The 57,671-nt window shown below is 45.0% G+C and carries 41 protein-coding genes and 1 tRNA gene (2 of these 42 running past the window's edge); 15 read left to right on the top strand and 27 right to left on the bottom strand.

Annotation, left to right across the window (positions count from 1 at the left end; all coding sequences use genetic code 11):
* The 3 genes in view from ACN0VA_RS10010 to ACN0VA_RS10000 are tightly spaced (at most 24 nt apart) and all read right to left on the bottom strand, a layout consistent with a single transcriptional unit that may run on beyond the window.
* Positions 1 to 109 carry the start of a response regulator gene (locus ACN0VA_RS10010; RefSeq protein ID WP_417821013.1) on the bottom strand. Its footprint begins 275 nt before the window's first position, so only the first 109 of its 384 coding nucleotides appear in the window; its start codon is at positions 107 to 109; the stop codon falls past the left edge of the window.
* A gap of 17 nt (positions 110 to 126) precedes the next feature.
* Positions 127 to 864, bottom strand: a complete 738-nt coding sequence (locus ACN0VA_RS10005) for an MBL fold metallo-hydrolase (protein ID WP_417821012.1) — start codon at positions 862 to 864, stop codon at positions 127 to 129.
* 24 nt (positions 865 to 888) lie between these two features.
* The gene (locus tag ACN0VA_RS10000; RefSeq protein WP_417821011.1) at positions 889 to 1,500 is read right to left on the bottom strand and encodes a hypothetical protein; all 612 of its coding nucleotides are present in this window, start codon (positions 1,498 to 1,500) and stop codon (positions 889 to 891) included.
* Positions 1,501 to 2,012: 512 nt separating this feature from the next.
* On the opposite strand from ACN0VA_RS10000, the gene ACN0VA_RS09995 reads away from it, so the two are divergent.
* Complete coding sequence (locus tag ACN0VA_RS09995; protein ID WP_417821010.1) at positions 2,013 to 2,588, top strand: ATP-binding protein; 576 nt, start codon at positions 2,013 to 2,015, stop codon at positions 2,586 to 2,588.
* A gap of 31 nt (positions 2,589 to 2,619) precedes the next feature.
* Here the strand turns inward: ACN0VA_RS09995 and ACN0VA_RS09990 are convergent, their stop codons facing one another.
* The 13 genes from ACN0VA_RS09990 to ACN0VA_RS09930 all read right to left on the bottom strand — a co-directional run bounded on the left by ACN0VA_RS09990 (position 2,620) and on the right by ACN0VA_RS09930 (position 17,428).
* Positions 2,620 to 3,807 carry a SpoIIE family protein phosphatase gene (locus tag ACN0VA_RS09990; protein WP_417821009.1) on the bottom strand — a complete coding sequence of 396 codons (1,188 nt, stop codon included), beginning with the start codon at positions 3,805 to 3,807 and terminating at the stop codon, positions 2,620 to 2,622.
* Positions 3,808 to 3,905: 98 nt separating this feature from the next.
* Entirely contained in the window at positions 3,906 to 4,799 is an 894-nt protein-coding gene (locus tag ACN0VA_RS09985; RefSeq protein ID WP_417821008.1) for a hypothetical protein, read from the bottom strand.
* 4 nt (positions 4,800 to 4,803) lie between these two features.
* Positions 4,804 to 5,865, bottom strand: coding sequence for a protein-glutamate methylesterase/protein-glutamine glutaminase (locus ACN0VA_RS09980; RefSeq protein WP_417821007.1), 1,062 nt, complete (start codon positions 5,863 to 5,865; stop codon positions 4,804 to 4,806).
* A 129-nt stretch (positions 5,866 to 5,994) separates the two neighbouring features.
* On the bottom strand, positions 5,995 to 6,621 hold the full coding sequence (gene cheD, locus ACN0VA_RS09975; RefSeq protein WP_417821006.1) for a chemoreceptor glutamine deamidase CheD: 627 nt from the start codon (positions 6,619 to 6,621) through the stop codon (positions 5,995 to 5,997).
* Positions 6,622 to 6,640: 19 nt separating this feature from the next.
* On the bottom strand, positions 6,641 to 7,576 hold the full coding sequence (locus tag ACN0VA_RS09970) for a CheR family methyltransferase (RefSeq protein WP_417821005.1): 936 nt from the start codon (positions 7,574 to 7,576) through the stop codon (positions 6,641 to 6,643).
* A 14-nt stretch (positions 7,577 to 7,590) separates the two neighbouring features.
* Positions 7,591 to 10,890: a methyl-accepting chemotaxis protein gene (locus tag ACN0VA_RS09965; protein WP_417821004.1), complete on the bottom strand. Its 3,300-nt coding sequence runs from the start codon at positions 10,888 to 10,890 to the stop codon at positions 7,591 to 7,593.
* A 1-nt stretch (position 10,891) separates the two neighbouring features.
* Positions 10,892 to 11,431 (bottom strand): chemotaxis protein CheW, encoded by a 540-nt coding sequence (locus ACN0VA_RS09960; RefSeq protein ID WP_417821003.1) that lies wholly within the window; start codon positions 11,429 to 11,431, stop codon positions 10,892 to 10,894.
* A gap of 4 nt (positions 11,432 to 11,435) precedes the next feature.
* Positions 11,436 to 13,787, bottom strand: a complete 2,352-nt coding sequence (locus ACN0VA_RS09955) for a chemotaxis protein CheA (RefSeq protein ID WP_417821002.1) — start codon at positions 13,785 to 13,787, stop codon at positions 11,436 to 11,438.
* Positions 13,788 to 13,818: 31 nt separating this feature from the next.
* Positions 13,819 to 14,184: a response regulator gene (locus tag ACN0VA_RS09950; protein ID WP_417821001.1), complete on the bottom strand. Its 366-nt coding sequence runs from the start codon at positions 14,182 to 14,184 to the stop codon at positions 13,819 to 13,821.
* Positions 14,184 to 14,498 carry an STAS domain-containing protein gene (locus ACN0VA_RS09945; RefSeq protein WP_417821000.1) on the bottom strand — a complete coding sequence of 105 codons (315 nt, stop codon included), beginning with the start codon at positions 14,496 to 14,498 and terminating at the stop codon, positions 14,184 to 14,186. The genes ACN0VA_RS09950 and ACN0VA_RS09945 overlap by 1 nt, the downstream gene beginning before the upstream one ends.
* Positions 14,499 to 14,614: 116 nt before the next feature.
* Complete coding sequence (locus ACN0VA_RS09940; protein ID WP_417820999.1) at positions 14,615 to 15,364, bottom strand: Hpt domain-containing protein; 750 nt, start codon at positions 15,362 to 15,364, stop codon at positions 14,615 to 14,617.
* A gap of 55 nt (positions 15,365 to 15,419) precedes the next feature.
* Positions 15,420 to 16,058: a response regulator gene (locus ACN0VA_RS09935; protein WP_417820998.1), complete on the bottom strand. Its 639-nt coding sequence runs from the start codon at positions 16,056 to 16,058 to the stop codon at positions 15,420 to 15,422.
* Complete coding sequence (locus ACN0VA_RS09930) at positions 16,055 to 17,428, bottom strand: cache domain-containing protein (protein WP_417820997.1); 1,374 nt, start codon at positions 17,426 to 17,428, stop codon at positions 16,055 to 16,057. The genes ACN0VA_RS09935 and ACN0VA_RS09930 overlap by 4 nt, the downstream gene beginning before the upstream one ends.
* Before the next feature lie 328 nt (positions 17,429 to 17,756).
* On the opposite strand from ACN0VA_RS09930, the gene ACN0VA_RS09925 reads away from it, so the two are divergent.
* A complete protein-coding gene (locus tag ACN0VA_RS09925) occupies positions 17,757 to 18,605 on the top strand; it encodes an alpha/beta fold hydrolase (RefSeq protein ID WP_417820996.1) in 849 nt (282 codons plus the stop codon).
* Between the two features lie 3 nt (positions 18,606 to 18,608).
* Positions 18,609 to 18,827, top strand: coding sequence for a hypothetical protein (locus tag ACN0VA_RS09920; protein WP_417820995.1), 219 nt, complete (start codon positions 18,609 to 18,611; stop codon positions 18,825 to 18,827).
* Positions 18,828 to 18,848: 21 nt separating this feature from the next.
* Here the strand turns inward: ACN0VA_RS09920 and ACN0VA_RS09915 are convergent, their stop codons facing one another.
* On the bottom strand, positions 18,849 to 19,688 hold the full coding sequence (locus tag ACN0VA_RS09915) for a fumarylacetoacetate hydrolase family protein (protein WP_417820994.1): 840 nt from the start codon (positions 19,686 to 19,688) through the stop codon (positions 18,849 to 18,851).
* Positions 19,689 to 19,745: 57 nt separating this feature from the next.
* Here ACN0VA_RS09915 and rimO point away from each other — a divergent pair, with 57 nt between their 5' ends.
* Positions 19,746 to 21,068 (top strand): 30S ribosomal protein S12 methylthiotransferase RimO, encoded by a 1,323-nt coding sequence (gene rimO, locus ACN0VA_RS09910; protein WP_417820993.1) that lies wholly within the window; start codon positions 19,746 to 19,748, stop codon positions 21,066 to 21,068.
* Between the two features lie 6 nt (positions 21,069 to 21,074).
* Here the strand turns inward: rimO and ACN0VA_RS09905 are convergent, their stop codons facing one another.
* The 3 genes from ACN0VA_RS09905 to ACN0VA_RS09895 all read right to left on the bottom strand — a co-directional run bounded on the left by ACN0VA_RS09905 (position 21,075) and on the right by ACN0VA_RS09895 (position 22,342).
* Entirely contained in the window at positions 21,075 to 21,512 is a 438-nt protein-coding gene (locus ACN0VA_RS09905) for a group III truncated hemoglobin (protein ID WP_417820992.1), read from the bottom strand.
* A gap of 2 nt (positions 21,513 to 21,514) precedes the next feature.
* The gene (locus ACN0VA_RS09900) at positions 21,515 to 21,973 is read right to left on the bottom strand and encodes an RrF2 family transcriptional regulator (protein ID WP_417820991.1); all 459 of its coding nucleotides are present in this window, start codon (positions 21,971 to 21,973) and stop codon (positions 21,515 to 21,517) included.
* 150 nt (positions 21,974 to 22,123) lie between these two features.
* Positions 22,124 to 22,342 carry a hypothetical protein gene (locus ACN0VA_RS09895; protein ID WP_417820990.1) on the bottom strand — a complete coding sequence of 73 codons (219 nt, stop codon included), beginning with the start codon at positions 22,340 to 22,342 and terminating at the stop codon, positions 22,124 to 22,126.
* A gap of 154 nt (positions 22,343 to 22,496) precedes the next feature.
* On the opposite strand from ACN0VA_RS09895, the gene thiI reads away from it, so the two are divergent.
* Positions 22,497 to 23,990 (top strand): tRNA uracil 4-sulfurtransferase ThiI, encoded by a 1,494-nt coding sequence (gene thiI, locus ACN0VA_RS09890; RefSeq protein ID WP_417820989.1) that lies wholly within the window; start codon positions 22,497 to 22,499, stop codon positions 23,988 to 23,990.
* 80 nt (positions 23,991 to 24,070) lie between these two features.
* Here thiI and ACN0VA_RS09885 read toward each other — a convergent pair whose 3' ends face one another.
* Positions 24,071 to 41,890 carry a tandem-95 repeat protein gene (locus ACN0VA_RS09885; protein ID WP_417820988.1) on the bottom strand — a complete coding sequence of 5,940 codons (17,820 nt, stop codon included), beginning with the start codon at positions 41,888 to 41,890 and terminating at the stop codon, positions 24,071 to 24,073.
* Positions 41,891 to 42,293: 403 nt separating this feature from the next.
* Positions 42,294 to 42,773, bottom strand: a complete 480-nt coding sequence (locus tag ACN0VA_RS09880) for a MarR family winged helix-turn-helix transcriptional regulator (protein WP_417820987.1) — start codon at positions 42,771 to 42,773, stop codon at positions 42,294 to 42,296.
* 167 nt (positions 42,774 to 42,940) lie between these two features.
* Here ACN0VA_RS09880 and ACN0VA_RS09875 point away from each other — a divergent pair, with 167 nt between their 5' ends.
* The 7 genes from ACN0VA_RS09875 to ACN0VA_RS09845 all read left to right on the top strand — a co-directional run bounded on the left by ACN0VA_RS09875 (position 42,941) and on the right by ACN0VA_RS09845 (position 47,497).
* Entirely contained in the window at positions 42,941 to 43,477 is a 537-nt protein-coding gene (locus ACN0VA_RS09875; protein ID WP_417820986.1) for a VOC family protein, read from the top strand.
* 26 nt (positions 43,478 to 43,503) lie between these two features.
* Positions 43,504 to 45,126, top strand: coding sequence for an FAD-dependent oxidoreductase (locus ACN0VA_RS09870; protein ID WP_417820985.1), 1,623 nt, complete (start codon positions 43,504 to 43,506; stop codon positions 45,124 to 45,126).
* A 17-nt stretch (positions 45,127 to 45,143) separates the two neighbouring features.
* The gene (locus ACN0VA_RS09865; RefSeq protein ID WP_417820984.1) at positions 45,144 to 45,344 is read left to right on the top strand and encodes a DUF2783 domain-containing protein; all 201 of its coding nucleotides are present in this window, start codon (positions 45,144 to 45,146) and stop codon (positions 45,342 to 45,344) included.
* Between the two features lie 171 nt (positions 45,345 to 45,515).
* A tRNA-Ser gene (locus tag ACN0VA_RS09860) sits at positions 45,516 to 45,603 on the top strand.
* Positions 45,604 to 45,818: 215 nt separating this feature from the next.
* The gene (locus ACN0VA_RS09855; RefSeq protein ID WP_417820983.1) at positions 45,819 to 46,091 is read left to right on the top strand and encodes a helix-turn-helix transcriptional regulator; all 273 of its coding nucleotides are present in this window, start codon (positions 45,819 to 45,821) and stop codon (positions 46,089 to 46,091) included.
* 3 nt (positions 46,092 to 46,094) lie between these two features.
* Positions 46,095 to 47,198 (top strand): replication protein RepA, encoded by a 1,104-nt coding sequence (locus ACN0VA_RS09850; RefSeq protein ID WP_417820982.1) that lies wholly within the window; start codon positions 46,095 to 46,097, stop codon positions 47,196 to 47,198.
* Positions 47,177 to 47,497, top strand: a complete 321-nt coding sequence (locus ACN0VA_RS09845; protein WP_417820981.1) for a hypothetical protein — start codon at positions 47,177 to 47,179, stop codon at positions 47,495 to 47,497. The genes ACN0VA_RS09850 and ACN0VA_RS09845 overlap by 22 nt, the downstream gene beginning before the upstream one ends.
* A gap of 4 nt (positions 47,498 to 47,501) precedes the next feature.
* Here ACN0VA_RS09845 and ACN0VA_RS09840 read toward each other — a convergent pair whose 3' ends face one another.
* The gene (locus ACN0VA_RS09840) at positions 47,502 to 48,830 is read right to left on the bottom strand and encodes an MvaI/BcnI family restriction endonuclease (protein ID WP_417820980.1); all 1,329 of its coding nucleotides are present in this window, start codon (positions 48,828 to 48,830) and stop codon (positions 47,502 to 47,504) included.
* Positions 48,831 to 49,016: 186 nt separating this feature from the next.
* On the bottom strand, positions 49,017 to 50,276 hold the full coding sequence (gene dcm / locus ACN0VA_RS09835) for a DNA (cytosine-5-)-methyltransferase (RefSeq protein WP_417820979.1): 1,260 nt from the start codon (positions 50,274 to 50,276) through the stop codon (positions 49,017 to 49,019).
* A gap of 1,174 nt (positions 50,277 to 51,450) precedes the next feature.
* On the opposite strand from dcm, the gene ACN0VA_RS09830 reads away from it, so the two are divergent.
* Genes ACN0VA_RS09830 through ACN0VA_RS09820 form a run of 3 tightly spaced genes read left to right on the top strand, consistent with a single transcriptional unit; the run spans position 51,451 to position 55,273 of the window.
* The gene (locus ACN0VA_RS09830; RefSeq protein ID WP_417820978.1) at positions 51,451 to 52,926 is read left to right on the top strand and encodes an OmpA family protein; all 1,476 of its coding nucleotides are present in this window, start codon (positions 51,451 to 51,453) and stop codon (positions 52,924 to 52,926) included.
* Between the two features lie 20 nt (positions 52,927 to 52,946).
* Positions 52,947 to 54,425: a hypothetical protein gene (locus ACN0VA_RS09825; protein WP_417820977.1), complete on the top strand. Its 1,479-nt coding sequence runs from the start codon at positions 52,947 to 52,949 to the stop codon at positions 54,423 to 54,425.
* An 11-nt stretch (positions 54,426 to 54,436) separates the two neighbouring features.
* The gene (locus ACN0VA_RS09820; RefSeq protein ID WP_417820976.1) at positions 54,437 to 55,273 is read left to right on the top strand and encodes a hypothetical protein; all 837 of its coding nucleotides are present in this window, start codon (positions 54,437 to 54,439) and stop codon (positions 55,271 to 55,273) included.
* Positions 55,274 to 55,470: 197 nt separating this feature from the next.
* On the opposite strand, the gene ACN0VA_RS09815 is transcribed toward ACN0VA_RS09820, so the two are convergent.
* From ACN0VA_RS09815 to ACN0VA_RS09805, 3 genes are all read right to left on the bottom strand, one after another.
* The gene (locus ACN0VA_RS09815; protein ID WP_417820975.1) at positions 55,471 to 56,334 is read right to left on the bottom strand and encodes an SIR2 family NAD-dependent protein deacylase; all 864 of its coding nucleotides are present in this window, start codon (positions 56,332 to 56,334) and stop codon (positions 55,471 to 55,473) included.
* Complete coding sequence (locus tag ACN0VA_RS09810) at positions 56,327 to 57,337, bottom strand: ParA family protein (RefSeq protein ID WP_417820974.1); 1,011 nt, start codon at positions 57,335 to 57,337, stop codon at positions 56,327 to 56,329. The genes ACN0VA_RS09815 and ACN0VA_RS09810 overlap by 8 nt, the downstream gene beginning before the upstream one ends.
* Positions 57,338 to 57,620: 283 nt before the next feature.
* Positions 57,621 to 57,671, bottom strand: partial view of a tyrosine-type recombinase/integrase gene (locus ACN0VA_RS09805; protein ID WP_417820973.1) — the 3' end only. It continues 1,137 nt past the right edge of the window; 51 of the gene's 1,188 nt are visible here — the last part of the coding sequence; its start codon lies beyond the right edge, outside the window; the stop codon is at positions 57,621 to 57,623.

Raw genomic sequence — 57,671 nt, 5'->3', positions numbered from 1 at the left:
CAACTGCACATACTTCAAAATCACCCACATTTTCCAAAACCAGTGTAGCGATATCGCGGATATCCGGTTCGTCTTCGACGTACAGTATTTTTTTTAAGGGCTTATTCATTGCATTTACTCTAAGGCTCACAATCTCAAACCGGAACCGACTTCAATCGATTCAAGCCAATCCAGAAAACGACCGACATCGCTACCACGATAGATCGAACCGTGTTGCGGACATAGCATTTCAACATCCAATCGTCTGACACGTTTTATCCACATTTCCTTTGCCCGTTCAGACGGCATCCAACGTTGATGGAATTTCTTAATTTTCGGGATATGTGCGTTAAAATCTTCAACAAACATAGGATCATCCGGCGCATTTAAACCTGCACCGATATCGCCACTAAACAAAATTTTTGCAACCGGATCATAAACACTGAAATTGCCCGAGGCATGCATGTAATGGGCCGGGATAAATTGAATTTCTACGTTGTCAAAGTTTAAGGTACTTCCTTCGTCAGGAATAGCGGCATAAGTAATATGATCGCAACCGTAATGGCGCAAGAAACCTTCCCACAACCAAGGTGCATGCAGGGTCGCATTCGGGAGTGTCTTATCCCACAAACCAAGTGAGGAAATGATATCCGGATCTTGGTGAGACGCAAAAAGATGTGTAATTTGCTCAACGGGTAAATAATGCACAACCGACGCCAGCATGGAAGCAAACAGTTCAATCCCGCCCGGATCTAACAGGATCGCTTCGCGTTCCGATTTAATCATATACTGGTTGGTATCAATAATTTTTTCGGGTTTCTCAGGGTCCCGGGCAAAGGCAATCCATTCGTGTGAGTGACCTTCAAACAATTTTACGGTTTGCATCTTAACCCCGACATCCTATATTTTTTATCTCTTATTCAATACTTTACGACAATCTTTCACGATTGTACGAATATTTTTTGCAGCATGTTCAAATTTCGCCACAATCGCTTCGAAATTGGCACGATAGATGGTCGATACCGTTGCGGCTTCCAGCCGTGACGTAGACGTGACAACGTTGGCAGCCAACATCCTTGTTTCAATTTCTTCCAAAAGGGTATGAAGACGGCGTGTATTTTTGTGTAATTTTTCCTGAAATTCTCTCAAGTCCCGTTCCGCCAGTTTGGCGGCTTCTTCATAGCTTTCCCGATAAAGCGCATCCTTTGATTTTTCTTTGGCCCGATTAAAATGATAGACTGCGTCTTTTCCACGCAAGGCCGTCAGAGAAGAGCGAGAAATCATCAAAGCTTCCCGATTGATATCTTCAACCAAATGAATGGTATCATTGGCCAGTTCGACCATATAATCAGTAATTGGCTTAAACGTCCGCACATTCTCCCCCGCCCGTGCGACCAACGCTTTGGCATTCATCGCTTCCAGAGAGATGTTTTTCGCCTCTTTTAAAACCAGACTGAGCTTTGCGGCCACCGCCACGGCTGTTATAAAAAAGGTTGTTCGCAATTCAATATCTGCGGCCATTTGAAATCCAATAAATCATTTACGTTTTCTTTAAACGGAAAACGATTACTACGCCAGATTTAAACATGATTAAAACAGTTTAACAATATTTGATACTGTTTAAAAAAAGTGCAGTCATGCCTAAAACTTATTGATGTCCTTACACGCATGAGGCAAAATGGATTATAAGTTGAGACTGAGAATCTCGTGGAGGATAACAACGAATGGGCGAGTTGGTTACGTTAGTTGTAACTGAAGATATGGGGTTTCGAGAAGGTATCATATCTTCTTTATCAAATGACCCGATAAAACTGACGTTCGCCTCCACTTTCAATGACGCGGAAGACCTCCTTCAAGATAAAAAAAACAGAATATCCACAATCATTTGTGATATACCGAGTGAAGATTGTCATTTTGAAACAGCTTTACGCGTTTTCAAAAGAAAAGATTTCGCGAAATATGTCCCTATTATCGGTATTTCGCCCCTTGCCTCTAGCAAAAATAAAATTTCTCGGCAGCTCTTTTTTCATCTTATGTCTGCACCTGTACATGAACAAATTCTTGTCCATACAATTGAGGCCGGTAATTCCGACTTTAAACGCTATCAGGCGCTTTTAAACGAAGTAAAATCACGCACGTCTGCGATTGGGCTGATCCAGTCCGGGATATTCACCCTCAAAACCTTGCAGCAGGCAGAAGCACTGACCACAATGCTTTCCTTGGCTTGCCCGGACCCGTCTGCCGTCGCTCTTGGATTATCCGAATTACTGGTCAATGCAATCGAACACGGTAATCTGGAAATATCATATTCTCAAAAATCACAATTGCTGGAAAACGGTCATTGGGACGAAGAAATCAAGCGACGGCTCCAACAAGATAAATACAAAGATCGCTTTGTTGAAATTCAGTTTTCTCGCACACCGGACACAATTGAAATCATTATTGAAGATCAAGGCCCTGGATTTGATTGGCAGAAATTCACGCAATGTGACCCTGCTAAGTTCAACAGCAAACACGGTCGCGGAATTGCCCTTGCCATCGCAATGGGCTTCACACACCTTGAATATAATGAAAAAGGTAATCGGGTAAAAGCCGTTGTAAACCTTTAGTAAGACGGGCTTTCTTCAAAAAATCTGAAATTTATGGTTCATTTGGACGTACAAAATTAATGATCGTCAAATCATCTGGGATCGGATGAATGGCCGTTTTCAAAAACTCATCCAATAGCCTGGGTTGAATATTCTCGAACCCTTCCACCGCATATTTTTTAATACGTTGCAAAAGCCCCTTTTCTTCCCACATTTTTCCCTCTGCATCAGGCGATTCAATCAATGCATCGGAATAAACGAAGACAAAGCTGTTCGGCGGAAACTCAATAACTTTATTACTATATTCGTACGTGTTCATAATACCAACGGGCAACCCGGCTGTATCAATAAATTCGATACCCGGCACATCCCCACCACGACAGACCGCAACAGGTGGTGCGGCGGCTGCTGCATAGGTCAATGTATTTTCTTTTTCATCAATAACGGCCCAAAACAGTGTCGCAAATTGCTCCACCGCCAAAACCTTGGTTAAATGGGCATTTACGGCATCCAGACAAGATTTTGGATCTTCCCAGTTTAAGTGGCTTTCATTGATCAGCGTATGTAGTCGAAAGGTATTTAGGGCCGAAACAACACCATGCCCGGAAAAATCAATAATGAAAAAACCGAAGCGGTTTTCATCTATTTGTTGCATACCCCATAAATCACCCCCCAGCTCAGACGATGCCTGCCAGTACGATTGGATAGAAATATTGAAATTCTTTTGAACTTGATTAATGGTCTCTGTCGTTGGCAACAAACTTTCTTGAATGACACGGGCGGATGCCAGTTCTTGAATCATACGTGCCTGATAGGCTTTATCACGACGTTGCAAAATTAGGTTATGCAATTGCAATTTCACGCGTGCAACCAGTTCATAAACGTTCAAGGGTTTAGGGATCAGATCATTGGCCCCTACCTCAAAAACCTGTGCGCGTTCCTGCGTTGCTTCCATTCCTGTTTGAATGAGAATAGGCAAGTTTGCATATTTTTTACTGCTTCGAATACGGCGGCAAACCTCAAACCCGTCAATACCCGGCATAACAATATCCAGAATGAGCAAATCGGGCGAAAGCTCATCTAATTTTTGCAGCGCTTCGTCTCCATTTTCTGCCAAATGGAGATTATTGAACCCCGCTTTCATCAAGCAGGTTTGGATCAATGTTCTCAAAACCGCGACATCATCGACAATCAAAATCTTACAATCTGATATTTCAGAAAACTGGACGGCTTCTTCCATATAATAGATCCTCGGGTGACGAACTTTTCATTAAAATAATTGTTTAGAGCGTGTTTTAAAGACATCCTACCTAGGATGCATTAATCTTGGTCAAGCTGTCAAAATAATTCGATGTCATCTGATGCATCGCTATGTTCAACACCAATTGATGAACCACCGCTTTCTATTTTATCTTCAACGTCCAATAAAATATGTTTTACAAACCGTTCTCGCATTTCATTCAGGTGCAGTTCCGCAATCATTTTTTCCAACCAAGGGTGATCGGGATCAATGCAATCTATATCATCGCAAACATGCATTGTTTCCTCTTCCATGCCGGACAACATATCAATCATCACTTTTAAGGTTGCTGCAATACGTGAAAAGCGCTGGTTGGTACGGTCCTGGAACTGCATTTTGACAACAATCTCAGCAATACTTTGATGTAGACTATGCGCGCGTTGACCCGTTTGTCCCAGCATTTTTTCAAATTCTGTAATGTCAGCCAATACATGACGCATAAAATCAATCCGTTGCGACGGATCTTGATCCTCTGAAGAACGCACAGCCAATTTATGTTGATCTGTGATTTTTTCGCTCACCCGGCGTAACACATCGAAATTGATAGGTTCATCACTTTGTTCTTTTGCGATTTCACCCTGTAACAAAAGACGGGCCTGATCCAATTCTAATGCGTGACTTTGTCTTTCTTCATTTTCTTTCGCCTGTTGGCACAGCTCTCTTTCCAGCCTTTGCAATGATTTGATAAGAGGTTGTCCTGTCTCGGTTTCCTCTCCTGTCCTTTCCTGCTCACAAAATTTATCAATTTGCGCGACTTGTTCCTGTGCAATTTCTGCCATTTTCAGAAATTGCCGGCTCAATTGTTCAACACTTGTTTGCAATAACTGGTTGGCCGTATCTACTTCATTTATCAAAGCGGATAAGCCGTGCCGCTTCGCAAGGGAAAGGCTCAGCCAATGTGAAATTGCCCGTCGTAGTTCCTGCTCCGTCAAAACGTTACTCCGTTTCTTTATTTTTATGACAAAGTGAAATCAGGACATTCGCAATTTTTTTAAGATCGGCCTGTACGTCGACACCGCCCTTTTCATATGCGGCTTTAGGCATGCCATAAACAACGCAACTCTGTTCATCTTGTCCAACCGTATAGCTTCCCGCCTGATGCATTTTCAACATGGACTCTGCACCATCTTTGCCCATACCGCTCAGCATAACACCAATTGTCCGCTCAGGGTCCACATGACAAACAGAATCAAACAAGACATCCACAGACGGGATATGGCCGCTTACAGGGTTTCCCTCCATCAAACGACAGACGACTTCCCCCTTACTTTTCGCAAGACGTAAATGACGATCACCCGGTGCAATATAAACATGGCCTGAACGCGCAATCATATAATCTTCGGCTTCGTGAACCGTCAATTCACCCAGTCCATTTAAGCGTTGAGCAAACGTTTTCGTAAATTGTTTAGGCATATGTTGCACAACAAAAATCGGTGGCATTGCTTTGGGCAAATCAGAAAAAATTGTGCGCAAGGCTTCGACCCCACCGGTTGACGCACCGATGACAATCATATTGTATTGTGATGTGCTCCCCTGCATGGGAACCATCGTTTCTTTCGACGCTGGAAAGATAGTTTGTTCCAACGGTTTTACTTTTGCATTGGCGGCTGTTTTAACCTTGGCGATAATCTCTTTTGCTTTTTCACCGAGTTCGCGTTCCACATCGTGCTTTGGCTTGGCGACAAAGTCCACAGCTCCGATTTCCAGAGCTTCTAACGTAATTGCCGCACTATTTTGCGTCATTGTCGAAATCATAACAACGGGCATAGGGCGCAACTTCATAATTTTGCGTAAAAAATCTATCCCGTTCATTTTGGGCATTTCAATATCAAGCGTTACCACATCGGGATTTAACTGCTTAATCATCTCGCGCGCTTTCAATGCATCCGGGGCTGTTCCGACGACATTCAGCACCGGATCACTATTGAGAATAGAAGTCAGCATCTCCCTGATCAGCGCGCTGTCATCTACAATCAGTACTTTAATGGCACGGGTCATATTTTTATTTTTCCTTCTCCCCTAAAGCAAATCCCGAGCAGTTTTTTCTAACCTGCGACGACGCATTTGCATTCGATCGATAACTTTAGAGTATTTCCGGCGAGTTTGGGCGAACCTGAAATTCTCTCATTAAAAAAGTTCGATAGATCCCTCAATATCTCTCTTTTCAATTTGTTTTTTGAAGTTGCTCTCTTCGGCTGCAACAACAGCATTCCCCTTGCTATCCAGCAGTTTCATTTTTACTTTCCCTGTTTCCGGGAAATAAATAATTCGCCTTCCCTGTTCGCCCCCTAAATGTTGTGCAGAAACTGCCATATGTTCAATGCGCAGGTAGGTTTCAACAAACTCGACATTCTTGGTACCTATCAGGTTTTGCGAATTCATCACATTGGCACCGCCGAAGAGTTTAATCTCCAGACGATTTCGCGCGCCCCCCATACGAAGGATATCGTTAATTAAAACCTCCATCGCGTAGTTGCCATAGCGCATGGAGGCACTGACGCCCCCCCAATTTCCTGTATCGCTTTCAGGCAACATAAAATGATTAATACCGCCAATGCCCAATTCGCTGTCTCGAATACAGGCAGACACACAAGACCCCAAGGTCGTGACAATCATTTCATCTTTGCTGGTCGTCACATAATGCGCACCCGGCCCGACTTTGACAGCAAAATGCTTAAACGTTGGATCCCAATATCTCCGGGATGCTTTTTCATCATCTGAACCTTGTGAAAGGTATTTGTTTTCTTCGTTCATCAATCCCCCCTTTCACACGTTATGTGATGCGCCTGTATATGGTTCGCCCATATAGATCAAGACGTTTATCTACATCCAACAAGTTCTCGGAATGTCCAAGATAAAGCCAGCCCCCCGGCCTGAGAAGGTCCACGAGCTTATTGGTCAGCTCTACTTTGGTCTTATGATCAAAATATATCATCACGTTTCGACAAAAAATGGCATCAAACGGCCCCTTCATGGGCCATTCCGAGAGTAAATTCAATTGCTTAAACGCGATATAATCTCGCAAGTGATTGGATATATGACATTTATCCGCATTTAGACTGCTGGGTTGGATGTATATTGAATATTTTTGTGGAACCTGTTCGCGAATAACTTGGTCATAATCGCCTAAACGCCCCTTTTCCAGCATATTACTATCCAGATCCGTTGCCAGAATTTTAGTATTGATTTTCGGAACGGATCGCATATTCAACATTTGATCCAAAACCATTGCCATACTATAGGCTTCTTCCCCGGATGAGCACCCTGCCGACCATAAGCGCAGACGATCTTGTTTGCCCTGTTTTATAGCCTTTATCGCATCAGGCAACCCGACTTCAGACAGATGTTCAAAATGATGTTCTTCCCGAAAGAAACGGGTTAAATTGGTCGTTATCGCGTTTACTAAATTACCAATTTCCCCCTCACCGCGATTTCCAGCCAAAAAATGTAAATAATCAGAAAAAGAACCAATATTTAAAGCCCGCAACCGCCGCACCAGACGCCCATAAACCATATTCTTTTTATGATCTTTCATAACAATGCCGGTCCGTGACTGAATTAAATCGGCAAGAGTTGAAAAGTCATTATCTGAAAAGGGAAATTCGCGCGTTTGTTCTTTCGGCTTGGCGATAAAGCGTACCTTCGGTTTTAACGCAACAGCTGACGTTTCTTTCTTACGTGTCATCAGTTTGAATTTCTTTTCAGTCATTACCTGAAACTCTCTTAGAATTCTTCCCAATCGGCATCCACACTATTTGCATCAGCCTTCGCGGGCTCATTCACAATTTTCTTAACAGGTTGGCGATCACGCGGCTGTGGATCCAGATCGCCTAACTCCGCTTCGAACTCATCTTCGAAAGAGACATCATAGGTTTGTGTTGGTGCTGTTATGTGCGCACTTGGTGCGGTTCGTTCTTCAATCGTTTTCGCAACAGGTACGGCAAGTCCGCCGGCGACTTCTTTCCTTGTTTCAAAGAAGGAAATCAACTGCATCATTTTCTCTGATTGGTCTTCCAAAGATCGTGCACTGGCTGAACTTTCTTCAACAAGGGCTGCGTTTTGTTGTGTCATTTCATCCATTTGTGTAATGGCAGAATTAATTTGATCAACCCCACTGGCTTGTTCTCGGCTTGCCGCTGCAATTTCAGAGACAATATCTGCAACACGCTTGATCGAATTGACAATATTTTCCAGTGACGCCCCGGTATCACCGACAAGTTTCACACCATTTCGAACCTGTTGATTACTATCAAGAATAAGGTTTTTAATATCTTTTGCGGCTTCACCACTGCGTTGGGCAAGGGTTCTGACTTCGGATGCGACAACCGCAAACCCTTTCCCGGCTTCTCCGGCTCTTGCGGCCTCAACAGCAGCATTCAAGGCCAACAAATTGGTTTGGAAGGCAATTTCATCAATCACACCGATGATATCGGAAACCTTCTGTGAAGACTCTTCAATCGATGACATGGCCCCGACAGCCTGCACCACCACATCACCACCAACTTCTGCAACATCACGTGCATTGCGGGCCAACTGATTGGCCTGTTGTGCATTGTCTGCATTCTGCTTGATCGTCGTTGCCATTTCTTCCATAGAAGCCGCCGTTTCTTCGAGGCTGGAGGCTTGTGTTTCCGTTCTTTGCGATAAATCAATAGAACCGGAAGAAATTTCCCTTGAGGCGTTGGTTATCTCGCTTGAGGCCAACATAATATCACCAACGATACTTCTTAAACGTTGCGATGTCTGGTTGGTGTCCTGCTTCAAGGCTTCATACGTACCGAAATAATCTTTCGTAATTTGATATTCCAAGTTGCCTTTGGCAAGCGCTGACAAAGATTGTGCAATTTCATCAAAAACATCGCGAACCGTATCGGTCAAGGCATTCACACTTTGTGCCAAAGACAGCATAAAGCCTTGCTTGCCGTTCAATGAAATTTTCTGAGAGAAATCCCCGTTAACGACACTGCGCACAACATTATCAACCTCTTCCTGAACAGCCAGTTGGTCTGTGATATCTTTCCATTCCACAACATCGCCGTAGTCCGTATCTTCCCCATCCTTCACAGATGCCACTGTCAGGTCAAAGGTACGGCTGCCCATTTTGATACGTGCCTGCTGCACGCCCTCGTCATTGATCGAGTATTTCTCCTGACCATCAAGCGTATTCTTAAACGCATTGATCGGCTGACCCAGAATGTTTTTAGAATCAAAATTGGGGAGAACCTGCTGGATATCATTTTCAGCCACTTCAAACATTTTATGCGCAGCTGGGTTAACGTAAACGATTTCCCCTTCAGAATCCCCCACCATGATACAGGTGGTCGCATTATCCAAAGCCGTTCGAATACGGTAGTTTTCAATCGCAGTCGTTTCGTCCAATTCCCGTCGTGTCAAACCATCGGTTAAATCCAGCCATTCGACCACGCTACCCAGACGCCGCCCCTCGGCATCGCGAACAGGCGCCATTGTCAAATCAAATGTACGCTGTCCCATCGTCATACGGTTTTTCTGCGCTGTATTTAAATCGGATAAAGTATCAACCGGATATTGTGGATCACTTTGAAAAATATCTATGGACTGACCCAAGATATTATTTACATCGAAATGCGGCAGTGTTTCGCGGATATCATTTTCCGCCACCCGGAACATCTCTAAAATGGCATGGTTCATATAAATGATATCGCGATCCGCATCGGCAACCATAATGCATGTTGTTGCATTATCTAAAGCTGTACGAATGCGCGTATTTTCAACGCTCATCATATAAATCTGGTTCAATGACAGGGCCATTAAGCCAAGTTCATCCCCCCGATCCTGCATTTCTACGGTTTTCACACGCCCCGCCGCCAATTCAGAGACCAGTTCCGTCATTTCCGTAATGGGGCGTGAAATACTTTTCCCAATAAATATGCCAATGACAACCACAACGCCCATCACACCAGCCATTGTCAGCAACAGCATATTTTGAATGTCACTTAGAAAAGCGAGAACCTCATCCGCGTCTTGTGCAACAACAAACGCATAATTCACGTCTTTAAAATTAAATGGTGCATAAGCAATGAAATGATTGCTCGGTTCTGTATGTCCGGCTTGAACCGTTTCACCTTCCAAAATACCCGTTTGTCCGTCCAAGGCTTTGCGAACATGTGCACCACCGACTTCGCGTTTTAAGACTGTGTCTCTCTCAAATAAAGGAGATTGGTTTCGGGCTAGACGATCTGCGCCAACAAGTATGGCTTCCCCCGTTTTACCCAACCCTTTACGTTTTGAAATCACTTGGTTGATCGGATCAACAGATAACTGAAAGATCAAAACACCTTTTGTAAAACCGTCAACAACAATGGGTTGCCCGATAAAAGCCGCCGCTTTTTTATCACTTGCTTCATATATACTGAAGTCAGTAAAGGTTTGTTCCCCTTTGCGCAGCTTCAAGCTGGCCTGAAAGGTTTGAGCCAACGGATTGAATTCCGAATTTCCACCCGTCAAATTACTGGCAAAATCTGTTTCTTTATAGACGGAATAAACAACATTCCCATCCAGATTAACCAAAAAGACATCGCGGTAACCACGTTTTTCCGCAAAGTTTGAGAACCACGGATGATAGGCTTTGTGAACCTGACCATAAGCGCTCAGATCATCATCCTGAAAAATCAGTTTTTGCTTTTCTCCGAAAGGATAAGGGTTTTGTTCAATATATTGTTTTTTCAGGTTTTCCGCAGGTGTCCCATCCATCATCTGCCAAGCCCGGCTGAAGGCCAATTGGGCTTTTTTTGTCATCGGAGCATCCGCAACAATTTGCAGATCAGATTCCACGCCTTTGAAATAAACTTCAAGCTCTTTAACCCGTTCTTCAGCTAAAACACTAAAGCTTTCCTCTACCTTGGCCTTTTCGAAGTTTTCAATTTGAACAAGAGCAAAAATAACAACAAGAAGTGCACTAAATGCAGAACAAAGTACGATAAAGAGCGGTATCTTACGGGACAACTGCCAAAAAGAGTGTCGGTATTCCATATATTCACTCATCTTATTTATCCCCTAAAGCAGCTTTACCCAGCACGACGCCATTCTCAATAGATTGTTGATTAAACAATAAATCAGCATCAAGCAACGCAACCAAACGATCTTTCACAGTGACAAGTCCACTTAAATATTCATCATCAATATTACGTTCCATTTGCGGCATTTGTTGAATTTCGTCTTCCGCAATCGTCAAAATATCGGATACGGCATCAACCAGCATTCCAATCATGCGCTGCCCAACCTGCACAATAACAACGACATGCATATTCGTGGCTTGCGTCAAGCCCATACCGAAACGACAGCGCAAGTCAAAAATGGGGACGATCACGCCGCGCAAATTCAAGACCCCACGCATATATTCCGGTGTGTTCGGCAAGTGGGTCGTATCAGTCCACGCCTTGATTTCCCTGACGGCCATAATATCAACACCGTATTCTTCCTGCCCGATCGTGAAAGAGATATATTGACGAGTTTCAGACGTACTGTCCTGAACCTCCATACCTTTTTGATCGTGTGGCATTAAATAGTTGTGTGTCGAAGACATGCCTTTACTCTCCAGTCAATAAAACTTGCCGTTGCAGGCTTTTGTTTTTACGGCGTTTTTCTGCGCTATGTTCCATTTCCGCTAAACCGTCTACATCCAAAATCAATGCCACTTTACCATTGCCAAGAATAGTCGCCGCCGCGACACCGGCAATCGGATCATAATTTTCTTCAAGGCTTTTTATAACCACCTGTTGCTGTCCCAACAGCTCATCAACCATAATGCCGACGTAGCCGTAACGCTCGGTCTCCACAATCACCACGAGGGCCTCTGCCGGGTCTGTAACGGCATCTTTCAAATTGAACAGATGATGCAGATTGACAATCCGAATATATTGTCCTCGTACAGACACAAGTGTGCCCCCGTTCATTAGGCTTTTGATTTCTTCACGAACGGGATGAATACTTTCAATAATAGATGTCAGTGGAATAATATATTTTTCAGCCCCGCATTTAACGATCATCCCGTCAAGAACAGCCAACGTCAAAGGTAAAGACATCAAGAAACGTGCGCCTTCCCCCGGTGTTGAAAAAACAGAAATTCGCCCGCCAAGACTGACAATATTACGTCGAACGACGTCCATTCCGACACCACGACCAGACACATCACTTACCGAATTTGCAGTCGAAAACCCCGGTGTAAAAATTAAATTATCAATGGTTTGCGCATCTATTTCCGCGTCACGTTCCACCAGCCCTTTTTCTTCGGCCTTGGCAAGAACACGATCACGATCAATCCCGCGACCGTCATCACTAACTTCGATCTGGATACGGCCGCTTTTATGTTCTGCACGCAGATATATACGGGCGCGTTCTGGCTTGCCCGCTGCCCGTCTTTCATCCGGTGTTTCCACCCCATGATCGACTGAGTTTCGGATCATATGGGTTAAGGGATCCATCAACTGTTCAATAACCGTCTTATCGACCTCGGTCATTTCACCAGAGGTAATAAGGTCTATTTTTTTACCCAATTTCGCAGACAATTCCCGCACCAGTCGAGGCATGCGTGCAAAAACAGATTTAACAGGCTGCATCCGGATTGCCATCACGCTTTCTTGTAATTCACGCGTTCGGGCATTGAGTTCCTCAAACCCTTGCGTCATCCGTAATCCTGCATTATTGGCCAACTCATCAGCTTGTTGCTTCAGCATGGATTGTGTGATGACCAATTCGCCCACCATATTGACCAAACGATCAACACGATCCAGATCGACCCGAATAGAAGACACCGTCGGCGCAGAAACATTACCATTCGCCGCCATATCGACTTTTGGGGTTTCAGTTTTTGATAAAGACTGTTCTTTTTTAGGGCTCGGCGCAGGTGTGGCTTCTCTGGGCTGCATATCACCCGCCAGATCGGCCAAAGGTTCCTTTTGAGGGATCTCAGCCATCTCGGCTGAAGGCGCCATCACATCAGATGTAACTTCGATTTGTTCTCGAGCATCAACAAGTTGAATATCAAGCAGACAGTCATCAATAACAAATTCAAAAACTTCTTCAATATCAGAAATGCTACGGTCTGTATAAAGATCAAAGGTCCAGCTTAAATAAGCCACATCCGGCGCAATATCCGCAAGTTTGGGCAATCGTGAAACATCTACATGGGCGATACAGTCTCCCAAGGTTTTTAACTCACGCGCCAGCAATAACGGCTCATTGGCAAATTGAAGCAAATGCGGTTCCGGGACGAAACGGATACGATAATGAGGCTTCGTTAATTCGGGACAATGGGCTGTTTCTGTATTGTTTTCAACCTCTGGTTCATCGTCAAACAGTCCCCAACCTTGATCATCTTTTTCCATCTCAGACATTTGGGTCGAAGGCGGTAAAATATTTTCAAGGAACAAGCCCCACCCTTGTTCTTCTTCTTCTTCTGTCGTTAAATTATAATTTGCAACCGATGCTAAAAGCGGAGAAATTTCTTCATCATCTGATGAGGTCTCACCTGCTGTAATATTTAGGCCGGAAAATTGTGCCAATTCAGAGGCAACCGTTTTCCAGATATCAGGGGAAGGCTCGATTTCTTTTTGCGCCATTTGGACCAAGGTGCCCAGCACGTCATTTGAGCGGATCAAACAATCCACGAGATTATGATCCGGCTGAATTTTGCCTTCGCGCAAAAGGTCCAATGTTGTTTCCAGAATATGTGAAAACTCGATCAATCCTGTAAAATTGAAGGCACCCGCCCCACCCTTTATGGAATGGACACACCGAAATATTGCATGCAGTGTTTCGACATCAACATTGCCAAGTTGTGCTTGAAGTATGCTCAGGTGTTCTTCTGCCGTTTCCAGAAGGTCCTGACATTCTTCAAAGTACGTCACTTTGAACTGATTTAAATCGAATTCCTGCGGCACAGTTTGCGTACCCTTCTATTTTTTCTATGTTTTAAGGACAGACTTTAGCAACAACCTGTAACAACTTATCCGGGCTGAAAGGTTTCACAATCCATCCTGTCGCCCCGGCGGCACGGCCTTCATTTTTTTTGCTGTTATCGGATTCTGTCGTCAAAACAAGAATAGGTGTCGATTTATGGATATTATGCGCACGCAATTCTTTAATCAGGGCGATCCCATCCATACGCGGCATATTAATATCGGTGATAATGAGATCAACACGATCATTGCCCAATTTTCCAAGTGCATCTTCGCCGTCGCCCGCCTCAATGACTTCATGCCCTGCATTTCTTAAGGTGAACCCAACCATATCGCGCATGGTTTTGGAATCATCGACTGCTAACACACGCAATCCCATTAACTTTCACTCCAATTATCTAAATATTCAATCAGCCCAAGATCACATATACCGCGTTGAAAACCTTCGCTAATATTGCGCACGGAAAACTTAAGGCCTTGTTGCTCCATCTCTGAAGCCGTCGCAAGCATAACCTGAATACAAGGCGTTGAAAGACGTTCGACGTCTTGACTGTCAAGGATAAGGTTTTTCATCATGGACGCACACTCGCGCAGAGATGACAAAAATTCTTCAGCAATGGCCATATCCAAAATTGGAATCAGGCGCAAAATGATGTCATTCTCAACGACCTTTATATCAAAGGTAGTGTTCATATATTATCCCCGAACTTACAAACGCCAAATGCGTTATTCCATGCATTGCAAACTGGCAGACACCAGAATCGCAACGATTACATGCTAGCAGGCAAATAGGAAAAATAAAACAATTTCTAAGCCGTAACGACAACTGCGATAAAATTCATCACATCAATTGTTACGTTTGCTTCTGACAATAACTGAACGCCTTGCAAATTTTCAGATAGGGCTTGTCTGCGGTCCGGGCAAATCATTGCGCATTTCGTTTGTGATAACGCCTGCAACGCCCCAAGGCTACGAACCAATTCTGCTCCGTCCATCTCATCTTGAACTTGCGCTGCCAAGACAACATCCGGCTTATGCAAAACCGCTGCCTTATAACCACGAAAGGCCGATGTCGCACTGGTTACCTCAAACCCGTTATCCTGAAAAAGGGGTGTAATCTCCTTCACCATTTCCGTTGAAGGGGAAATGATAAGAACCTTATTTTGTTTTGTTTCATCGCGGGTTTCTACAACTGATCCTTTTTGTGGCAAATTGGCGAGCCATGTATCCGCTTGTTCCAAATCCCCCGCCTGCCCACTTTCGATAAGATCATTCAGGCGATCAAGATAGGCATAACAATCTTCTATCAAATTATCGGAAGCAATACTTTCACCAGACATGAAATCTTCAAATTTATGGCAAAGTTTGGACACCAAAGGCATTTGGAAAGTGCCGCCCATGCCCTTCAGGCTATGAACTTCGCGGTGGAATTCTTCTAGTAAACTTTTTTCGTCCTCTCCCGGATGATTTAAAAGCACCAAGATTTCATTCAGGCGAGCTATTTTTTCATGCGCGGTTTCAATGAATTTTTCACTCATTTGCGCAAGGATTTCACTCATATCCATTTTGTTACCCGCCGTTTCCTCAAATTCCACTGCAACTTATATATAGATACTAAAGCTCTACAATACCGTTTTCAATCGCGTACTTCACAAGCCCAGCTGAAGTTTTCACTTCCAACTTACGCTTGATATTCCTTCGATGTGTTTCAACCGTTCTTACACTAATATCAAGTTCACGAGCCACATGTTTATTGCTGTTTCCTTCAGCTAGCAATTGTAAAATCGTTTTTTCGCGATCCGTTAACGGCACTTCTTTCTTGCTGCTTTCATTGACCAAAATATCAGTCACACCGGAACTATAATATGTCTTACCTTGATAAACCGCTTTAATCGCAATGAGCATTTCACTGGATGAGACATCTTTTAAGATATAGCCTTTTGCTCCTGCTTTAAGAACTTTCGTAATGTATTCCCGGCTATCATGCATGGTTAACATCAATAATCGAATATCGGGCAGAAGTTCTGCAAATTTTTCGGCGGCCTCAATCCCGTTCAGCACAGGCATATTGATATCCATTAAGACGATATCAGGTTTGCGTTCCGTGGCTATTTGTAACGCTTCTTCGCCGTTTCCGGCTTCCCCGACAATCACAATTTCCGGGTCGTCCTCCAGCCTGGATCGAATGCCATCCAGAACAAGGGGGTGATCATCTACCAGAAGAACCCGAATTTTATTATTTTCGTCTGTCATATCTCATCCTGTAACACTCTCAGGGGAAGCTTTGCTTCAACCACAGTACCTTTATCGGGCGAAGACCAGACCGTCAACTCGCCACCGTGAAATTCTATACGTTCCTGCATGTTACGCAAGCCTATCCCTTGGAATGCATTTTTTCGTCCTTCCATCCGTAAAACATCAAAACCAACACCATCATCAGAAATAACCATCCTGATCCCGTCTACGCGTTTCATTAATTCCAGACGCACTTCCGACGCACCGGAATGGCGTTCAATATTGGTTAATGCTTCTTGCGCAATTCGAAACAGGGTTGTTTTTACGTCTGGCGCAAGTTGTTTTGTAAACAAATGCTTTTGAAAGCTCGCCTTAATCCCCGTTCTTTCCCCAAATTCAAAACACATGGCTTCCAACGCGGCGGACAGGCCAATATCGTCCAGAACGCTCGGACGTAAGTCACGTGAGATACGCCTGACTTCACCGATAGCTTCCTGCAATCCCTTGGCGCCTTTTTCCATTGGTTTTATTGCATCACTTGCCCCGGCTTTGATCTTATCAATGGCCAACTCAATGGAATATTTCACCGACACCAAAATTTGACTGATCCCGTCATGCAGTTCACGCGAAACTCTGCCGCGTTCTTCTTCTTGAAATTCCACAATCCGTTGCGTAAGTTCCTTTAACTTAGTATCCGCCAGTTTACGTTCGTTTGCATTGATCACAAGACCAGAGACGAAAACAGCAACCAACGCAAAAATCGCAATCCAGAAAATCATCATAAACGTATGTTGAATACGGTTTTTAATTTCACGTTTGCGCGCTTCGATTTCCTCGTAAATTTCATCCAGATAAATGCCGGTACCGATCATCCAGTCCCATTTTTCCAGCATAACAGCATAGGCCAGCTTTTCCCCCACCATATTACTGGACGGCTTTTCCCAAAGATAACGATAATAGCCGCCACCATTGCGCGCACGTTCTGTCAATTCCTTGATAACAAGGCGGCCTTTGCTGTCTTGCAGACCCCACCAGTTCAGCCCGACTATTTCCGGCTGACCGGGATGAACCAGCCCCGTACCACTGCCGTCATAGACGAAAAAGTAACCGTCTTTTCCATAGGTCAGCTTATTTAAAATAGCCTTCACTTCCTCGCGGGCCAGTTGATCATCCTCTTTTGCATTTTCATAAACATGGTCTACAGCCGTCAGCGCCATGTTCATATAATGGCGCAGTTCATCATGTTTTGCAGAAATTACGTTGCTTTCCACACGCTCCAACTGTTCATCGATCAGGTTATCTGACTGAAAAAACAAGATAAAGATGATGGCGCTGACCGCAAAAAATAACGGAAGTACAGCAAGCAGGAGGATTTTCAGACGCAGCATTTACATTTTCTCATTGCGGAATTTTTCCAAAGCATATCACGAAAGCGTAAAAAGAATACTACGTAGTAATAGGTATGACCACTGCGTAATCATTGCGATTTTCACATCGACATTTTGCGAGTACCTTCTTGCCAAGTTGTTTTTAAACGGCGATCCATTTTGCAGGTCCTTTCCCCCGATCTGCGCACCCTTTAAGGTCTTGCAGGATTATCGCCATTAAAGTTTTCGAGCAACGTTCCCAAACGAAAGGCTCCTCACTTCCCCAGTGAGGAGCCTTTCTCTTTTCCGCTTTCTTTGCTATCAATAGAATAATAAAAAAGGAGGCGACATGTTAGGTCAAAACGAACCTGTATCACATTATATTCAAGTCGATGGTTGCGAAATTCACGTCAGCGAATGGGGATTGGATAAACCACACGCGATCCTCATGTGGCACGGGTTAGCCAGAACAGGACGTGATTTCGACCATATTGCACAGGTCTTATCCAAACATTACCGTATCCTTTGTCCAGACACATTGGGGCGCGGCCTATCCCAATGGGCGAATGACCCAAATCGACAATACTCCTTTGATTTCTACGAAAAAATTGCCCTCAAGGTCTGCGAGATATTTGGTTTTTATAGTTTCGATTATATTGGAACATCTATGGGCGGTGCCTTGGGCATTCGATTGGCAAGCGGTCCGTTAAAAAACAATATCAATCATTTGATAATCAATGATATTGCCCCTGAATTGGCCCCCAGTGCCGTTGAACGTATTCTTACCTACGTCGGTAACCCGCCTGTCTTTAACAACATGTCGGATCTTGAAGAATATCTGCGCACGATTTACGAGCCTTATGGTTACTTAACGGATGAACAATGGCGCTTGATGTGTGAAACATCCTATCGCCGTATGGATCATGGTCACCTTACCACCCATTACGACCCCAAAATCGTCACGCAGTTTACGGCTCATCCCGATGACTACGACTTATGGGATGAATATGCACAGATCACTTGCCCAACGCTCGTCCTCAGGGGGCAAATGTCCGATCTGTTGTTACCAAAATGGGCTGAACAGATGACCCAAACCGGCCCCAAAGCTCAAGTCATTGAGATTGAAGGCTGCGGTCACGCACCAGCATTAAACAAAAGTCAGCAAATTCAGATTGTTGAAAACTTTTTGAAAGGATGAGTCATGAGTAACGACGATCATATCAAAAAATTATTGCAAGACGGACTTGGCAAATTCAACGTGGAAAGCCCGATCAAAGATCAAACAGACCCGCGGGCCCAAGCACCGGACACAGTCCCGACATTTGATGAATTGGGTTATGAATACGAAACCAATCCGGTTTTGAAAAAACGTGTTGAAGAAGAAATTCAGGAACTGAAAAAGAAAGACGGGCTGGAATAACCAGCCCTCTTACTCGGATTATTATTCAGCGACAACCTTTTGACGCTGTACCCCCAACCCCTGAATACCCAGCACCATTTCATCACCTGCCTTCAAATAAACAGGCGGGGTTTGCCCCATGCCTACCCCCGGCGGTGTCCCGGTCGATATGACATCACCGGGCTGCAAAGACATAAAGCGCGAGAGATAACTAATCAGGTGACGTACACCAAACACCATTGTTTCGGTTGTACCTTCCTGAAAACGTTTTCCATTGACTTCCAGCCACATCGACAGATTTTGCGGATCCGGTATTTCATCTTTTGTTACCAGCCACGGACCAATGGGGGCAAATGTATCGCACGATTTCCCTTTCACCCATTGTCCTGTACTTTCAATTTGATAGGCCCGTTCCGATACATCGTTCAAGATGCAATAACCTGCAACGTAATCCAATGCCTCGTCTTCACTGACATACTTGGCATGTTTGCCGATGACGATGGCTAACTCACATTCCCAATCTGTTTTGACCGACCCACGGGGCAATAAAACATCATCATTTGGGCCATTGATGGCGCTGGTCGCTTTGGTAAACAAAACCGGCTCGCGCGGTACATCCATTCCGGCTTCTGCTGCGTGATCAGAATAATTCAGGCCGATGCACAGGATTTTGCCGATATTGCCGACACATGGTCCAAGGCGGGCACCTTCAATCACAGGCAGGCTGTCCATATCTAATCCGGCGATACGATCAAATGCACCGGCTGCAATACTGCACCCGTCAATGTCATCTAAATGCCCTTCCAGACTGCGAATATTGCCTTGATTATCCAGAACGCCCGGTTTCTCGTTTCCTTTTTCACCAAAACGAACAAGTTTCATGTATGTTTCCTCTGCCTGTTCTTTACTTGTGCATGGACAAGGATTATATAAGCCGCCATGAACACGCACATTCCAAAAATCGGTATTGTCAGCCTGGGTTGCCCAAAGGCACTGGTTGATTCTGAACGTATCCTGACACGGCTTCGCGCAGAAGGCTACGAAATTTCACCTTCCTATGAGGGCGCAGACGCCGTCATTGTGAACACATGTGGCTTTATCGACAGCGCCAAACAGGAATCTTTCGACGCCATTGGCGAAGCCTTAACCGAAAATGGTAAGGTTATCGTCACAGGCTGTCTGGGTGTAGATGAAGATGGCATTCGCGAAGTCCATCCCGGTGTTCTGGCGGTCAGCGGCCCACATCAATATGAATCGGTTATGGAAGCGGTTCATCAGGCCTCCCCACCGCTACATAATCCGCACATGGATTTAATCCCGGCAGAAGGCATCAAACTGACACCGCGCCATTACGCTTACTTAAAAATTTCAGAAGGGTGCAACCAGACCTGTACCTTCTGCATCATTCCGTCCATGCGTGGTAAGTTACGTTCCCGCCCTGCTGGCGAAGTGTTAAAAGAAGCCGAAAATTTGGCGCTTAGCGGCGTGAAGGAAATCTTGCTGGTTTCTCAAGACACGGGTGCTTACGGGTCCGACTTGCGTTATGAAGAAAGTGATTTTTACGGTAAATCTGTACGGACCAAGATGTATGATCTCTGTAATGCCTTGGGGGATCAAAAAGTCTGGACCCGTCTGCATTATGTTTACCCCTATCCGCATGTAGATGATGTCATCCCCTTGATGGCCGAAGGTAAAATTCTGCCTTATCTGGACATTCCGTTCCAGCATGCCTCCCCCCGTATTCTGAAATTGATGAAACGTCCGGGTAATCAAATCGAACTGTTGGAACGCATTAAAAAATGGCGTGAAATCTGTCCTGAAATTACCATTCGTTCCACATTCGTTGTTGGCTTCCCCGGTGAAACGGAAGAAGATTTCGAATATTTGCTCGATTGGTTGGAAAAGGCCCAACTGGACCGCGTTGGCTGTTTTAAATACGAGGCCGTCGAAGGGGCTGCTGCCAACGACCTGCCTGCCCCTGTTGATGAAGATGTTAAAGAACAACGCTGGAACCGCTTAATGGAATTCCAGCGTCAAATTTCTGATGAAAAAATGCAAGCCAAAATCGGCAAGGTTTTTGATGTTATCATTGATGACGTCGATGAAGAAGGCGCTGTCGGTCGCACCAAAGGCGATGCCCCCGAAATTGATGGCGAAGTCTACATCAATGGTGAACTGGACCTGAAACCGGGCGATATTGTCAAGGTTAAGGCCGAACATGCTGAAGATTATGATATCTGGGGCAGTTTGGTCGATGCCTAAGACGGTTTAAGCGACTTCGTTTTTTCCCTCAAGGAGGTTCAGTTGGTTCTGGACCTCCTTTTTATCAAAGGGCACCTGAAACATGCCAATTTGCAAACTTTGTGCAATCCGGGCCGCAGGTTCCAGAAATTCCATCTGTAAATGAGGGGGAATTTCCTCCTCAACCGCCTGTTTGAAAAGTTCAAGCCAACGTGCAAAATTATCAGGACGTGTGCGGTCCGCAATCAATTGATGTTTCAACATAGGGCGGCCCTGAAAACGACGGGTTTTCAAGGTAATGGACGACCAGAAATCACACATTGTCTGTAAATGGTGATCCCACTCTGTAATGCGTTCGTTAAAAATCGGTCCTAACGTCGTGTCATCACGGATTACATCGTAAAATTTGTACACAAGCGCAGAAATCATTTCTTCGCTGACACCATCTTGATATTCATTTGTCATTATTACTGTCCCGTTTGATGTGTAAAATCAAACAATCCCAATCGTTGAAACAAAACCGGCTGCCCGGTTAAAATATCAGCGAGTGTGTATTTATCCAAAACGCTTAGAAAAGCGCTCAAGGCTTCGTGAAACATGTCATTTAATTGGCAACACCCGGAAATCCGGCAGTTCCCCCCATCGGGGCGAAAACATTCAGCAATATGAAATCCGTCTTCGGCAAGGCGTACAATTGTGCCGATTTTGATATCCTCAGCACGATGCGCCAACCGAATACCGCCACCACGCCCACGTCGACTTTCAATCAAGGAATTTTGCGCAAGGTTGTGGACAATTTTACGCAAATGCTCTTTTGAAATCCCATGTTTGTCCGAAATTTCATCAATAGTGCTGAGCTCATCCGGTTTAGCCGCCAGATAAATCATTACACGCAAAGAATAATCCGTAAATTTCGACAAATGCACCGTTACGTTTCCTTAAAGTGTATGTTCCAGAATAAACCAGATATAAAGCGGTGCCGGGGCAAATACCCACATAATGAGCCAAGGCATCACCACAAACGGGTTAATATTTTTGATAAAGGAGATCATATCCTTTTCCCTTTCATCATCAAATTAAAAGAGTTTAATCGCCTGATAAATCGTCAAACCAAACAGCAACGCCAACCAAACGGGAAAGGCCAATCCTGCACTGGCCTGAATAGACCTGACAACCTCGTCCTTAACAGGCGTTGTTTGCTTTTGTGACCATTTATGTTGTGCCCGAACAAATAAAACAGCCGTTGCCAACCAGGCAAAGGCCATTACTTCCGCAATTAAAATCCAGTTGGTCATAACAATCACCATGATTAGTTTATTTAATGTATTTTTTGTACATCTTTTAAAGATGTATTGTCAATACTCTTTTTGAATGTTTGACAGTTTTAAAAAGGAAGAGTACAAGGCGCGTCACACCCCCTTACACCCTTGGTTTATGAAAGAGTGCGTCATGGAAGTGTCCACACGATACCCGCATGTCATTATTGTCCGCTTGGCTCCGGAAATTTTATTAAAAGCGCCTGCAACCAGCAAAAAGTTTCAAAAACTGCTCCGTTCCAACATGAACGAAGGCTTGGAGCGCGCAGATATAAACTTTGAAATCATCGGTCATCAAGGCCGCATTCAAGTTCATACCGACAATCAAGAAAAAGCGTTGGACGTCTTGTCGCGCACATTCGGTGTGGCAACCTTCTCCCCTATCGACAAAATCATTGACGGTGGTTTGGAAGCACATAAAGAGGCCGCAGTAGAGCTTTATAAAGATCTTGTTCAGGATAAATCTTTCGCTGTACGTATCAAACGGCTGGGACAGCGCAAGAAATTTACGTCCGTCGAAATGGAACGCCAAGTTGGTGGATGCCTTCGACCTTTTGCAAAAAAAGTTGACCTGGATAATCCCGACGTCATGATCAAGGCTGACGTTGTGGGTGATCTTGCCTATTTTTACACTCGCAAAATCAACGGTCCCGGCGGCTTCCCCATTGGTATTCAGGGCAACGCGATCACCTTGATTTCCGGTGGCTTTGATTCCGTTGTTGCCGCATGGTATTTAATGAAACGCGGCGCGATGAATGACTTTGTCTTCTGCAATCTGGCGGGCGCCGCCTATGAACGTATGGTCGTTGAAATCACCAAAGTCCTGTGCGATCGCTGGGGGGCAGGCACACGCCCCAAGCTTTACTGCATTGATTTTGAAGATGTCATCAATGATTTGCGCACCCATACTCGCCCGGACTGGTGGCAAGTCATTCTGAAACGTCAAATGTATCGCGCAGGCTGCGAAATTGCCAAGCGGATCGGCGCAGACGCCCTTGTTACAGGCGAAGCGTTGGGACAGGTGTCTTCACAAACCCTTTCCAACCTGAATACAATTGATGAAGTTTCCGACATCCCCGTTTTACGTCCGCTTATCGGATTTGATAAGGAACAAATCATTCGCGATGCCCGCATAATCGGAACAGACAAACTATCTGAAAAAATCCCGGAATATTGCGCATTAAACAAACGTCGCCCCGCTGTTAAATCCGGTCGTAAGACGATTGAAACAGAAGAAAAGCGTATGGATTTTGATATTCTGACCCAAGCGGTCGAAGGCGCGCGCATTTATGATATGTTTGACGTAACCGACGAAGACGTCGCCCAACATTCTGTCTTTATCGAAGAAATCCCCAAAAATGCCATTATCATCGATTGTCAGCCTGAAAGCCTGTATGACAATTGGCATGTCGCAGGTGCCAAAAATTACACGGCTGGCAAGTTGATGAATAACTTACGCGACCTTCAAAAAACCCAGCCCTATGTTCTTTATTGTCCGTTTGGGACACAATCAGCCGTTTTAGCAGAACGTATGCAAAAGGCCGGATACGAGGCCTATTCCTACAAAGGCGGCATTAAGCAGTTGAAACGCATTTATCCAAATGGTGCGGAAACTGAAGACGACTAAGAAATAACAAACCATTGAAATCAAAAAAGGCAGGGCGTTTATAACGCCCTGCCTTTTTTCTTGTTGGTCTCGGATGTTGATTAATACGTAATTTTGATGGCATCTGCAGTAATGCTTGTTGCCCCCGTACCAATATCCGCGATTTTCGTTGAAGTATAAGAGGCACCGGCACCATCGGCATCGTAATAAATGGTGCCTGAATCGTCCCCTGTATTGGCATAGACATAAATTGACGGGCCGCTTCCGCTCAACTGCGCCCCTTCCCCAACATCGGTTACGGTATGAATGCCAAATTCGAAGCCTTCGGTCGCCCAGTCAGAGCCAGATAGCCCGTTCAATCCATCAATGATTGAGGATAATTTTACAGCATCACCAGATTCAAACGTTGAAATCAGGTCACCGAATTCGGTCATGTCGTTAAAGACAAAGTAATCATTACCTGCCCCACCATCCAACGTATCCACCCCGGCACCACCGGTGATGATGTCGCTTCCGGCGCCACCATTAATCATGTCATCGCCATCGCCGCCTTCAATCACATTATCAAGTCCATCCCCGGTGATCACGTCGGCGTACATACTACCAACAACACTTTCAAATCCTTCGATAATATCATTACCTTCGCCTGTTGCCTGATTATTCAACAGGTCAACAGAAACACTTGCTCCGGCAAATTCGAAACTAACGGTATCCCACCCGGCGCCGCCGATCAGGTAGTCATCACCGAGACCACCTTTGATCAAATCATCACCCGCCATACCGTTCAGCTTGTTAGATTCAATATCCCCAATCAAGGTATCATTGTAGGAGGTTCCAATGATCCCTTCGATGGAAATCAACTCATCTGTTCCTGAACTGGACGTTGTCGCCTGACCTGCTCCAAGGTCCACATTCACGCCTTCTGTAAAGGACGCATACGTCACACCATCACGGCCCAAGCCGCCATCAATGCTATCGTTACCGATATCAGCAACAAATACCTGTTTACCATCACCCCCAACAAAGACGTCAACCGTGCCATCCCCGGCAATCGTCACGCCGCTGGCCAAACTGCCGTCATTTGCAAATTGCTGGGCCATTACACGGTGTGTGTTGCTATCGGTTTGTTCATCCGTCCAACTCACAACGAAAGTTCCGTTATCGTTGGCGGCAACGGACGGCATATATTGATTACCTTGGGTCGTCGCATTGATCAGTAAGTCTTCACCCACGCCATTACCATCCTGATCAAAGATTTGACCGAAAATTGCCCCACCATCGCCATCTTCATGCAAATCCGTCCAAACAACAACGAAATTGCCGTTACTGAGAACCGCAACATCCGGGCTGTAATCCCCACCATCCATCGAATTGAAATTGACGTCGAAGACATCACGACCAATGACATTTGTATCTGTGATAATGGACCCATCAGAAGCAATAATACGGGCCTTAATTGTTGTTTGCTCAAAACCATCGGCAAGCTCACTCTTCCAGACGGTCAACAGATTACCGTTATCAAGCTCGACAACCTTTAAATCATCAACATAGGGCGTATAACTTGCAATAATCGTTTCAACTGGCATGCCACTATCTACAACAACTTTTGTATTATAAGTACCATCCAGATTATCGGTCGTATGGGCATAGGCATACCCGCCCCCAGTCAAAGCAACCAGAGAAGAAACAGTTTCATCAACGGTATTGAAGCTTTTCAGCAACACCGATGCGCCCATGTTGGCTTCAACGTCGTCACCGGGAAGCGTTCGCATATAGAACCCGGCATTTACATCCGTTGCAATGTAGGACACAACCACATCATTACTGGCCAATGTCACCATTTCTGGGCGTTCCAGACCCGTTTCAGTAAGAGAGTCCGAAACAAAGAACGGATCAGGATCAATAGCCGCGCCTGACGTGTCAAAACGTTGATAAAGAACATCACCGGAACTGCTGGACCACACAACGGCAAAGCTACCATTGCTCAGCCCTTGAATCATGGCTGTTTCACCCGGCATAGCGTCCCCGCTCGCAATTGAAAATGGTGACATTCCTGCAAACGGGGTCCCATCTTCGTTGAAGCGACTAATCAGGAAATCATTGCTGGATTGGCGATGAATGGTGACATAGGTCCCATCGGACAGATAGGTAATTTCAGAAACTGTATCTGCCACAACATTTGTATCGTCTACGGTTCGATCACCTTCATAAGTGACGCTCAGACCATGGGGCGTACTCCCGGCGATATCGTTGAAATAGATTTTTTCAATACCAAGAAGGTAGTCTATTCCCTCATCATTATCATTAAGATTATCATCTCTAACAACCAATGCAGAACCTCGTAGACCGATGGAGTAATCACCGGAAACTTGATCATACGCGGCCACATCCCCGACCGCTGTATTCCCGCCGCCGACAATAAAATCATCCCCGATACCACCGTAGAATTGATCATCCCCATCCAGACCGATCATCGCATCTGAGTAGATAGAACCGCCAAGTATATCATCGCCACTTGTCCCGACGATTGCGATGGCTTCATCACAACGAATTGTCAGGTTCGCTTGATCGGTTCCGCCTGTACCGGCAACCGTCACATCAAAGTGGATGTCCCCCGAAAACTCGTTCGTCGGTACAAATGTGAAATTCGCCCCGTCATAACTGAGAACACCGGATGCATCATGCAACCCATTTGCCTGAAGATCGGCGATAGCAAGACCGTTTACATGGGTAATTTGCAGGGCAGCCCCTTTATCATTACCAAGGAATTCCGCCGCAGAAACAACAACCGTTTGATTAATACCGCTTTCATAGATATCAGATGTTGCATCCACCACCACGTTGTCGCCAACACCGATGAAATCGTCATACGACAACTCACCTTGATATCCCACCAGCGCAATAAACGTACCGCCATTTTGGGATCCATCATTTTTGACATAAACAAACGCAGCATTGTCGCTATAAAACCAGACGATTTGTCCCGGTTCCACCTTTGGATCACTTTCGATCGTGCTTAACGTAATCGCAGGATCATCCACAAATCCGTAAGAGCCATAAAACTTCATATTTTCCGCAGACTGCGCAATTGAAATTTTATCCTCGCCCGATACAAAATCTGCAATTATATCGGTTGTATATTGATCACTATCCTCAGACCCGAAGAACTCAAAAACGTCATTTCCATTGCCGCCAAATAGGAAATCTTCGCCGCTTCCACCTTCCAGCGTATCGTTGCCATCCCCACCAACTAAGGTATCGTTACCGAGATAGCCCCACAGATAGTTATCGTATAAATCACCCGCAATCGTATCGTCGTACTCACTACCGGTTACATTTTGGACATTTGAAATCGTGAAGGTATTGACACCGTCACTATGTTTACCAAAGCCATTTTCCAGATCAACAAGCACACCACCGGTCTGACCGGTAAAGGCAACTTCATCTTCCGACGCCATATCTCCACCGTCAACAGCAATAACCCCTTCATTGACAACAAAGAAATCATAACCGCCGCCGCCCAGCAACGTATCGCCCGTTTGACCGACAAGGATGTCATCAAAGCTACTGCCCGTCAGTGTTTCTGCTGCAAGACCGTCACTGACCAGAATAGAACCAACCGTCGGTACAATGCTTACATTGGTCTGAATTTGATAGGTATTATCCTGCCCGTCCATCAACAAATGTAAAAATGCCGCATTTGTATTGGTATAGTGTTGATCAATGATCAGTTCATGCGACCCCATCCCGTCTGAGAGGCTCATCTGGAACTCATCCGATACCGTATGTTCCATATTCGTGATGAAATACGCATCTTCATCCACATAAATATGATTGATACCAACACTATCAATTACATAATCGGTCCCACCAGAAACAATGTAATGATCGTCTCCATCCGCACCTTGCAGCGTATCATTCCCTAACAAGCCGACTAATGTATTGACTGCAGCATCCCCTGTCAGGGTTTCGTTTCCGTCGGTTCCCTGAAGCACGTAAAGCGGATAATCATCAGCCAGAATTTGTTCTGCCGTCGGTGCCGGTACCCCTGTATCCAGCACAATAAATGTTCCGGTATAATCGGTCCCTGTGCCCGCACCGTTTACATAAATGAAATTGTTACCACTGCCGACAGAGACATAATAAACGGTATCTGCCGCCATGCCACCGGCCATAAAGGTTGCCGCATCTGTCGATGACGTGGACACAAAAGTCATATCACGCATACCGATAAACTGAATGGCGTCCTGCGGTGTCAGGCTTTTAATAACGTCGGCGGCCCCTTGGGTGGAGTCCGTCGCACTGCTGTAAATATAGAGGTTTTTACCATTGCCAGCATCCAGTACATCGGCACCACCACCGCCAGTTAAGGTATCATCACCATCGGCGCCAATTAACAGGTTAGCCCCCATATCCCCAATCAAGGTATCGTTAAAGGCCGTGCCATCCACATTTTCAATCGCATAAAGCGTATCGACCCCTTGTGAAAGGCTGATAGATTGTTGGCTCATATTGGTTAAATCGACATGAACACCATCTGTTGATCCGGCATAACTGACCGTATCCACACCATCGCCACCATCGATGTAATCATCGCCACCACTGCCAAGAATGATATCATCACCGGCCATCGCATAAAAATATTCATTGGCATCGGAACCAGCAGGCAATGTTTCAGACGCATCCGTCCCATTGATTGTCGCGCTCACTTGAACATCAACAAAATTGCTATGTGAACCACCTTGTCCGTCACTGACCGTGTATTCAAACGTCACTGTACCTGTGAAATTATAAGCCGGTGTAAAGGTAACATCACCGTTTACAAGAGTAACCGTACCACCATCAACCATATGCGGGCCGGGACCGGTTTTGCCGTCAATTGCCGTTATGGTAAGTGGATCCCCATCTTGATCATAATCATTTGCCAGAACGTTCAAGACGTTATTGGAAGAATTGACCAAAACGTACAAATTATCAAAACCAACATGCGGAATGGCATTATGTTCCACGATATTCAGATTAACCGTGAAGGGGGATGAAATCAAACTGCCCGCATTAACAGCAACCACACTAAAGGTATCTGTACCCACATAATTGGTATTAGGCACATATACAAAACTGCCATCCGGGTTAATATAAACCACACCATTTTGCGGTTGGGTCTGAACTTGATAGCTCAGTGCATCTCCGTAAATTTCGCTATTTTCCACTAAAATTTGACTAACGAAGCTGTCATCTTCTTCCAGATCAATCGTTGTGGCATTCGTTTTCAGAACAGGCAAACCGGAAATAAATTGTGATGCGCTGAGTGTTACATCATTTTGATGACCTGACATATCCGTGATCATACCCGTAGCAGGATCATCCGTCATGGGCCAATAAGCCAACAGGTTTGGGTCACTCGGATTAACGCCCCCGCTGCTTATCGCCATGATATCTTGTTGGTCTAAAACACTATTCCAGATTTGAACAGCCCCAAATTGCGCCGTTCCAACCCCGCCCAAGATACCACCAAATGTATCCGAACCGAGACCGCCAAGAAGATCATAATACGACGCTGCGGGCTCATTATAAAAAAGGTTATCTCCTGAATAAACCTTCAATTCATTCCCATCAAAAGTAACGGAGAGATTGGACCACTCCCCCATTTCCATTGCGTTATAAACGGTTGCATAAATGGAGTTACCAACCACGACCTCAATATAGTCATTGTACGCTGTAACCGTGATATCCCCATCACCAAGCATCAGTAACTCCGTACCGTTGCCTGCATCATCCAACTTCACCCACATAGAAGCGCTAAATTCATTGCTGTTGAATGTATAGGAGCCAATCCCCAGTCCGCCACCAGCAATCTCAACCGACTGATAAGGATAATCGATCAATCCCGGTGTTTCATTGATCCAAACCGGTGTTCCTGAAATAGAAGCACTGAGGTCAATATCATTCATATCCCCGAAACTGTCATAGGAGATATAAGATCCATCGCCATCATCCATATGCCAATAGGCCGCTACATCACTGGAAGACAGGTCGTGCGGACCATTTTCCACAATCTCCTGCATTTCTGCAGGGGTGAGGACACGGTTATAAATCCCGAGTTCGGAAAGATCACCGACCATATTCAACGCCGAATTTGAAGAATGTCCGCCAATCATCACCATTGAATCAATGACAAAAGTCGAATAATCACCCGTTCCTGAATCGATTAAAGAGGGAACTTGTTGTCCATCAACAAACAACGCAACACCGCTCGCAGGATCAAAACTGTATCCCAGATTATGCCATTGACCATCATCTAGGCCCGCAAATTGCGGATAAGCCCCAGAATCAACGGCCCAACTGTATGAACCACCCGCCCATGTCAAATCCAATGTAATCTCGCCATAAGTTGACAGATACATATTCAGCGTTGAGGTTCCGTCATTCATGCTGAAGACAGTAACATCACCATCAGTCATACCATCACTGATGGGTTCCACACGCGCCCAGACCGATGCCGAATGACCAGCTAAAGTAATCCCGGAATAAGACGTTGCTGTCACACTGCCATCAAAATGAATACCATCAAAGACAACAATATGATTTTGATATGTGGATAAATCTTTGAGATACTCGCTATCATCTTTCGCCAGTCCCGCAAAATCCCAATACCCACGAAGAGTGGGATCAGAAATTTCACTTTGCGGCAAAACTTCTTTCATAAATGTTTGAATTTCGCTTTCGCTGCGAATATCAGACCAGATGCGGGCCTCGGTAATTTCACCATTCAACGGTGACGTTTCATCAATTGTATTGCCGACAGTCATGGTCGCATCCGCCGCACTTGCAGGTGCTTGAGATGCGCCGTCGTAACTCAATGTCCCAACGGAAACACCATCAACATACAGGGTCACATCGCTTTGACCACCAACGTTATTATCCCGAACAACTGCCAAATGATGCCAATTACCCTGCGTTAAGTTGGTATCGAAGCTCAAATCCACATCCAGACCGGCACCATATTCATGTTTATAATGAATATCGCCCGTCGCATCGAGATAAAGCTGATAAGCAATATTGGTTGAGCTGGTTTCCCCATTCCCGCCAAAGGCAACAATGGTTTGTTCACCTACCACTTGATTAAACTTGACCCATGTTTCCAGTGTCAAATCATCGGTTAATTCCAAACTGTCACCGCTACCACGCCCCACATCAACAATCGTGGAAACACCATCAAAGCTAAGTGAAACAACCTCGCTTGCCAAACCACTCACCACAGGCATATCGAGCGTATTTTGAGTGCTCAGCGTAAATGTTTCAGTATAAGTCAACCCTGTACTGTCTTGTGCGCTCACGTTGATTTGGAAAGACTGATCTGCCGGGTTTTCATAATCAAGTGTATAACCGGCTTTCAATTTCAATTCGTTCCCAACCACCTCAAAACGCGGATCATCAACCGTATAGGTGAAGGTTTCCTGCGCGTTATCTGGGTCAATGGCAGAGAGTTGCCCAACAACCGCTCCATCCGTATCTTCGGCAACATTTAGGTTGCTCAAGATAATATCCGTCGGGGCTTCGTTCTGGTTTTGTGTCGAAATGGTGAAGTTTTCACTGTAGGTGAGACCACCTGAATCTTGTGTGGTGACACTTAAGGAGATGTTTTGATCTGCCGGATTTTCGTAATTCAGCACTTGGCCCGCTTTGAGTTTAAGCTGGCTGCCCACCACTTCAAAACGACTATCGCTTACTGTATAGGTGAAGCTTTCATTACCGCCGTCAGGGTCAATGGTGCTTAAAACACCAACAACAGCCCCATCCGCATTTTCATCAACAGTCAGTTTATCAAGACTAATATCCGTCGGTGCATCATTTACCGGACTAACATAGACATTGACTGTTCGGCTATCCGTGCTCCCCTGTCCATCGCTCACCATAACCACAAAACTGTCAGATCCGTTATAGTTTGGATTGGGCGTATAGGTAAATTGTCCTATTGTGGGGTTAATTGTGACATTACCATTTACCGGTAAAGACTGTGGGTCCACAGAATAGGTCAGACTGTCGCCATCGACATCCGTTGCACTAAGTGTACCCGTAAAGACCGTATCCTCAGCAGTGGAACCACCAAGTGAACCCGATGTAATAACCACCGGGTCGTTTACTGAATTCACATTAAACGTCAAGACAGCTTCATTTTCCGAGAACACGGTTTTATTTACATCATAGACGGCCCCGTCTGAAGCTTGCCATCCAATTGTAACAGTTCCATGATAATTCGCAGCGCCCTGGAAGGTCAAATTGCCAATTTGGTTGACCGCAATCTCTTGTCCAACGGTTACTGCGGTGCCATTAAGCTTTAAACTTCCACTTTCAATAAATGTCGTAACCCCTTGCGCATCGGTTACAGCGATGCGTGGCAATTGGGTAATGCGAATGGCGGCAAGACTGTCCCCGTCAACATCATTAAACCCGGCTTGGAAATCTGCGGCGCTAAACGTATGAACGACATCCTCATTAACCGATAACTGAGTATTGCTTACCGTTGGCAGATCGTTGGTTCCTTTAATCGTTACCGTTGTAGTCCCCGTTGATGAAACACCAAAACTATCGGTAACAACATAGGTAAAGGTATCTTCTTTAACCTCTTGATCCCCAAGGGCTTTCAAAATCGGATTATTCGGGTCCGGCGTGTAAATCACGCGCCCCCCGACACCATTATTCAAGATTGTAAGCGTACCGTAAACGGGTTGCGTTCCAATTGACGTGACCGTAAGAACATCACCCGCATCCACGTTGATGTCGTTTGCCAATAGGTTAATCGTAACTGGCGACGTCTCGTTAATGGTTGAGGCAACATCATTGACCGCAATCGGCGCATCATTCACAGCCGTAACCGTCATCACCACATTGGCACTGGCAATTTTTCCGTTATCCGTCGTGATCAGGTAACTAAATCGGACCTCCCCACTATAATCTTGCGGCGGGGTGAAGATATATTCGCCTTGTGCATTTTTGACAATCGTTCCCACATTTGGTGTACCAACGTCCAAAATCTGAACGGGCTGCCCATCGTTACGAGAATCATTTGCCAGCAGATGATCATTTAGATTAACACTCTGGTCTTCATCCGTAGAGAACGCATCATCCTGTGCTATCGGCGTTGAATTTACATCCGCTTCTGCCTGTGCCAATTCAACCTTCGCATCAATCACATTGGACAATTGCGTATAGCCCTGTTCCAAGGCCGTCGCATCATTTAAAACACCCAACAGTTTGGATCGGTGCGCTTGTGCGATATTTAACTGGTTCTGTGCTTCTTTTGCATAGGTTGCCGCTTGCGTTGCATAATTTTTTGCCGTCGCTAAATCATTACCCGCAACCGTCGCATCCGCATAAGAACGGGCATTTTGCGCCGCTGTCGATGCGGCATCCGCTGCTGTACTCACATCCCCGGTAATTTGCGTTGATTTACTATCAACCGCATTTACAGTCGCTTTTAATGTATCCAGTTGAGTTTTCAGGCTCGTATAAAGATCATTCCCCAATGCATTTTGATTGGCCAAAAGATCATTTTCCAAGGTCGCCAATCTGGTTTGAATGCTTCCTGTCAGACTTTGAATCTTCGTATCAATTGCAGACGCATCATTGGATGTCTGGGCGTTATTATCGTCATGGACGGCTGAAGCTTTTGCCGCATCCGCTTCGGCCTGTTTGGCAGATGCGTCTGCTTCTGCCTGATAGGCATTTACGGCTGTCTGGATCGCATTTGAAATATTGGTTTCCGCCTGATCCGCCGTTACTTCCGCATTAATGGCTGATTTTGTGGCCGTCGCATGTGATTCAACAGATCCTTTTAAGGAATCAAACGCATCTGAAACAGCCGATTTGGCATTTAAAATTAAATCCTTCTGTAAGGTATTTGCATCCTGATTAGTAACACGCGCATCAAGCTCTGTCTCCAAATCCGCAACGAACGCCTTGAAAGCCGTGTCATACGTATTAATCGCGTTTGTTTCTGCAGTTTCCAGTCCAGTGTTTGTTGCGCTATCAACCGTCTTACTATCAGTTGCACTATGCGCATTAATCGCGTCGGCCATATTTGTATAGGCGCTCGTTAAGCTGTTCAACTGGCTGTTTGGATCACCGATGACATCATAAGCCGCAATAAGAGCGGCAAACGCTAGATTGAAATTGCCTAACGCACTGTTTTCAGACGTTTCCGCCTTGACTTGCTCTGCATGTGTTTCGTTGGCAGCAAGACGTGCCTGAGCAATCTTTTCCGCATCCGTCAAAGACACATCGGTGGTTTTTTCTGCGGCGACTTGTGACTTTGCTTTAGCCTGTGCTGCTGCGGTTTGAGCGGCTTGCGCATTGGCATCCGCACCACTCGCATAGGTATTGGCTTGTTCAAGCTTGTCTGCAATTTGTTCGGACTTGTCAAAAATCGCACGACTGGCTGCCGCGTCATTTAAATCGCCTTGAGCATTCGTTGCCGATTGCGCGGCCTCACTTTGATCTGCAGCGGCTTTATCTTTTTGCGTGCTGGCGATATTTTGCTGTTTTAGCGCCGTATCTTCCTGTTTACCTGTTTCTGTGCGCGCATTGGAGATTTCTTTCACGTTGGAAATCCCATCCCCATCAAGGTCGCTTTCATTGACATTCGCTGTGCTGGTATCATCAACGAAGAAGCTCGCATTCAGGTTCGCAGCCGAATTGTTCGTTACATAGGTATTCAGATAACTCACAAAATCTGTCGAATCCGGCAAAGACGGATCCAGAATTAACGCAACTTTTTTCGCTTCTGCAATAATATTATCAGAAGCCACACGTGCAGCGATTGCAGCGTCAGAGGTAGCTTTTTGTGCAATATTGGCAGCCGCCGATGCTTTCAAGGCAGCTTGATAAGCAAGTTTCGCATCATTCAGTTCGTTCAAAACAGCCGCTTTGGATGCCAAATCCGTGATCGGATTTTGCGCATCTTCGCTAAATTGCGCAATACTTTCCAATGCCTCTTTATGGGCTTTGGCAGTCGCCACATCCAGAACGGCTTGATCATATTCCGCTTTAGCCGTTGCTTTGTCAGTTTCAGCCTGATCGGCTGCACTATCAGCGGCATTGGCTGAGGCCACAATCGCTTTTAAGTCTGCTTCGACAGATGTTCGCGCCGCAGCATCAGCATCGGCTTGCGCTTTATCAGACTGAATGGAGGCAACATTTTTATTGGCACCCTGTGCAGCAGCCGTTTGTGAAGCTGCCTTTTGTGCAAAATCGGCGGCACTTGACGCATCTCCGGCAGCCGTCTTCGCGGATGCTTCCAACCCATCGTCAATACCGTTGTTATCACTATCTATGTTGGTCGCCCCGCTTCCCTGAGCGGCCACTTGGTGTTGCAAGGTGTTTGATAAGGAGTTCACGGCACTTAACGCAAAACCAGCCGCGCCGCCGGTTGGACTTACCCCATCGTTCACAAGGGCTTGCAAGGCTGATTGAACCTGCAAAGCCGCGTCATGGGCAAGGCCCGTGAAATTCGCTGGATTGAAAGAATTCAGTGCATTTTGAAGCTGAACCAATAAATCGTTCGCCTCGCCATTCACCTGCCCGAACGCGTTGATTGCACTTGTAATTTCATCGGATGTTGCCGCTTTCTCCGATGTTCCCCAATCATGTGCAATGGTTTGAATATTTCCAATATTCTGCAAGGCACTGTTTAATAGCGCATCCGTATTTAGCGTATCCGTATTATTGCCAACAATAGCCGTCAGTTTACCAAGGGCATTTTTCGCCGCACTAATCGCATTGGCCGCAGAATCAATCGCATTTTCAGCCGAACCTTCCGCACGGGCCAATGCCGCATCGGCACCATTTTGCAAATCTTGCAGTTGGGTGGCGTTATCCAAAGCATTTTCTGCTGCAATTGCCCTGGCTTTATCCAAAGATTGTGCAATTTCAGTGACTTTGGCCTGAACATCGTGCAATGCTTGCTGTGCCTGTTCCTCTTTTTGTTCTGCTAAGGCTACAGATTTCTGTGCTGTCAGATATTTTTCGTAGGTGGAGCTATGAATAACTGTCGTTGCATTAATTTTTATCCATGTCGCATCGTTATTAGGGTCATTCAAATCTTTAATCGTGTGCGTATTGTCATTTGCCATATCAGCGTTGGCAGCTGCAATATCCACATGATAACTGGCTAAAACCTGCTGCGCATTAGCGAGCGTTCCAACGGCATCATTGGTGCTGTTGGGATCATCATAAGCATTTTGCGCAAGGGTCCCCGCTGCTTCCGCACTCGCGTTTGCGGCCTCCACCTGACTTAAATCATTGGAATTTTGTGCCGCTGTTGTCGCCAGCGTATCCACATTTTGTTTTTGCGTATCAATTTTTGACAGGGCGCTATCAAGTTCACTGTGATAGGTTTCCAAGCGATACTCGACCTGCGCTTCGGAAACAGCGCGACCTAATTGTTCAGATGAAGAGGCAAAGGCAGCGTCTGATACCGCATTTGCCAATTGTTCACTTGCTTGTTCAGCGGCACTGAATGCGTTGTCATATGCCGTTTGTGCAACATTGACACGGCTGGTTGCATCACTTAAGGCTTGGGCAGCATCGTTTGCAGCTTCTTGCGCATTTTTTGTTGCGTCTACTGCGGCCTGATAGGCAGCTTCCCATGCCTGATAAATGACATTATCCGTATTCCCACCAACTTCAGCCAAGATGGCCGCAGCTTTATCCTTGGCAGTCTTTTCAGACTCAACCAAGCTGTTATAAGCCGCTTGTGCAGAGGCATTATCGACTTCTGCGCCGCTCAGGGCGGTGCGCGCCGATGTCAGTTTCGTCAACGCATTGCTGAGGGCCGTATCAGCTGCACTCTCGTTGTTGAGCGCCTGTGTTTTATCAGCTTCCGCCTGAATGCGTGCCGTCGTTGCCACGCCACTACGCCAATTGTTAGCCGCCGTCGTTGCATCCCCTGCTGCACTTACCGCCGCTTTCGCATCCCCGACATATCCACTGGCGGTTTCATAATATTCACGCGCACTTTCAGCATAACCTTCTGCCGTTGCCCCATGACCGGACGCAGCATCTGTTGCTGCCGACGCAGCAGATTGGGCTTTTGCGGTATGGTCTTGTGCTTCGCTCAAATACTGGCGCGCACTGTCCTGATCCCCGTTAATCGCCGCTTCTTGCGCCTTGTCATTGGCCCGCGAAGCCAAATCACGTTCAGCCAAAGCCGTATCGCGAAATTCTTTGGCCTGATCTGTTGCTGCTGAATCCTCTGCCTGTTTCTGTTCTTCTCGGCGCTGTTGTTCTGCAAGAACATCATCGCTTGCCTGTTGTGCCGCTGTTTCTGCCGCCGCCTTCGCATCTGCCGCATTTTTCGCAGCCTGCACACGCGCATCCCATAATTTGTCATATAGGTCCAGCGCTTTTTGTATTTGCTCAATGCGTTGGACGGCTGCCGATACTTTACCACTTTCATCCGCAATCATCCCGGATACTTTACCCATCGTATCGACTTTGGATGCAAAGGTTGTAAAGTCTGTGCCTTTCATATTCGCCGCATCCAATACGGCACGCGCTTTTTCCGCGACACCGGCAGAATCAGAGGCATAACCTTGCGTCAAGGTCAAACTATCATTTGCATCTGTAAGGCTTTGTGAGACAGCGGCTTTTAAATTCTCAAGACGTGTATAAAGCGGAATGTATCCGGCAATATCCGTTCCACCAAATTCACTGAGCTCGTCTGCGGTAACTTCTGCCGCCAAAATGGCAGAAACAATGGATTGCCCGGCAGATGGTGTGAATAACTCCAATACACTTTCGACACCATTTCCTGCTGTCGTATCATTTTCATTGGCGTAAGCCTTGCTGTATTCCGTTCTCGCAACGTCTAATTGGTCCGCTGATAACTTCAAGAACCCCGTACGACTGCTGACTTCAACATTATCAACAAGAGTACGAGTTTCAACACCATCACTATTAACTTCACGGCCCCCTACCTGACCTTCCATCGCAGTAATGACATTTTTCGCTGTCGTCGTAATCGTATAACGCAAGCCATTTGTCAGGGTCGTTCCTTCGACAATCGCGATTGCATCTTTGGCGTAAGTTTGTGCCGTTTCTGCCAAACTACGGGCTAAATCAAGATTACCTGCCGCCTGTGCTGCTTGCACTTGTTCCACTAGTCCTACTGTATTGTTATCACCGCTCACCAACACTTGTTTAGCCACAATCTGATCATATTCATTATGAACAAAGGTTGCTTGATTGGCTGCGTTCGCTTGCGCGTTGGTTCCCACGCTATTTTGGGCAATTATATCCGCACCCGATTTCAGGTTTTGCGCTTCCTGAAGGGCTGCCGCAATATCTTTTTCTGCAGCTTGCGCTTTTTCCAACGCCGCTTGCAGGGCTTGTGTTTTTGCAGTATTTGCTGCCGCCTGTGCTGCCTGTTCCGCCGCGGCCTGTGCCGCTGCATCATTATTCACAATCGCCTGAATAACATCGACGGAATGCCCAGCCGTTTCAAACTGTTTTAAGGCCTCGTTATAAGCACTTTCTGCCGAAGTCTGCAAAGACTGCATGCTAGAAATAACCTGATCGATTTCGCTTGGCGGACGGGGATAGTTATCACGCACATCAATGGCACGGGCCAGAACGTTATCATCCGTGCTATTTGCACTATCTACTGAGAAATAATCAAATGCGTTTTTGGCTGCATTTTTTGCCGTTTCAGCCTCTGATAAGATCGTTTGGGCTTCACTCAGAAGTGTTTCTTTCGCTGTCGGATCACTTTCAGCTTTTGCCAACTGAACCTTTTGATCGGCTTCGATTGCTTTGTCAGACGCAATTTTTGCTTGGGCTAAGGCCTCATCCAGCAAGTCACGCGCATCGCTGAAAGCATCGTCCAAATCTATCTTTGCTTCCTGCTCTGCACGGGCTTCAAGAGCCGCAAGCTTGGCTTCAAAAACCGCTAGGAGCTTGCTTTCATTGGACACATCTTCCTGTGCTGTAATGAAATCTTCCAGCTTTGCCAACAAATCTTGACGGGCCGTTTGTTCTGCATTTTCAGCCAATGTCAGATCGTTTTGCAAACTCGACGTTGACGAAGTCAAGCTGTTCGCCTTTTCCAAGGCAGAATCATAAGAATCCTGCCAAGTCTCAACGAGTTTATTGCCATACTCAATCAGCGTTTTATATTTATTTACAGCCTGTTGAGCCACAAGAACAGCTCGTGCAAGCGCGATATCACTTGGATCATTATTCAATGCTGTTACCGCATTGTTATATGTTGTTTCCGCAGATGAGAGTTGCGTTTGCTGGTAAGAAACAAAATCCTTTGCTTCCTGCAAACCATCAATGCCTTCACCATCAACCACATTAAAATGATCACTGCCGTTATAAAGCGTCCCGTCGTTGATTTTTTCAGCACCCGCAATATAGACATCGCGTTTTGCCTCGGCTGATTTAAACGCAATTAACGCGCTGACCACAGTATCGGCTGCGTTGGATAACACCGTGGATGCACTATTAAATGCCGTTTGAGCCAATGACAGATCCGTTTTGGATACAGCGAGATCACTTTTAACCTCGTTCAACAAGGTGGTTGCCGCGTCGATATCGGCTTGCGTCACTTTCGCACCCGCTTGTTCATTTTCAAGAATATCTTTTTGAATCCGATTGAAGAAATTCAAAACGGTATTATTGCCTGAAAATGTAGAAGTTTCCGCATCATTCGCCTTTGACAGAAATTGGTCTGCAATTGATAAAACGATACTTGGTGCATTGCTTCCAACCAACACACCCATTTCATTCATTAGATCATCAAAAGCACTATCTTGAACTTTGCTATTCGCACTTGCTTGTGCCGCTGCGGCATCCGCTGCCGCAATGTCCATGTCATTGATTGTACTGGCATCAACAACCGCTTTTGCCTTAGTGGCCGCCGTTTGTGTAAAGTTGGTCAAAGCCAGCAGTTCATCAACAACCAACTCCCATTTCGCTTCAAATGCTGAGCCCCCACTAAACTTAACAGCTTTTAACGACACAAATAAATCGTTCAGCGTACTTAGTTTACTATCAAGATTGGTAAAGGCGTCCGCATGCCCACTAAAGGTCAACGCGTTATTCAATTCAGCCTTGATGCCGTCATAAAATTTATAAACGTCCCCTGTTATCCCTTTGAACGACATTTGCCCATTGGCAGGTACACCGCTTACAACGACTTCGCGGGCAAAATCAATAGCTTCAAGGTCTGTGCCACCATTGTCCTTGACGAATTTAGCGGCCCGAATGACCGCTTCAACCATGCGGTCTTTGACGGACATACTCAGGTCAGGATTACTTGAATTTGCATCCTGTACGACTATCATGGCGGAAACGATATATTCCGCCTCATTCAACGCATCCGCCAACGTGCTGTCGACCTGGCTAACCAATTCAACAACGGCTGCGGGATCTGCAAACGATTTCAGGCCTCTTGCAACAACATATGCAAAATCAGATACACCTGTTGCGATTGCACCGATTGAGTTTGCCGTTGCGTATGCTTCCGCAACATTATCCACACTGTCTTCAAGCTTATCGGTCGTGTCCGAAGTCCATTCCACAGAAATTCGTTGCGCGTTAGCTTCAACATCGTTTGAACCGGAATTTATCCCTGCTGTATTTTCAATTTGCGAAGCCCGAGAAGACAAAGTCGACGCATTATCCGTCACCTTAAGCAAGGTTTGCGCTTGTTCATTAACCGTTGCATTCTCATCAATAATTTTCTTCGTGATGTCGTCCCCGCGCTGATCAGCCTCTTGCGCAATTTTTTGGACCGCTATTTTCGCAATTTCCGCTGATGCACTCAAGTTAGACAATGTGCTTTGCGTCTGCTGGGTGATGTCCTGTAAAGCATCCGCCGTATTATTATCAACCAGCACATCTTCCGGATTCAGTTGTTGTTGATTTCCCGGCTCATTCGTCGCAGCCGCCACAATAGCCGGCGGTAACAGATTTTCTGCATTGGGAAGGCTGCTCAGCGTTTTACCCGCCATTGCCCCGATTTCGTTCATCGTGAACACACGGGGCGCCGAATTCCCGTTTGGTGTACTCGTCACACCTTGGAAAGGCTGGTTAATCGTAACCATATCACCGTTGTTATTGGTGATGATAAATTCACCTGTGGTTCCGCCGTTATTGGCTTGGTTTGGACTAACACCTTCTCCATTCCCTGCCAATTCCGGTAACATCACGGCATCCAAAGTCTCGCCGGCGACCTTAAGAACCCCTGCGGTACCACGAATACCGATTGTCGCAACCGGTGTTGTAATTTGCATGGCATCCGGGTTCACCTTCGCAACAGCACCCGATACAAATGTCATCGCACCGGTTAACAACGTCAACCCGATCTGACCATCTTGTGCCCCCGGATCGTAAACCATTTCGTCCAGAAGCATGCGCCCATCTTCACCAAGGGCAAATGTCGTTTCATCCGCAAAAACGATACCGACCGCCCCGTCACCGCCTGTGACGAGCTCATCCCCTTGGAAAACGGGGTCTCCGACTTTTAAGGTAACGCGTGTACCATCTGCACGAACGGCCTCAACCTGACCATCCGCGGTTTCAACCTTGCCGATAGGCTCAAGACCTTGGGCCTGTCCAACCTGTGCAAATTGTTTGGGGGCAATGGGGCCTGCAAGTTTATGAACGATGTGCGCGGGCAAAACCACACCGTTTGGCAAAGTGATCGCGGGTTGCGAACCTGAGGCAAAATAATTGGTGACAAAGATTTTCTCCCCATCTGCTGACGTGACAATCAGATCGGGGCCAGCCCGATCAAACTGTACCGTCGCAATATTGAAAGATGGAGGAAGATTGACTTCAGCATTTGTTGAATCCACCACGTAATCTGCAACGCGTGTATCCCCGTTTTCTTGATTGCCCTTGTCAAAAAAATTCATAAGCTTGCCCGCCTAATTTGTGTTAACCCATGCCCCTCGAAAAGCACAAAATATTTTTAATTTATAGTTTGGTTGATTTTAACAGTTTCAATTCAAGCAGGACAACTTGAAATAAGAAAAACAAAGAAAAAAGTCATGCAAATGCATCTAAATGGCAGAAAATTTCCATCTGGAAAATTAACGCATTGATTTTATTGATTTTTAACCCATCAAGAAAGTTGCCCAAAAAGAGGGCATAGTATAAAAAAACGCTTCAAATGAGTATTTTTTTATTTCGCTATAGATTCTTCAGACTTCAAGTGAACTGAAGATTCGAGTATGCGCGCAACCAGCAAGCACTCACTCAAAGATTATGCCGTTCACTCGCAATATGAAACAGGGATACCTTTGAGCTGATAGAAATTCAGTCACCGCTACCTTTCTCCAGCTCTTCCGCATTACTGCGAACACGTGCCATGAAAGTAATAAGAAGGTCTTTTTCCTCAGGAGAAAAGCCTTCCAGCAGCTTGTTTTCAAGTTCCTGTACTTTTTCAACCAGTTCCTCGAACACATAATATCCTGACCGTGTTAATTGCAACGCAACTTTACGACGATCCCCCTCGTCGACACGTCTCTCCAGATATCCCGCTTTTGTCAAACCAGCAATCGCCCGACTGACTTTCACCTTGTCGATACTGGAACGCGTTACGATCTCCCCTGCGGATAAGGGGTCTTTACTGTTCCCCAACACTGCCATAGCCCGCCATTCAGAAACGGTCAAATCGTAATCATTTTCGTAAATGGAAGAAACCGATTGACTGACCGCACGATAATAAATCCGCACAAGATAAGGAAAGAACTTCTCCAACTGAAAAGTGACCGTTTTTTTATCTTTTCGCAACATGGTGCCAAGACGCCTTTAAATTTAGTTTCATCCATAACCATTTAAGGACATAGCGCATAAGGAGGCAAGTTTTTTCAAACTTTGTGCATTTTTTACTTGATTGGTTTCATATGTAACCATTATAGTTTCATTTGTAACTTATAAATCCGCTTCACAGGGAGGCACCAATGCCCATTCAAAAAATCCATCATGTGGCCTATCGTTGTAAAGACGCCAAGGAAACAGTGCTCTGGTATCAGAAATATCTGGATATGGATTTCGTTCTCGCCATTGCCGAAAATGAAGTTCCTTCCACGAAAGAGCCCGACCCGTATATGCATATCTTTTTAAACGCAGGTGGCGGCAATATCCTTGCCTTCTTCGAACTCCCGAATTCTCCGGAAATGGGCCGTGATGAAAACACTCCCGCATGGTGCCAACACCTTGCTCTCCAGATTGATTCCATTGATGAAATGATGGAAATCAAGAAAAAAATGGAAGCAGACGGCATCAACGTTGTTGGCCCGACCGATCATACATTGTTCCAATCCATCTATTTTTATGACCCCAACGGTCATCGTCTGGAATTGGCTGCCAACACTGATACCCCGGACATGCACAAAAAATTGGACGATGTCAAATGGGACATGCTGGAAGAATGGGCAAAAACAAAACGCGCCCCACAGCACGCACAATGGATGCATGAAAAGGAATTCTCCAGTTAAGGAGAATATGAGGGGAGGAAATTAGAATGCTTAACACATATCAATATCCAGAATTTGATTACGTCCAATCAGAAGAGCAAAAATCCGGCACCGTAAAACGCCATAAAGCTGTCATTATTGGCGCAGGCCCCATTGGCCTGACAACCGCACTCGATTTTGCAAAACAAGGTATTCCGGTTGTTATTCTGGATGACAACAACACCGTTTCCATCGGTTCGCGCGCCGTCTGTTATGCCAAACGTCCATTGGAAATTTGGGATAGACTGGGCGTTGGTGAACGCATGATCGATAAATCCGTCGTCTGGAAAGTCGGTAAAGTTTTTCGGGATGAAGAACTGGTTTACCAATTCGACCTTCTGCCGGAAGATGACCATAAAATCCCGGCGTTTATCAATCTTCAACAATATTATCTTGAAGAATACATGATCGATGAAGCCAAAAAGCAATATGGGGATTTAATCGATTTTCGTTGGAAATCCAAAACCATCAGCCTGAAAAATCATGACGATCATGTTGCTTTGCAAATCGAAACACCCGACGGTGTTTATAAAATGGAAGCCGATTATGTTGTCGCTTGCGATGGTGCCAATTCCGATACTCGTAAAATGTTGGGCTTGGATTTCGAAGGGCAGTTCTTTCAAGATCGCTTCCTGATTGCCGATGTGGTGATGAAAGCCGATTTCCCGGCGGAACGTTGGTTCTGGTTTAATCCCCCCTTCCATCGCAACCAGTCCGTCTTGCTTCACATGCAATCCGATGATGTCTGGCGCATTGACTTCCAACTCGGTTGGGATTGCGACCCGGAAGAAGAGAAAAAACCGGAAAATGTTATTCCGCGCCTGAAAGCCATGCTTGGTGACGATGTGGAATTTGAATTGGAATGGGTTTCCGTTTATCAATTTGCCTGTCGCCAACTTCAGGACTTCAAATGTGGTCGTGTCTTTATTGCCGGCGATGCGGCTCATCAGGTCTCCCCTTTCGGGGCCCGCGGGGCAAATACGGGTGTGCAGGATATCGATAACCTGACCTGGAAACTCAAACTGGTTATGGACGGAAAAGCACCGGAGAAACTCTTGGAAAGCTATAGCGAAGAACGTGTTTTTGCTGCAGCGGACAACTTGTTGAACTCCACCCGCTCCACCGATTTCATCACACCGAAAAGTGCCGTTTCAAAAGCCTTTCGTGATGCTGTACTTGATTTGGCTTCCGATTATGAATTTGCGCGACCTCTGGTCAATTCCGGTCGTCTGTCCATGCCGACCCCTTATCTTCATAGTTCATTAAATACACCGGACGAAGACACCTTTGATGGTAAAATGCTTCCCGGTACAAACTGTGCCGACGCACCGGTCAATGTCGATGGTTGCGAAGGCTGGTTCCTGAATCACATTGCGGACTCTCGCTTTAAAATCTTAACGTTTGGTACGGACCCAGGTATTAAAACTTTGGATCTTAATGGTATCGCGTGTGATATTATTGTCGTTGGTAAAGATATGCTGGATATCAAAAGCCGCCTCAAAGAACGCTATGACGCAAAAGACGGAACAACGTACCTTCTGCGCCCAGACCAACACGTTGCAGCACGTTGGCGGACCTTCGATCAAAATAAGATCGAAACCGCACTGAAACGCGCCACAGCTCAACTCTAAAAAAGGAAGCTTTTGCAATGTCACTTAACACCAACGCAAACATTGAACGTCCTGACGACTTTTATCAGGAACTCATCGACCTTCACCGCGACCTGAGCGAAGAACAAAGTCGCGAGCTAAATGCAAAACTCATCCTCCTTCTTGCCAACCATATCGGCGATATGGCGATCTTGAGTGAGGCAATGAAGGCAGCAAAAAAAGGGATTGAAGCCAAATAATAAAACCTCTCACATCTGGCTTGATAAAGAGGGTGTGCGCCTTGTTCATAGGAGCAATGCGTCCCCTCTTTTCTATCTTATTCATTGAATGAAAAAAAAGTTTTCAAAAAAACGAAATTCTTTCTTGCCAAGCGCATAACTATTACGCTAATAACCTGCCACACAATCTGAGGATGGCTGGCTGAGTGGTCGAAAGCGGCGGTCTTGAAAACCGTTGAACCGAGAGGTTCCTGGGGTTCGAATCCCTAGCCATCCGCCACAAGCCCTTGGAAACCGCGCGTTTCCGAGGGTTTTTATTTTCTACCCACAAACCAACCCACAAATGAGCCAACGCTTGAAGGGTGGTTTTCATGAATTCGGCACAGTCTCAATCGCTTTCCAAGCCCTCTTCGGTATAGAGTAAATCCTAGCACATCAAAAATGTAACATTTTTACAACAGTTGCAGATTTTCTTATTCTTTTCTAAGACCCTAAATGCAATCAAACAGAATGAAACTTTATGAATTTTCATTGAATTGCATTCGGAGTAAAGAAATGACTTCTACACAACCAAAGACAATATTGCGCATGAATGATGTACTTGCACTAACAGGCATACGTTCAAGAACCACCATTTGGCGCAGATTACGTGCAGGATCTTTCCCTGCCCCTGTTGACCTAGGATATGGTCAGATTGGCTGGTTAGAAAATGACATCAGCGACTGGATAGACTCACGCCCTCGACGCTCTTACCAAAAACAGGGGTAAGATATGAGGTATAGGAAAGTAAAACTCAGTCTCCCATACACACTCAAAAACCGGAATGGAGAAGACGTAACTCTCGAAACGTTAATTTGGGAAAATGGCGCATCTGAGGCAATCCAAAGACTGCAGCAAGATTTCATTCAACCTATTGATATCAGGGCTATCGAAGCAGCCTCACGCTACTGGTCTGCACAACTACACCCTCCCCTAACACTACACAGTAACTTCACACGCTTTGCCCTACCTATGGATCACCCTAAAAGCAAAACAGAGGAATGGCAAAGAATAAACAATGATTTCAAGTGCATTCTCTCATCCGGTCACATACCGAAAGACAACAACCTCATTCCGGCAGGACTTCCATTTGGTTCGAAAGCACGCCTAATCCTCATATATATCAATACCGAAGCTTACAGAAACGATTACGGCATCATATCTATGGGAAAATCTCTATCCGAATTCATGAAGAAACTTGGGATTCATGTTACTGGCGGCCAAAATGGCTCCATCCGATATATAAAAGAACAAGCCGCAAGGCTCGCCCGTTGCCGATTTCAATTTTACTACCCTAAAAGTTTCGACAGTGAATATCAGATTGAAGACCTTGCTTTTGCAAATACTCAACTATGGGAGATTACTTCCAATAAAAACTCATGGGTCACAGAACTCCGGGTAAACAAAGATTTTAAAGCAAGCTTGGATAAACACAGTGTCGTTTTAGATGCTGTTGCTATTTCAATATTACGGAACCGCCCTTTCGCGCTTGATTGGTACATTTTTCTTGCATTTCGGCTGCAGGCGACAACGCGTGAAAAGTTAATTACATGGGCGAACTTATACGGCCAACTAGGAAGTAGAACTGAACGCATCATAGACTTCAAAATAAAATCCATCGATGCGTTAAAACTTGTTTCTGCTGTCTTCCCAACAGCTCGCTTAAACGTCACAGGACAGGGCGTCTGGGTTCAACCTTCAATACCTGTAAAAAACCGCATAGATAGCTGGTTGGGAGGCAAGACCCACATTCAGGCACATTCACAAGCCCTCGACTTTGTTCCCGCTCATAAAAAAATCAAAGGAGAAAATCAATGTCCGCAGTTGCTGGATTAATGCATATCGAATGCTACCTCGAAGAATTAAAAGACTTTAACGACAGAGTTCGAATGTTGACAGATATGCTGCTGAGCAATCATTTGGATGAATTAAATGCTCTCGCGACTTCACTGGAAGAGCGCATTGAGAAGAGGTCTTCAAAAGCGTTAAGAGAAACGCATCGTCAACTGGATCAAATAATCTTTGATTACAAACGTATCATTGCGATGGACCCTGAAGAATTTTTCGCAGATTTTGAGCTGGAAACAGGCCAACGATTTGGTCCAGAATACAAGGAAGACTATGAAGAGACTTGACAGCCTATAACTCCACCACTTCCATAGACTCGTACAGGTCGGGAATTAAAGGTGGACGAATTCTGAATTGACTACGTTTTTTCGCTTTTGGACTTGTGCTGATATTTTCAACCTTGATGCCTGGATCATAATAAATCGATTGTCGAGCCATTGCGGACAAAAATTTTGAAAAATCTGTACCAGTTCCCAATGCAACCGCATGTCCATACATGTACTGCACGCCTTGATCCGACACCCTTTTATCAGATGGCACATAGGCCGCCTGAGCGTGCTTTCGGTTCCATTTTTCCAGTAGACTGCTAAAATGCCATATGGCAGCTTCTGTACCATCATCGCTTAAGAGGGTGATCCCGCCGTTAATGTCCATAATTTTACCATTCAGCGGATCATACCCGGCCAACTCCAAAGTTAACCCTGTTCCCGGCTGTCGCTCACCAAATTTATGAATGCCGCCAAAATTCATCCTATCTGGTTTCCCGGATTTATCAGGATAACCGAATTGCCGGATAAACTGAACAACTCCTGAGACTTTATATACCCCACCAGTAGGTTCAGGAGTCATCAGCGTTATGGCTCCACCAGATAGCGGTTTGTCGAGACGCGTCTTGTGTTGTTTAATCTCCCACCCTAGGAAATCAGGTTCATTATCACCGTTGGGAATAACACCTAACAATGCCTCCAATGTATAACCACCTCCGTTTGGCGCTTTGTACGGCACACGATCACCACTACTGTTCAGCTTGCAGGAATTCACCCATCCCATTTCATGGATTTCTCTCAGGCGGTCCAACAATTCCCGTTTGGTATTTTCCCCTGCTTGGTCGCGATAGATCGTATTAAAGACAGTGTCAACAGCATCGAAGGTCTGCAATTCCCGTATTAACGGATTTTCTGGCCCGATAACATGGCCAATGATGCGCCTATCACACGTAATTCCCAAAAACATAACCCGCCCTTCTTCTCGGGTTCTTAAATACCGCCTTGGTGCCTTTTCAGCCCCTTTTAAAAAACCGGACATTCTAACTTCAGGGTATTTGGGATACAAAATTAATTGTGCAGAAGGTACAGGATATAAATTCCCGATATCATCCATCCACAGAAAAGGCAAATCCGCCTTAAAACGGTCCCGTTTGCTATCCTTGCGGCTTTCATCGGTATAAACCTTGCCAAATGGCAACAATTGCAAAGCTGAATAATTTCCGCCGAGATAAATCTGATTCTTTGAATTATCGTTGGGCGCCAAACGTTTATAAACAAGTGTGTGAACCTGATGATCCCGCATCAAGCCTGTCAATGCGTCAAGTCTGGAAATTTCTTCTAGTTCCTGTGCCACTTACTTTGCCCCCTTGTCATTTCCAGTCTATGAAGCATATTGCCTTTCAAATCGCAACCTAGATGTTGTAAACAACACAATATTCTCGATCTTTAGACGCTTCCTTCCCTCAATGGCACATGCCCATATTTCCAGCCATCATTTGGCTGCGTTTCCCTAGCGATACTACGTCAATCACAAAGACCTCTATTCAGCGGCATCTCGTGTCGCTACATGATCTTTCTTTGCTTTCAAGATATGGGGCAACATGTATCTTGCAATATCCTTGATTACAGGAACAACAACGCTATTCCCAAATTGTTTATATGCCCTGGTATCTGACACTGGAATAATAAATTCAGGTTCCCTACCAGTATCATAACCCATTAATCGCGCACATTCTCTGGGGGTCAAACGACGAGGATTTTTGCCTTCTTGCTTGATTAAAATTTCACTTCCGTCTTTGTAATAACGCGCAGATAAAGTCCGAGCCTTGCCCTCTGGTCCATTCAGCCCAAACCCAAAACCGTTGCCCGCAGCCTGATGTTTTTCTTTATAGGCCTGTAAATATGCCCACAACTTGTCAGTGAGTGTATATTTATCATTTACACGTGACGCCACATTTGCCCTAGGTTCATCAGCCGGAAGCGTATAATGTTCTTCCGGCAATTCTCCTTCATCATGCAGAATTGCGCCTAAAATGGGCCCTTGAGTTGGTTCAGCAAATGCCAATTTGTTAAAGTCAAAGCCTGTATCAACTCTAAAACCTGCAATAAAGATACGCTCACGATGTTGTGGCACATAGCCCTTTGCATCAATAACTCTTGTGCTGATGCAATATCCAGCCTCTTTTAATGCACCTTCGATAACGCGAAAGGTATTGCCCTTGTCGTGGTTTTTCAGGTTTTTCACATTCTCCAACAAAAACGCCGCGGGCTTATGATATTTGATAATACGTAATACATCAAAAAATAAAGTCCCTTGGGTTTCATCCTCAAATCCATGTTTGCGACCCAAGGCATTCTTTTTTGAAACACCTGCGATACTGAACGGCTGGCATGGAAACCCGGCCAACAAAACATCATGAGACGGGATATCAGCTGCTTCAACAGCCGTAATATCTCCTGCTATATGATGATTGTCATGGAAATTGGCACGATATGTACGTTGTGCGTATTCGTCCCACTCACTCGTGAAAACGCACTGCCCGCCAACAGATGCAAACCCCTTGCGAATACCTCCAATTCCGGCAAACAAATCAATAAACGTGAAAGCAGGATTATCGGGCAAAGCCTCTTTTTTAAAAGCAAGTTTGTTTCGAAGGATTTCAAGGCAATGTGCTTTGGGTTCAACCTCGCCTTTTTCCCAGCGATAAATTGTCTTAACGGTAACTCCCATTAAGTCTGCCGCATCTTCAACCGACATGGCATTTTGCTCTCTTAATTCTTTAAATGACATATCCAGCATTGCCTTACCTTATTACAGCCGGTCCCCGGCGGGAAATATTTTGACATATTAAATTCTATATCATCATGCAAAGAGGAAAGTAAAGCATTATTTGTTCTTTTTTTGTTCTATTTTATATTGATCATTTCACTAAGTTGTCGGACAAAATGCGTATCCTGCCTATTTTTAGATGAACAGAAGCCAACAAAAAAAGAGAATAAATCCAATTTCTTGACAAAACAGGAAAACAATCCGCAGATAAACAAAAATTGTCACACCCAAAACATAGTGAAAACATGCCAAAACATTAGAATAACAACGGTTAAAACTTTGGTTACAAGCCGTAAACACACGATAACAAGCTTGAAATAGGCAATAACAGCGAGAACAAAGGGCTCATTGCCGCCCCCTGCCCAATGGGCATTCACCCGCTAGGTCATTTTTGTTCTATGTGGTAATGTTAAAGAAAATCAAAGAAAGTAGAAAATCATGTCAAAGGCAGTACGTGTTGATTTGACAGAGTATCTTCCTGCACTTCTTGAAAGGATGGAAAATCCTGCAACTCAGGGCAAGGTACCGAGAGCAGAGCCAATCTTTACTTTTGGCGACTGGATCATAATGGTATCTACTGCCATCTGTTGGCTTGGCCTTTTAACAGCATTGATTATCCTGTAATTTTCCAGCCGGAACTTATTTGTCAATGATACGCCCTTAGCATCCAGAAGTTCCCACTGTATAACACAAAATGAAGGGCCTGCCCTTCGAAGACCTGCATCAGAAGGTCGTGACCATTTACGAAGCTCACCTGCTGAGGCAAAACTTCACACTTCGCGGGTACATCGCCTTTCCCATTGTGATTGCTCGCGCGCCCTGCAGACAATCCTTATAATCTTTTAATGAGTCAGTTTTCCACAGCTATTAGGAGATAAATCGTCACTTCCTCCCTTATGTTCTTTTATGAGAAGTCTATGATTCTGTGACCGTATATGCGCGAATTTCCATTTTAAGCTTGAACACTTATGCGTAAAAAAGTGATGATCTATGCGTAACGGAAAATATCGAGTGAGCGTTTATGCGTATTTCCCCAATATTAATTTTCACCAGATATTAAAAACAAAAAACAATCGTAAAAGGTGTTTAAATACGTTTCGTTTCGTGCAAAGTTATGAGCAAAGAGTTCATATTCGGTAGGCGCATGAAACATCTAAAAAAATTAATCGCAACCAGCACGATTGCCCTCACTGCAACTGGCTGTGTTACAACAGGCAATAATAGCCCTTCAAATTCGTCATATTCGAATAACAAAGGTGTATGTGACTATAGCCCAAACGCCTTTGTTCTAGGCGGGGCGATAGTCGGTGGTATTCTTGGCTGGGTTGTTGGTGGCAACAATAACAAGACCGGGGGAACTCTTATTGGTACTGCGGTTGGCGGCTTAATTGGTAAAGCTGTAGAAAGTCACTTTGAGGAACGATGCAAAAAGCTTGCCCTTGCACAAAATCAAATGCGTGTTACGAAAATAAAAGGAAAGCAAATTTCCGTTTCTCCAACCAGCACATGGCAAAACCCAGACAGTCAAGACAAAGGTGAAAAAGTCGAAGGGCTAGCCGTTGAAATCGACAGCAATCAAATGTTTGCCGTAGGAAGGTCTGCCCTAACACCAACGGCAGAAAAAGATATTCGAGAACTTGCACAGGCCTTCAAGGGGAGTTCCAACAAAATCCTGATTGTCGGGCATACGGATTCAACAGGCTCAACCGAACAAAATCAGGCACTTTCTGAAAGACGCGCACAATATGTTGCTGACATTTTCAAACAGGAAGGTGTTACCGAAAGTGCGCTATTCTTTAAAGGGGCCGGAGAAACTGACCCTGTAGCCTCCAACAATGACGAAATCGGGCGAGCAAAAAACAGACGGGTTGAAGTCGTCGAACTCCCACATAAAGAAGCAATTGTTGCTTATGAGTTCCAGCGTGACAATGAGATTTCACCTAACTCCAATGGTATTGCACCACCTCCCCCACCGCCTGCCATTGCCTTAACAGAAGCCCCAAAATATGCAGGCATAGATTTTGGAGGAACTCTCGCATCAACAAAAATGAAAAATGTTCAGGCGCAAGTGGGCAAGCTTGAAAGCGAGAGCGGTTTCTTCAATTTTTCACTGATTTCTTCTGCATATGGTAATTCAGATTCATCTCAGGCTTTAAACGCATCCTGCATCTCCACACGATTTCGTAAAAAAGGCGAAATTAAAACTCTATCGGATGGTTCTGGCCTGACTGCTCATAAGGTCTCTGATCACTTGCCCGGGCTTTATGGAACCTCATGGGTTGATCAGAACGTAAACGGACACCTTGTCGGCCTAAGCAAAGTCTCTGTGTTACGAGACAGTGGTATTGTGCCAGAAGACCCCACCGTTTTTGTATATGAGAACTTTAAACCGGGGGATGAAAAGCCATCACTAAAAGCCGATGGAAAGGCGGAGGCTACAGTTGGTGAAAAAGGCGTTTTATATAGAACCTTCTTTTCCAAACAAGCTGCTCCCCTCATTTGCATGGATGTAGTCTTCTCATTGAAAGACAAAGGTCATTCCTCATTCGGAAAGCTGTTTTATGCCAAAAACGGCGACATTTATGCGGCTGATTTCAAGCCGGAAATTATTAAAAAATAAGCATATTAGCGGATAATAAAATGGACGAAATTCTTACCTTCCTTTCCACATATCGCCTTGCGATTTCTTTAATCTTAGTTTTACTCGTCACCACCATTATCTTGATTAAATGGTGGAGCGAAGTGAAGCTCTTCTGGAAGAGCACGTTTTACAGCATGCCTGTAATTGGTAAAACGAAGAAGCTTGCTCAGAATGCCGCACGCGCAAGTGACGGGTGGTATCATTCTGAAAAAGTCCTTTGTGAAGACTTCTACTCGGATATTCGCGATATTGCCGCTGATCCAGAAATGTATGACAAGGCAAAGTCATACCTGTCAAAGGTTCAGGAAAATGGGCGCAAAAACCTAAGCATCTTTATGTGGATTGTCATCATCGGTCTCGTCTTTGTTGAATCCCTTGGCTTTGCTTACATTCTTTCTGGCTACACACTTCCAGGTGCCAGCGAGGGCCTTCAGGTCAAAGGGGCTTTGGGTATTGCTTTTCTAATTTCAGCTGTGCTTGTCTGGTTAACCCACGCGGCAGGATCGGAAATGCACAAACGTGGATTAATTAAAAAAGCACGTGTCTGGTGGAACCACGACAATGACCCTGATCGCCCTGCCCTGAAACCACAGGGTCATCCGACGTTGGAAAAAAATGAAGACGACGACAACGCCCCTCAGTACATCCAGATCATCAACCGCTTGGACACAAACGCACAAGTCACGCCCGGCACACCGATTTGGACGATGATTGCCTTTGTGGCTATTCTTGTTATTGCAGTGGGTGCCACAGTTGTTCGTTATGAAACCTACAAGCAGGAAAAAGTTGCGGAAACCTCTTTTGTTGGCGGTGAACGTACTGGCGAACTTTCTCTGGAAAGTTTAATTAACAAGTCGCTACCTAGTGACCTGACAGCGCCACAAAAGGAAGCAGACAACCGTGCAACACAGGAAAAAGAAGATGCGGCTGACACAGCCAACTTCACAACATTTGCTATTCTTGCTGTGCTTTTCATTCTCATTCAGGCGATGGGCATAGGCATTGGTCACAGATATGGCTTTGCAGGTAAAGAGTCCAAGCTGGCACGTCAGATCATTGGCAACTTCAAAAGCCGTTCTGAATATGAATCCTGGTTTGAGCGTAAGAAGGCTGCCATTACAATGGTTGCGCAAAAGCACCTGACCAACTTGCAAGCACAAATGCGCAATTACACCCAGGCAATGGGTATCGATCAGGCAGATCGAGACGCGCATATGAATTCTGGTAACAGAACGTTTGAAGCCTTCTTCAACATGAAACAACAGCCTGTAAAACAGACTGAAATTATTGTTGAGACAAAACCAGACCAGAAACCTGAACCTCCATTGAAGAAGGAAGAAACAGCGGAAGAAATGGAAGCTCGACTTCGCGCTGAATTGCTCGCAGAAAAAGCAGCGCAAGAAGCCCCTAGAAAGGAAACAGAAGAGGAAATGCGCGAACGCCTCCGCAAGGAAATGTTAAGCCAGGGCGCGGAATAAGGAAACTCGTCATGACGTTAAGAAATGCTGTATTCTTTTTAGGACTTCTCTGCCTGACTTTTGCAAGCACTGTTGCCCAAGCCGCCCAGACAGAGATTAAAAGCTGCTATGAACTGATCGGTATTGGTGACACACCTCCCCCAGTCCAGAAGCGGGAACTTGTTATTGCCGTTGATCAAACCGTTGAATTCGACAAAAGCATTCAAGAGCATGCCTTTAAAAAAATACAGCATTTTCTTCGCCCGGGCGATAGCGTAAAGCTCGTTTCATTTTCAGCCTACGTTCAAGGAAATTTCACGAATGTTGTTCTGAAAGGCCTGCTGGACACGCGCCTTTCAGATGACGAACGCTATGACATACCCAAAAAAGTTCTAAAGAAAATTGATCATTGCTACGCCCTGCAAGATAGAGCCGTTCGTGAAGGGATTGGCAAAGCCCTTCTGACTACCTTTGCTAATTCCAGTAGCAAAATCCCCAACACAGAATTACTGGATAATCTCAATCTTATTTCAAAAAGCCTGTATTCTGAAGATATCACCGGAGAACGCTATCTGCTCATCATTTCAGATATGATGGAACACTCCACCCTCACCTCTTTTTATAAATCCGGTTCGCTCAGAAAACTCTCACCAGAAACCGAACTTGCCAAGATTAAAAAAGCCGGTTTGGAAATGAATTTCAAACAAGCGAATGTTTATGTGATTGGTGCAGGTTATTCTAAATCAGGTAAATACCAATCAGGTGAAGGGATGAGGAATTTCCAATCTTTTTGGACCGATTTTTTCTTTCAAGGCAATGGCAGTATGAAAGCATTCGGCACACCGTTGTTAATTGGCGAAATTAAATAAAATATCATAGTTGAAAGCGGAGTTGGAAAAGTGAACCCAGCGGTCATTTTCGGACACTACCTTATAATCTAAATGATGAGCTTTCTTAATGTTTTAGTTGCTTTCTGTTTTGGGGCCGGACATCGTACGCAAATGTGTAACCCTTCCTTTTTGCTAGGAGGACGTCAGATCAGAAAGCAACTAATTCAAATAAAAGGTTACCAGTTCATATTAATTTTTAACTTTTCCCTTTCATCTTCTACCAACTGTACTAAGGCAATAATAGAGTCTAATAGTTCCTTGTGGTTATGCTTACTAGAGTATTGAATTATATTTAGATTCATAGTGTCTTGTATGACTTCGATTACGGAATCATGAAGTGCTTCTTTAGGGAGAAGCATAACATGAGTGCGACTGCTGTTGTGCTTGAAGAGAGTATCTTCAAGAAGGAGCTTAATATCAGGGTCATTGACTCCACAACCAAGAAAAACAAATGTATGCGTTAGCGCGAGAGCCTCTAACACCTCATAGAAAGTTGCATATTTCGTACGTGCTTCAGCATATTCTGCCCGAGTGAAAATTAGATTGTTAGGAGAATCAATTGTGCCGTGCACTTTTAAAATAATTCTTTCCGACCCTCGTATGCTTGAAATCACATCTGTATCATAATGTTGCTTAACGACAATTGATCCGTTTGCTTCGCTGTTTGCATAAGTCTCATATATTTTATCGAAATTTGGAGTTGCTACAATTCTTGAATCCAAAGCGAAAATTTTTTTATGAATTTCTGCCGGAAGATATGCAGGTGTAAGAAATTCTTCTCTAACAATTCTAGTAAACTCTTCCTTTCCAAGACTTCGCTTAATAACCTCACACGCAGTAAGGTAATCACCCTCCTTTAAAAGCTTTTCTATATGCCTCTTAGGTTGAATATTCACAAGAGTGCTTTTTAGGAACGAGAGCCAAGTCTTCGGCCTTTTCCCATCAATATTTACACTATTCATGGAAATACCGGACCCTAAAACGACTACACAGCGACGACGGCTAATATCGCTAACGACTTCGCTAGGCCAATTAATCATCACTATCTCCAATATTTATCAGTAAATTCTTGGAGATATTCCTAAATACGGTGTCCGCAGCCTGAACTTTTTGAAAGTGTGCACCAACAACCCCGTCTTTTGCTTTTAACGCAAATATCGGTGCCTTTGTTGTTTGAGACATTGGAACCAAACTGTACAGATTCTCAATTTCGCCTAGAAATAACTCCTCCCCCCCATTGTCAGAGGAAGAAATGGAGCATATCTCTTTCTCTATCTTCTCAGGTATTTGTTTAGAAATTTTCTCGTATGCTTTAACATGAACTTTTTGTCCCCGAACAGTTTTAGCTTTATATTGCTGCATTACATATCCGGCAAAATTTAAGCCCCATATAAATTCCTGAGCATATACTTCATAAGCCTCATGCTCTTCTTCCTTGTATTTTTTCAAACCTTCTTCTATGCCTTTTTTCCATTTTTTCAGTGACAAATTGATGTTTTCTAAAGCCATCAAACTAAAGACATCAACTGCCATTGGAATAAGAAAGTAGTCAGATGCAATTAATACAGACCTATTTATTGCGCCTAAAGATGGTCCAACATCAAAAAATATATAATCGTATTCTTGGTACTGTAACTTTAAATGCTCAAATACTAGAGTTGTTTGCAAGCCTCTCGGGTCGCCAGACGTTGCACTTTTCCAATCTGACGCCAATAAATCCTCACTAAGCGCGAGCTTTGGGTCGCCAGGAATTATATCTACTTCAAACCGTCGTGATCTCACAGGCTGTATCTTCTTTTCGATGTATCCCTTTGCTCGCCTTACGGGTGATAAGAAGGACTCGACGCTTTCTCTTCTCAACTTTCCATAGATTGCATCAAGTTGTCTATCTGATAAAATATAGGTAGTGCTATTACACTGAGGATCTGCATCTACGATGAGAACCTTCTTTGCCATTTTTATCGATAAATAAGCTGCCAAGTTACAAAGAAGAGTTGTTTTGCCAACCCCCCCTTTGTTATTAAAAAATACAATACTTTTCATTTTTATCCTTTTGGCCCTGAGTTGGCGTCGCTCACAATCAAATGCCGTAGCTGCAACTTTTGGAAAAGAGAGGAACCTCATCAAGTCAAACATCAGTTATAAGGCGCAAATCATAAATTGCCATTTCTTTAAAAGATACACTATTTAATTGAATTGCGCGATTGTTTTTTGATTATTTCCTATACTTACACCTTGGTATCTAAGCTAAGGACTAAATTTAATAAATCTATGATCTAACGGGGTTTATTACCTAACTATCTCTTCAAACAAGGAATCATAATAGTTATTTCATAACACCAGCCCAAGCCTCCATCAATTCCCGACGTTTCTCCAA

It is taken from the genome of Terasakiella sp. (genome assembly GCF_048267425.1).
In the GTDB taxonomy this organism is placed as follows: Bacteria; Pseudomonadota; Alphaproteobacteria; order Rhodospirillales; family Terasakiellaceae; genus Terasakiella.
Note: the sequence above shows the minus strand (reverse complement) of the source record. Positions and strands in the feature narration are given on the sequence as shown.

Coding starts and splice junctions, on each gene's coding strand:
- ACN0VA_RS09980 (WP_417821007.1), bottom strand. CDS start 5,865: ATGACCCGTGCCATTAAAGTACTGATTGTAGATGACAGCGCGCTGATC.
- ACN0VA_RS09935 (WP_417820998.1), bottom strand. CDS start 16,058: ATGACAGACGAAAATAATAAAATTCGGGTTCTTCTGGTAGATGATCAC.
- ACN0VA_RS09920 (WP_417820995.1), top strand. CDS start 18,609: ATGAGTAACGACGATCATATCAAAAAATTATTGCAAGACGGACTTGGC.
- rimO (WP_417820993.1), top strand. CDS start 19,746: ATGAACACGCACATTCCAAAAATCGGTATTGTCAGCCTGGGTTGCCCA.
- ACN0VA_RS09960 (WP_417821003.1), bottom strand. CDS start 11,431: ATGTCTTCGACACACAACTATTTAATGCCACACGATCAAAAAGGTATG.
- ACN0VA_RS09945 (WP_417821000.1), bottom strand. CDS start 14,498: ATGAACACTACCTTTGATATAAAGGTCGTTGAGAATGACATCATTTTG.
- ACN0VA_RS10005 (WP_417821012.1), bottom strand. CDS start 864: ATGCAAACCGTAAAATTGTTTGAAGGTCACTCACACGAATGGATTGCC.
- ACN0VA_RS09880 (WP_417820987.1), bottom strand. CDS start 42,773: ATGTTGCGAAAAGATAAAAAAACGGTCACTTTTCAGTTGGAGAAGTTC.
- ACN0VA_RS10000 (WP_417821011.1), bottom strand. CDS start 1,500: ATGGCCGCAGATATTGAATTGCGAACAACCTTTTTTATAACAGCCGTG.
- ACN0VA_RS09845 (WP_417820981.1), top strand. CDS start 47,177: ATGTCCGCAGTTGCTGGATTAATGCATATCGAATGCTACCTCGAAGAA.
- ACN0VA_RS09875 (WP_417820986.1), top strand. CDS start 42,941: ATGCCCATTCAAAAAATCCATCATGTGGCCTATCGTTGTAAAGACGCC.
- ACN0VA_RS09885 (WP_417820988.1), bottom strand. CDS start 41,890: ATGAATTTTTTTGACAAGGGCAATCAAGAAAACGGGGATACACGCGTT.
- ACN0VA_RS09930 (WP_417820997.1), bottom strand. CDS start 17,428: ATGCTGCGTCTGAAAATCCTCCTGCTTGCTGTACTTCCGTTATTTTTT.
- ACN0VA_RS09895 (WP_417820990.1), bottom strand. CDS start 22,342: ATGACCAACTGGATTTTAATTGCGGAAGTAATGGCCTTTGCCTGGTTG.
- ACN0VA_RS09870 (WP_417820985.1), top strand. CDS start 43,504: ATGCTTAACACATATCAATATCCAGAATTTGATTACGTCCAATCAGAA.
- ACN0VA_RS09865 (WP_417820984.1), top strand. CDS start 45,144: ATGTCACTTAACACCAACGCAAACATTGAACGTCCTGACGACTTTTAT.
- ACN0VA_RS09965 (WP_417821004.1), bottom strand. CDS start 10,890: ATGAGTGAATATATGGAATACCGACACTCTTTTTGGCAGTTGTCCCGT.
- ACN0VA_RS09825 (WP_417820977.1), top strand. CDS start 52,947: ATGGACGAAATTCTTACCTTCCTTTCCACATATCGCCTTGCGATTTCT.
- ACN0VA_RS09915 (WP_417820994.1), bottom strand. CDS start 19,688: ATGAAACTTGTTCGTTTTGGTGAAAAAGGAAACGAGAAACCGGGCGTT.
- ACN0VA_RS09850 (WP_417820982.1), top strand. CDS start 46,095: ATGAGGTATAGGAAAGTAAAACTCAGTCTCCCATACACACTCAAAAAC.
- dcm (WP_417820979.1), bottom strand. CDS start 50,276: ATGCTGGATATGTCATTTAAAGAATTAAGAGAGCAAAATGCCATGTCG.
- ACN0VA_RS09820 (WP_417820976.1), top strand. CDS start 54,437: ATGACGTTAAGAAATGCTGTATTCTTTTTAGGACTTCTCTGCCTGACT.
- ACN0VA_RS09815 (WP_417820975.1), bottom strand. CDS start 56,334: ATGATTAATTGGCCTAGCGAAGTCGTTAGCGATATTAGCCGTCGTCGC.
- ACN0VA_RS09990 (WP_417821009.1), bottom strand. CDS start 3,807: ATGGAAGAAGCCGTCCAGTTTTCTGAAATATCAGATTGTAAGATTTTG.
- ACN0VA_RS09905 (WP_417820992.1), bottom strand. CDS start 21,512: ATGACAAATGAATATCAAGATGGTGTCAGCGAAGAAATGATTTCTGCG.
- ACN0VA_RS09925 (WP_417820996.1), top strand. CDS start 17,757: ATGTTAGGTCAAAACGAACCTGTATCACATTATATTCAAGTCGATGGT.
- ACN0VA_RS09810 (WP_417820974.1), bottom strand. CDS start 57,337: ATGAAAAGTATTGTATTTTTTAATAACAAAGGGGGGGTTGGCAAAACA.
- ACN0VA_RS09940 (WP_417820999.1), bottom strand. CDS start 15,364: ATGAGTGAAATCCTTGCGCAAATGAGTGAAAAATTCATTGAAACCGCG.
- ACN0VA_RS09970 (WP_417821005.1), bottom strand. CDS start 7,576: ATGACTGAAAAGAAATTCAAACTGATGACACGTAAGAAAGAAACGTCA.
- ACN0VA_RS09995 (WP_417821010.1), top strand. CDS start 2,013: ATGTCTGCACCTGTACATGAACAAATTCTTGTCCATACAATTGAGGCC.
- ACN0VA_RS09950 (WP_417821001.1), bottom strand. CDS start 14,184: ATGGGATTGCGTGTGTTAGCAGTCGATGATTCCAAAACCATGCGCGAT.
- thiI (WP_417820989.1), top strand. CDS start 22,497: ATGGAAGTGTCCACACGATACCCGCATGTCATTATTGTCCGCTTGGCT.
- ACN0VA_RS09855 (WP_417820983.1), top strand. CDS start 45,819: ATGCAATCAAACAGAATGAAACTTTATGAATTTTCATTGAATTGCATT.
- cheD (WP_417821006.1), bottom strand. CDS start 6,621: ATGAACGAAGAAAACAAATACCTTTCACAAGGTTCAGATGATGAAAAA.
- ACN0VA_RS09830 (WP_417820978.1), top strand. CDS start 51,451: ATGAAACATCTAAAAAAATTAATCGCAACCAGCACGATTGCCCTCACT.